Origin of the sequence: Nocardioides sambongensis (genome assembly GCF_006494815.1) — a bacterium.
In the GTDB taxonomy this organism is placed as follows: domain Bacteria; phylum Actinomycetota; class Actinomycetes; order Propionibacteriales; family Nocardioidaceae; genus Nocardioides; species Nocardioides sambongensis.
Genome location: NZ_CP041091.1, coordinates 3,019,988 through 3,077,658, shown reverse-complemented (window position 1 = coordinate 3,077,658; position 57,671 = coordinate 3,019,988). Strand labels below are relative to the sequence as shown.

Annotated in this window: 42 protein-coding genes and 1 pseudogene (2 of these 43 running past the window's edge); 31 read left to right on the top strand and 12 right to left on the bottom strand. The window is 71.9% G+C overall.

Annotated features, from left to right (window positions below; genetic code table 11):
- Positions 1-6,064: the 3' portion of a DUF5979 domain-containing protein gene (locus FIV43_RS14435; RefSeq protein WP_141014695.1), read on the top strand. 1,028 nt of this gene lie to the left of the window's left edge; 6,064 of the gene's 7,092 nt are visible here — the last part of the coding sequence; its start codon lies off the left edge, out of view; its stop codon occupies positions 6,062-6,064.
- A gap of 47 nt (positions 6,065-6,111) precedes the next feature.
- Here the strand turns inward: FIV43_RS14435 and FIV43_RS14430 are convergent, their stop codons facing one another.
- Both FIV43_RS14430 and FIV43_RS14425 read right to left on the bottom strand, forming a co-directional pair.
- Positions 6,112-7,698, bottom strand: a complete 1,587-nt coding sequence (locus FIV43_RS14430) for an adenylate/guanylate cyclase domain-containing protein (protein WP_141014694.1) — start codon at positions 7,696-7,698, stop codon at positions 6,112-6,114.
- Positions 7,699-7,775: 77 nt separating this feature from the next.
- Entirely contained in the window at positions 7,776-8,681 is a 906-nt protein-coding gene (locus tag FIV43_RS14425) for a sulfite exporter TauE/SafE family protein (RefSeq protein WP_141014693.1), read from the bottom strand.
- Positions 8,682-8,836: 155 nt separating this feature from the next.
- Here FIV43_RS14425 and FIV43_RS14420 point away from each other — a divergent pair, with 155 nt between their 5' ends.
- From FIV43_RS14420 to FIV43_RS14395, 7 genes are all read left to right on the top strand, one after another.
- Positions 8,837-9,337 carry a nuclear transport factor 2 family protein gene (locus tag FIV43_RS14420; RefSeq protein WP_196780819.1) on the top strand — a complete coding sequence of 167 codons (501 nt, stop codon included), beginning with the start codon at positions 8,837-8,839 and terminating at the stop codon, positions 9,335-9,337.
- Positions 9,338-9,368: 31 nt separating this feature from the next.
- Complete coding sequence (locus FIV43_RS14415; RefSeq protein WP_141014692.1) at positions 9,369-9,893, top strand: PGPGW domain-containing protein; 525 nt, start codon at positions 9,369-9,371, stop codon at positions 9,891-9,893.
- A gap of 57 nt (positions 9,894-9,950) precedes the next feature.
- On the top strand, positions 9,951-13,352 hold the full coding sequence (gene recC / locus FIV43_RS14410; RefSeq protein ID WP_141014691.1) for an exodeoxyribonuclease V subunit gamma: 3,402 nt from the start codon (positions 9,951-9,953) through the stop codon (positions 13,350-13,352).
- Positions 13,349-16,399: a UvrD-helicase domain-containing protein gene (locus tag FIV43_RS14405; RefSeq protein ID WP_141014690.1), complete on the top strand. Its 3,051-nt coding sequence runs from the start codon at positions 13,349-13,351 to the stop codon at positions 16,397-16,399. Before recC ends, FIV43_RS14405 begins: the two co-directional genes overlap by 4 nt.
- Entirely contained in the window at positions 16,396-16,767 is a 372-nt protein-coding gene (locus FIV43_RS22600) for a PDDEXK family nuclease (protein ID WP_231123406.1), read from the top strand. The genes FIV43_RS14405 and FIV43_RS22600 overlap by 4 nt, the downstream gene beginning before the upstream one ends.
- Complete coding sequence (gene recD, locus FIV43_RS14400) at positions 16,764-18,578, top strand: exodeoxyribonuclease V subunit alpha (RefSeq protein ID WP_181407505.1); 1,815 nt, start codon at positions 16,764-16,766, stop codon at positions 18,576-18,578. Before FIV43_RS22600 ends, recD begins: the two co-directional genes overlap by 4 nt.
- Positions 18,579-18,734: 156 nt before the next feature.
- Entirely contained in the window at positions 18,735-19,349 is a 615-nt protein-coding gene (locus FIV43_RS14395) for an ACT domain-containing protein (protein WP_141014688.1), read from the top strand.
- 6 nt (positions 19,350-19,355) lie between these two features.
- On the opposite strand, the gene FIV43_RS14390 is transcribed toward FIV43_RS14395, so the two are convergent.
- Complete coding sequence (locus FIV43_RS14390; protein WP_141014687.1) at positions 19,356-19,802, bottom strand: nitroreductase family deazaflavin-dependent oxidoreductase; 447 nt, start codon at positions 19,800-19,802, stop codon at positions 19,356-19,358.
- Positions 19,803-19,870: 68 nt separating this feature from the next.
- On the opposite strand from FIV43_RS14390, the gene FIV43_RS14385 reads away from it, so the two are divergent.
- Positions 19,871-20,815 (top strand): 1,4-dihydroxy-2-naphthoyl-CoA synthase, encoded by a 945-nt coding sequence (locus tag FIV43_RS14385; RefSeq protein WP_141014686.1) that lies wholly within the window; start codon positions 19,871-19,873, stop codon positions 20,813-20,815.
- A gap of 193 nt (positions 20,816-21,008) precedes the next feature.
- Here the strand turns inward: FIV43_RS14385 and FIV43_RS14380 are convergent, their stop codons facing one another.
- Together FIV43_RS14380 and FIV43_RS14375 are read right to left on the bottom strand one after the other, a co-directional pair.
- Positions 21,009-21,296 (bottom strand): TetR family transcriptional regulator C-terminal domain-containing protein, encoded by a 288-nt coding sequence (locus tag FIV43_RS14380; RefSeq protein WP_181407504.1) that lies wholly within the window; start codon positions 21,294-21,296, stop codon positions 21,009-21,011.
- Positions 21,293-21,625 carry a TetR/AcrR family transcriptional regulator gene (locus tag FIV43_RS14375; RefSeq protein WP_141014684.1) on the bottom strand — a complete coding sequence of 111 codons (333 nt, stop codon included), beginning with the start codon at positions 21,623-21,625 and terminating at the stop codon, positions 21,293-21,295. The genes FIV43_RS14380 and FIV43_RS14375 overlap by 4 nt, the downstream gene beginning before the upstream one ends.
- A 144-nt stretch (positions 21,626-21,769) precedes the next feature.
- Here FIV43_RS14375 and FIV43_RS14370 point away from each other — a divergent pair, with 144 nt between their 5' ends.
- From FIV43_RS14370 to FIV43_RS14350, 5 genes are read left to right on the top strand one after another with little or no spacing between them, the layout of a single operon-like run.
- On the top strand, positions 21,770-22,531 hold the full coding sequence (locus FIV43_RS14370) for a crotonase/enoyl-CoA hydratase family protein (protein WP_231123405.1): 762 nt from the start codon (positions 21,770-21,772) through the stop codon (positions 22,529-22,531).
- A gap of 3 nt (positions 22,532-22,534) precedes the next feature.
- A complete protein-coding gene (locus FIV43_RS14365) occupies positions 22,535-23,428 on the top strand; it encodes an SDR family NAD(P)-dependent oxidoreductase (RefSeq protein WP_141014683.1) in 894 nt (297 codons plus the stop codon).
- A gap of 37 nt (positions 23,429-23,465) precedes the next feature.
- On the top strand, positions 23,466-25,022 hold the full coding sequence (locus FIV43_RS14360) for a class I adenylate-forming enzyme family protein (RefSeq protein ID WP_141014682.1): 1,557 nt from the start codon (positions 23,466-23,468) through the stop codon (positions 25,020-25,022).
- Positions 25,019-25,447 carry a Zn-ribbon domain-containing OB-fold protein gene (locus FIV43_RS14355; RefSeq protein ID WP_141014681.1) on the top strand — a complete coding sequence of 143 codons (429 nt, stop codon included), beginning with the start codon at positions 25,019-25,021 and terminating at the stop codon, positions 25,445-25,447. Before FIV43_RS14360 ends, FIV43_RS14355 begins: the two co-directional genes overlap by 4 nt.
- A complete protein-coding gene (locus tag FIV43_RS14350; protein ID WP_141014680.1) occupies positions 25,444-26,589 on the top strand; it encodes a thiolase family protein in 1,146 nt (381 codons plus the stop codon). Before FIV43_RS14355 ends, FIV43_RS14350 begins: the two co-directional genes overlap by 4 nt.
- Positions 26,590-26,639: 50 nt before the next feature.
- On the opposite strand, the gene FIV43_RS14345 is transcribed toward FIV43_RS14350, so the two are convergent.
- Entirely contained in the window at positions 26,640-27,590 is a 951-nt protein-coding gene (locus FIV43_RS14345) for a DUF1214 domain-containing protein (RefSeq protein ID WP_181407503.1), read from the bottom strand.
- A 201-nt stretch (positions 27,591-27,791) separates the two neighbouring features.
- Here FIV43_RS14345 and FIV43_RS14340 point away from each other — a divergent pair, with 201 nt between their 5' ends.
- Positions 27,792-28,979, top strand: coding sequence for an MFS transporter (locus FIV43_RS14340; RefSeq protein ID WP_141014678.1), 1,188 nt, complete (start codon positions 27,792-27,794; stop codon positions 28,977-28,979).
- A gap of 59 nt (positions 28,980-29,038) precedes the next feature.
- Here FIV43_RS14340 and FIV43_RS22595 read toward each other — a convergent pair whose 3' ends face one another.
- The 4 genes from FIV43_RS22595 to FIV43_RS14325 form a co-directional block, all read right to left on the bottom strand.
- Complete coding sequence (locus FIV43_RS22595) at positions 29,039-29,851, bottom strand: alkyl sulfatase dimerization domain-containing protein (protein ID WP_231123404.1); 813 nt, start codon at positions 29,849-29,851, stop codon at positions 29,039-29,041.
- On the bottom strand, positions 29,848-30,909 hold the full coding sequence (locus FIV43_RS22590) for an alkyl/aryl-sulfatase (protein WP_231123403.1): 1,062 nt from the start codon (positions 30,907-30,909) through the stop codon (positions 29,848-29,850). Before FIV43_RS22590 ends, FIV43_RS22595 begins: the two co-directional genes overlap by 4 nt.
- Positions 30,910-31,062: 153 nt before the next feature.
- The gene (locus tag FIV43_RS14330; RefSeq protein ID WP_141014677.1) at positions 31,063-32,637 is read right to left on the bottom strand and encodes an ABC transporter permease; all 1,575 of its coding nucleotides are present in this window, start codon (positions 32,635-32,637) and stop codon (positions 31,063-31,065) included.
- Positions 32,637-33,557 (bottom strand): ABC transporter ATP-binding protein, encoded by a 921-nt coding sequence (locus FIV43_RS14325; RefSeq protein WP_141014676.1) that lies wholly within the window; start codon positions 33,555-33,557, stop codon positions 32,637-32,639. Before FIV43_RS14325 ends, FIV43_RS14330 begins: the two co-directional genes overlap by 1 nt.
- A gap of 219 nt (positions 33,558-33,776) precedes the next feature.
- Here FIV43_RS14325 and FIV43_RS14320 point away from each other — a divergent pair, with 219 nt between their 5' ends.
- On the top strand, positions 33,777-35,735 hold the full coding sequence (locus FIV43_RS14320; protein WP_141014675.1) for a hypothetical protein: 1,959 nt from the start codon (positions 33,777-33,779) through the stop codon (positions 35,733-35,735).
- 23 nt (positions 35,736-35,758) lie between these two features.
- Here the strand turns inward: FIV43_RS14320 and FIV43_RS14315 are convergent, their stop codons facing one another.
- A complete protein-coding gene (locus tag FIV43_RS14315; protein ID WP_181407502.1) occupies positions 35,759-36,352 on the bottom strand; it encodes a TetR/AcrR family transcriptional regulator in 594 nt (197 codons plus the stop codon).
- 130 nt (positions 36,353-36,482) lie between these two features.
- Here FIV43_RS14315 and FIV43_RS14310 point away from each other — a divergent pair, with 130 nt between their 5' ends.
- The 4 genes from FIV43_RS14310 (at position 36,483) to FIV43_RS14295 (ending at position 41,053) form a co-directional block, all read left to right on the top strand.
- A complete protein-coding gene (locus FIV43_RS14310) occupies positions 36,483-37,190 on the top strand; it encodes an NAD-dependent deacylase (protein ID WP_231123402.1) in 708 nt (235 codons plus the stop codon).
- A 30-nt stretch (positions 37,191-37,220) separates the two neighbouring features.
- On the top strand, positions 37,221-39,068 hold the full coding sequence (locus FIV43_RS14305) for a serine/threonine-protein kinase (RefSeq protein WP_141014673.1): 1,848 nt from the start codon (positions 37,221-37,223) through the stop codon (positions 39,066-39,068).
- A 72-nt stretch (positions 39,069-39,140) separates the two neighbouring features.
- On the top strand, positions 39,141-40,286 hold the full coding sequence (locus FIV43_RS14300) for an acyl-CoA dehydrogenase family protein (RefSeq protein ID WP_141014672.1): 1,146 nt from the start codon (positions 39,141-39,143) through the stop codon (positions 40,284-40,286).
- Between the two features lie 32 nt (positions 40,287-40,318).
- Entirely contained in the window at positions 40,319-41,053 is a 735-nt protein-coding gene (locus FIV43_RS14295) for a VIT1/CCC1 transporter family protein (protein ID WP_231123401.1), read from the top strand.
- 30 nt (positions 41,054-41,083) lie between these two features.
- Here FIV43_RS14295 and FIV43_RS14290 read toward each other — a convergent pair whose 3' ends face one another.
- The gene (locus tag FIV43_RS14290) at positions 41,084-41,974 is read right to left on the bottom strand and encodes a LacI family DNA-binding transcriptional regulator (RefSeq protein ID WP_231123400.1); all 891 of its coding nucleotides are present in this window, start codon (positions 41,972-41,974) and stop codon (positions 41,084-41,086) included.
- Between the two features lie 380 nt (positions 41,975-42,354).
- Between FIV43_RS14290 and FIV43_RS14285 the strand changes: the two genes are divergently transcribed.
- The 11 genes and pseudogenes from FIV43_RS14285 to FIV43_RS14240 form a co-directional block, all read left to right on the top strand.
- Positions 42,355-43,926 (top strand): sugar ABC transporter ATP-binding protein, encoded by a 1,572-nt coding sequence (locus FIV43_RS14285; RefSeq protein WP_141014671.1) that lies wholly within the window; start codon positions 42,355-42,357, stop codon positions 43,924-43,926.
- The gene (locus tag FIV43_RS14280; RefSeq protein ID WP_141014670.1) at positions 43,923-45,071 is read left to right on the top strand and encodes an ABC transporter permease; all 1,149 of its coding nucleotides are present in this window, start codon (positions 43,923-43,925) and stop codon (positions 45,069-45,071) included. The genes FIV43_RS14285 and FIV43_RS14280 overlap by 4 nt, the downstream gene beginning before the upstream one ends.
- Positions 45,068-46,165, top strand: coding sequence for an ABC transporter permease (locus FIV43_RS14275; RefSeq protein ID WP_141014669.1), 1,098 nt, complete (start codon positions 45,068-45,070; stop codon positions 46,163-46,165). Before FIV43_RS14280 ends, FIV43_RS14275 begins: the two co-directional genes overlap by 4 nt.
- Positions 46,166-46,205: 40 nt before the next feature.
- Complete coding sequence (gene rhaS, locus FIV43_RS14270; protein WP_141014668.1) at positions 46,206-47,234, top strand: rhamnose ABC transporter substrate-binding protein; 1,029 nt, start codon at positions 46,206-46,208, stop codon at positions 47,232-47,234.
- A 117-nt stretch (positions 47,235-47,351) separates the two neighbouring features.
- Positions 47,352-48,884, top strand: a complete 1,533-nt coding sequence (rhaI, locus tag FIV43_RS14265; RefSeq protein ID WP_141014667.1) for an L-rhamnose isomerase — start codon at positions 47,352-47,354, stop codon at positions 48,882-48,884.
- A gap of 49 nt (positions 48,885-48,933) precedes the next feature.
- Positions 48,934-49,308: pseudogene (locus tag FIV43_RS23565) on the top strand (class II aldolase/adducin family protein); the annotation flags it as partial.
- A gap of 86 nt (positions 49,309-49,394) precedes the next feature.
- Positions 49,395-50,978 carry a bifunctional rhamnulose-1-phosphate aldolase/short-chain dehydrogenase gene (rhaD, locus tag FIV43_RS14260; RefSeq protein WP_331251027.1) on the top strand — a complete coding sequence of 528 codons (1,584 nt, stop codon included), beginning with the start codon at positions 49,395-49,397 and terminating at the stop codon, positions 50,976-50,978.
- 10 nt (positions 50,979-50,988) lie between these two features.
- A complete protein-coding gene (locus FIV43_RS14255) occupies positions 50,989-52,467 on the top strand; it encodes a rhamnulokinase (RefSeq protein WP_141014666.1) in 1,479 nt (492 codons plus the stop codon).
- Positions 52,468-52,564: 97 nt separating this feature from the next.
- The gene (locus FIV43_RS14250; protein WP_141014665.1) at positions 52,565-55,669 is read left to right on the top strand and encodes a glycosyl hydrolase; all 3,105 of its coding nucleotides are present in this window, start codon (positions 52,565-52,567) and stop codon (positions 55,667-55,669) included.
- A 103-nt stretch (positions 55,670-55,772) separates the two neighbouring features.
- The gene (locus tag FIV43_RS14245) at positions 55,773-56,534 is read left to right on the top strand and encodes a (Fe-S)-binding protein (protein WP_141014664.1); all 762 of its coding nucleotides are present in this window, start codon (positions 55,773-55,775) and stop codon (positions 56,532-56,534) included.
- Positions 56,531-57,671: the 5' portion of a lactate utilization protein B gene (locus tag FIV43_RS14240; protein ID WP_141014663.1), read on the top strand. Its footprint extends 344 nt past the window's final position; only the first 1,141 of its 1,485 coding nucleotides appear in the window; its start codon is at positions 56,531-56,533; its stop codon lies off the right edge, out of view. The genes FIV43_RS14245 and FIV43_RS14240 overlap by 4 nt, the downstream gene beginning before the upstream one ends.

The window sequence follows — 57,671 nt, the reverse complement described above, 5'->3', positions numbered from 1 at the left end:
GACGCTCTCCGTCGACCTCGACCTGGCTCAGCGCTCGACCGAGCGCAACACCGGCGCCTCCCTCGCCGCGACCAGCAACAGGGTGGACAACACCGCCACCGGCTCGGTCACCGAGGGCAGCACCACGAAGACCGACGACGGCTCGGCGAACTACGTCGTCTCGCCGCTGGTGCCCACCGTCGAGGCGAGCAAGAACATCGCACCCCAGCGGGTCATCGCCGGCCGCTCGGCGACCGCCACCGTGCGCGCCACCAACGGCGCCAACCCGGTCACCACGATGCACCTGGCCGACCTGGACTTCTTCACCTCCGAGATCACCTTCGGCGGCTTCACCGGCCCGCTCACCTGGCCGGCCGGTGCGACCAGCGCGACGATCACCTACCACACCCTCGACGGTGCGCCGGCGACCACGACGGAGACGGTCACCAGCGGCCAGACCCCGTCCGGTCCGACCGAGCCGATCAGCGGTCTCGAGATCACCTACACCGGTCAGATCGCGGCCGCGGAGAGCGGTGGCGCCGCCTTCGTCATCGCCACCTCCGTGGACGCCACCGGTACGGCCGCGACCCTGAAGGTGGACAACACCGTCGACGTCGACGTCACCGCGAGCAACGGCCTGACCGACGACGCCTCCGACACCGACGACCTCACCATCACCAACCCGTCCATCGACGTGACCCTCGACAAGACGGTCCGGCCGAGCTCGGCGGTCCAGCCCGGCGACCCGGTGATCACCTCGCTCTCCGCCACCGCCAGCGCGACCGGCGACGGCGCGTACGTCGACTCGATCGTGGTCGAGGACAGCTGGGGCACCGCCGAGTCCTGCTCCGGGTTCTGGAACGCGTTCGACCTGCGCGCGATCGCCCCGACCCAGGTCCCCGACAGCACCCGCCTGCTGCTCGAGGTCCAGGACGCCGCCGGGACCTGGCGCCAGGTCACGACGTACGGTCCGGTCGCCGGCGCGAGCGTCTTCCAGCTGACGCAGGCGCAGCTCGCCGCCGCCCTGCCGACCGGCGTCACGGTCGACACGGTGAGGGGGATCCGGTTCGGCTTCACCGACGCCGACGGGTTCCCGGCGACCACGACCGTCACGCCCAACGTGGCGTTCCAGGCACGCAGCGCCCTGCGCAAGAGCTCCTGCCCGACGCCGCCGGCCAACGCCCAGCGCACCTACACCAACACCGCGACCACCACCGCGGACGGCGACACCGGCGGCGGCCGCCCGCTGACCGACAGCGCGACCGACACCGGTCAGGCGATCGTGCGGTACCCGTCCGGCACGCCCGGCCCGATCGGCATCACCAAGTCCTGGAACCGCGACACCGTGGACGCCCAGTCCGGTGTCCGGCCCACCACCACCCTGGCCTGGCGCCTGACCCCCGGCTACTCGCCGGTGCGGATCAGCGACATGGCCGACGCTCCCAGCGCGGCCACCGTGGCGCAGACCGTCTACGACGCGTTCGACCTCTACCGGGTCGAACCGGTGTCCGCGAGCAGCACCCCGTTCTCCAGCGGCTGGTACCTGAAGTACGACACGATCACCCGGGTCGAGCTGTTCAACAGCAGCACCGGCTCCTGGCAGACCGTGGCCGCCCCCGGGGGAACCTGGATGACCGCGACCCGCGGTTTCAAGGGGCACACGCTGACCGCGGCCCAGCGCAGCACCACGATCGGCGTGCGGCTCACCGTGGAGGAGCTCGCGGCGGACACCGCCGCGCGCACCCAGGCCCAGCAGATCGGGAGCGCCTTCGACCCCTACGCCCCCGCGCCCGGCAGTGGCGTGGGAGCCGGCGGCACCAACCGCAGCAACGTGCTCACCTGGGAGCTGCGCGACCAGAAGCGCAGTGACGGCTCCTGGGTCGTCGAGGACGAGCTCTACAACACTGCCGATGCGGGACTGGTGGACAACACCACCCGCATCACCGGAACCCCGGTCGGCGGGGGTGCCGACGTCACTGCGACCGACAACGACACCATCCAGATCCTGGATCCCGATCCAGGCGTGGAGGTGGAGAAGTCGGTGAACCCCACCAGTGACGTGCACACCCCGCCGGCCGGTTCGCCCGCGGACGCCTACCCGAGCGCCACCTGGCGGATCGTGGCGTCCAACACCTCGACGGCGCCGGCGTCGTACGTCCGGGTCACCGACCCCGCCACGTGCTCCGACACCGACCTGCTCGGCTGCCAGAGCCCGCCGAGCCCGGCCGACGCGGTCGCGGACCCGTTCGACACCGACGTCGACCACCTCACCGACGCCGACACCCCCAACGCGTTCGAGCGGTTCGACGCCACCGCGATCACCATCGGTGCGAGCATCCCGGCGCAGGTCGACCTGACCGCCTCGACCGTGTGGCTGCTGCGCTACGCCGGCGGCAGCTACACCACCGAGCAGACCACGGCCGCCGCGGTCAACGCGATGACCGCCGCGCAGCTGAGCGACGTGGTCGGGATCAGCGTGACCTACCAGCCCACCGCCCCGGCGACGTCGGGCGGCACCATCACCCAGGCCAACGACCTCTCGATCGTGATCGTCAGCCGGCTCCGGGCGACCCTGCGCAGCAGCGGCGAGCCGCTGGTGCTGCGGGCCGGTCAGACCTACGACCAGGTCAACCGCGGCTACGCCCAGGCCTACGACCCGATCACCAGCCCGGACGTGCGGACCGGCGACGTCGACGACGCCACCGTGCGGATCACCGGCGGCGTGGTCAACGTGCAGGCCACCAAGGCGGTCTCCCCCGACCGGATCACCGAGCCGCAGAACGTGGCGGACGCCGACACCGTCCGGGTGGTGCTCGGCGCCGACCAGGGCACCAACCCGCGCAGCACCCTCTCGCCGTCCGAGATCGTGATCGAGGACCAGGCCGACTCACCGGACTTCTGGGACTCCTTCGACTTCGCCGGCAACGTCGCGGTGCTGCAGATGCCCGCCGGCGCCGACCAGGTCCGCGCCGACCTGTACGACGGCGACGCCTGGGTCACCGGCACCGCCGGACCCGCCTCGGCGCTCGCCCTCCCCGCGGTCCCCGCCGGAGAGGTGCAGGGCGTGCGGTTCGTCTTCAGCCGCGCCGACGGAGCGATCCTCTCCTCCACCGTCCCGGCCCCGAACTGGACCGCCCGGGTCGGCTACGACGCCGACCTGCGCACGACGTACCGGACCTCCGGGGAGGACCTGGAGTTCCCGTCGACGATCGAGAACACGCAGACCTCGCAGTCGTTCCGGCCCGACGGCAACGACTCCGAGCCGGCCGACGCGACCGACAGCGTCGAGCTGGTGGTCGGCACCCACGAGCTCGCGGTCAACAAGCTGACCAACGAGGGCACCCGCCTGGCCTCGGCCGGTGACACCGTGCCGTTCGACCTGACGCTGACCAACAACGGCACCGGCTTCCTCACCCTCGACGAGCTGCGGGACACGCCGCCCGGCGTGCTCGCCTACAACGGCGAGCCCGCTCCGGAGGTCACCGCGGACCCCGACGGCCTGCTCTCCGAGGACGTCACCGTCACCATGGACGGGGACGACCTGGTCTTCGTCTGGCCCGCCGGCGGTGACCGGATGGCGCCCGGAGAGACGTACAAGATCCGCCTGTGGCTCGAGCTGCTGCCCGGCCTCGGTGCGGGTGAGAAGGCGACCAACATCATGGTCGCCACCACCGCGGAGGAGCTGACCCGGTGCACCAACACCGTCGCCGGCGGCTCCACCACCGACGACTGGAGCACCGACCCGAGCACCTGCGGCACCAGCGACTTCATCGGCGTGGTGAACGGACCCAACCTCTACACCGTCAAGGGCGTGGCCGGCGCGCTCGAGGGGGCCGACCGACCGCGGTCGGCGACCGCCTGCGCCCCGACGCTCGAGGTCGACGGCGGTTCCTACTACCGCCCGAACTGCGTGGCCAACAGCCAGGTCGGCGGCACCGACGACTGGGCGTTGTACACCGTCAACGCCGGCACGGTGGGCATCGACGAGATGACCGTCTTCGACCAGCTGCCCACCTCGCAGGACCGCAAGCTGGTCGCAGGCAGCTCGCGTGGCAGCACCTACCGCCCCGAGCTGGTCGCGGAGTCGCTCGCGGTGAACGCCCCGGCCGGCACCACCGTCACCACCGAGGTCACCACCAGCGCCGACGTCTGCGTCGGCACCTGGTCGAACCTGGTCGACCAGCCGGTCTGCGAGCAGTCCGGCGAGGTCTGGACCACGGCCGGGCCCAGCACCGACTGGTCCGCGGTCACCGGTCTGCGGATCCACCTCGACTTCACCACCGCGGACGCCGGTGTGCTGCAGCCCGGGGAGGCCGCGACCGTCACCTACTCCTCCCGCAACGAGCTGCGCAGCGCCGCCAACCCCGACGGCGTCACCCGCGCCGTCCCGGTCGACGACGACTACGCGTGGAACCAGTTCGGCGTGAAGTTCCTCAACACCGGCTCCGACCGGTGGCGCAAGATCGCGCCCAACCAGGTCGGCGTGCACCTGCGCTCCGGCTCGGTGCAGGTGACCAAGGAGATCACCGGTCCCGCCCACGACTACGCCGCCGAGGAGTTCCTCGTCGACGTCGCCTGCCGGGTCGGCTCCGGCGACGACGCGGTCGCCCTCGACCTGGGCGAGGACGCCACGGTCGAGCTGACCGAGGGCAACGACCACACGGTCCGGATCGACGGCATCCCGCTCAGCGAGCAGGGCACCCGGTGCACCTTCACCGAGCAGGGCACGGTCGGCGAGTTCGGCGAGAGCTCGCGCAGCGGCACGCCGGTCACCGTCGACGTCAGCGAGCCGACCGACCCGGCGCGTCCGGTCGCCGAGCAGCCGGTGCCGACGGCCCAGGCGGTCACGATCACCAACGACTACGCGTTCACCGGCCTGTCGCTGACCAAGCGGATCGACACCGACGCGACCGACGTCGACCTCGGCCCGTTCGGGTTCACGCTCAGCTGCACGTCGCTGACCGGCCGCGCCGTCACGTTCGACGAGGCCGGCACCACCGACCTCGCCTTCACCGTGGCCGGCGACGAGACCTGGACGGCCCCGGCCGACACCATCCCGGTCGGCGCCACCTGCACGGTCACCGAGACCGACCCCGACGCCGCCGACCACCTCGTCGTCACCGGCGACAACGTGGTCGACAACGGCGACGGCAGCGCCACCGTCACCCCCGGCCTCGAGCCCGCCGAGATCGAGTTCACCAACGGGTACGACGCCGGCACGGTCACCCTCGCCAAGGTGGTCGACGGTGAGGGTGCCACCCGCTACGGCACCGGGACCTTCGTCTTCGACGTGACCTGCAGCTATCAGGACCAGACCCCCTACCAGGGGCAGGTGGAGCTGCTCGCCGGCGCCACGCTGACCATCGGGCCCTACCCGGTCGGCACGTCCTGCACGGTCGCCGAGACCGCCACCGGCGGTGCCACGAGCAGCGTGCTGGACCCGGCCGACGGCGTGGTCGTCGTACCGGCTCCGGAGACGGCGGGCACCACCAGCAACTCCGGCGCCCCGACGAACGTGACGGTGACCGCCACCAACACCTTCGACGTCACCTCGCTGGAGGTGGAGAAGCAGCGCTTGGGCGACCTGAGTGCCGCCGGCGCGCAGGGACCGTTCACGGTCTCGCTGGAGTGCACCTGGCTGGTCGACGGCGAGCGTCAGGCGTTCGAGGTCCCTGGCGGCGCCGAGCGCCGGCTCACCGCGGCCAACGGCTACCGGGCGTCGTACGGGGAGCTCGCGTCGAGCGCGGAGTGCACGCTCACCGAGACCGAGACCGGCGACGCCGACGAGACCTCGATCCGGGCCGTGGTGGCCGGGCAGTCGGTGGTCGAGGAGGGCACCGAGGCGACCGTGGACCTCAGCAGCACCGACGGTCCGGGGCAGGCGCGCGTGGTGGTCACCAACCGGTTCGACCGCGACCGCGGCACCGACCCGGACGGGGCGAAGCGGGGCCCGGACGGTTCGCTCGGCGGGAACGGGGGCCTGCCGGAGACCGGCGCGCCCTTCGGCCGCGGCCTCCTGATCCTCGCCACCGGCCTGCTGCTGGCGGGACTCGTGGTGGCGGTCCGCAACCGCCGGCGCTCCTGAGATACGCCTGGGACAACCGGGTCGGGCGCCCCATCGCCCGGCCCGGTTCAGGGGCGTGCGTGGCCGGCGGGCACGTGCAGCAGGGTGGCCGTCGTCCGGCCGCGCAGCACCACCTCGCCGTGCTCGACCCAGGCGGCGGCTTGGCCGGGATCGGTGCTCCGCGCCGCCGCGACGCTCTCACCGGTCGCCACGATCCCGCCGGGGATCTCCTTGGCCAGGTCGGTGAGACGGGCCGCGGAGTTCACCGCGTCGCCGATCGCGGTGTACTCGAACCGATCGCGGTGGCCGACGTTGCCGACCACGACGGTGCCGGTGGCGACGCCGATCCCGGCGCCCACCTCGGGCACCTCGGCGGCGAGTCGGGTCGCCATCACCCGAGCGGCCGCGAGCGCGCGGGCGGCGTGGTCCGGGAGTGGCACGGGAGCCCCGAAGATCGCCAGCACGGCATCGCCGAGGAACTTGTTGACCAGCCCGTGGTGGGCGCCGACCTCGTCGACCACCACACCGAAGAACCGGTTGAGCACCGCGACCACCTCGGCGGGGTCGTGCTCGGTGGCGTAGGCGGTCGAGCCGACCAGGTCGACGAAGAGGACCGAGGCGACGAGGGTCTCCCCGCCCAGCGAGATCTCGCCGGTCGGTGACGCGGTGGCTGCCTCGGCGACCTCGTGGCCCACGTGACGCCCGAAGAGGTCCCGGATCTTCTCCCGCTCGCGGAGCCCGTGCACCATCGCGTTGAAGCCGCTCTGGAGCTGGCCGAGCTCGGTGCCGTCGTAGACGGCGAGGTCGACGTCGAGGTCACCGGACTCGACCTGGCGCAGGGCGTCGCGCACCGAGAGGATCGGGGCGACCACGGAGCGGGCGTTGAGGTCGGTCAGCAGCGCACCGGAGATCAGCACGATCACGCAGAGCACCATGGTGACCACGGCCAGCTGCTCGAGGGTCGCTTCGTTGGCGATCAGCGCGAGGAGCGCGGTGATCAGCAGCCCGATCACCGGTGCGGCGGTGCCGACCAGCCAGAACAGCAGCATCCGGGGGCCCACCCCGACGCCGCGCGGGCGGGAGGAGACGGTGCGGTCGGTGAGCGCCCGAGCGGCCACCGGGCGCAGCGCGAACTCGGTCACCAGGTAGGCCACCCCGGAGACCACGATCGCGCCGATGCCCACGGTCAACGCGGTCCCCAGCGCGCGGTCCGGCTGCAGCCGTGCGGCGAGCATCGTGAACAGGACGGTGCCGACCGCCCAGATGCCGAACTGGATCAGGGTGAGCCACAACGGCACGCGCAGCGCCTTCGACCGTTCCGCCGGGGTCGGCTGCCCGCCGTCCCGGGTCGCCCAGCGCAGTGCGTTGAGGCTGGTGGTGGTGCCCAGGACGACGCCGATCGCCGCGCCGACCAGCACGTAGACCGGGATCGCGATGGCCAGCGCGACCACCATCTCGCGGGTCGGCTCGGGGGAGGGGATCGCCCAGGTGTTCACCACGAAGACGACGCCGGCGCCCAGGATGTTGGTGACCAGGAGGAGCGCCGTCAGCAGCACCTGGATCCGCAGGCGGAGGTGACGTGCGTCCTGCTCCCGGGGTCCGAGCACCCGGGCGCCGAAGGGGGAGCGGCCACGGCGCCTCGTCGTGATCCCCATGCGCCGAGAGTAGTGCCGGGTCGTCAGGGTGAGAGTGACCGATCGGCCACGCTCACCCTGACGATCGTCGTGTCGACTCAGGCGCCGACGAGCTCCTCGGAGTCCAGCTCGGCGAGGGCGGCGCGCTGGGCGGCCCGCTCCTGGCGCACGGCCCACACGATGCCGGCGATCCAGATCACGGCCAGGCTGCCGGCGATCGCGCCGACGGCGGCGCCGCTGGCGCCCAGTGACTCGGCGATCGTCTTGGAGTTGGTGACCACGATCAGGCCGCCGGCGGCCACGCCGAGCACCCGGGCCGGCAGGATGCGGACCAGATAGGCGGCGACCGGTGCGGCGATGACGCCACCGGCGAGCAGGGCGAGCGCGTAGTCCCACGGGATGTCGGTGTGGGCGAGCGCGAAGAGGAAGCCGAGCGAGCCGCCGACCGCGACCACGAACTCCGAGGTGTCGATCGAGCCGATCACCTTGCGCGGCTCGAGTCGGCCCGGGGAGAGCAGCGTGGTGGTGCCGACCGGGCCCCACCCGCCGCCGCCGATGGCGTCGAGCGCTCCGCCGGCCAGGCCCATCGGCGCCAGCATCTTCGCCGAGGGGCGGGACTTGAAGGTGGGGCGGCGCCCGCCGAGCACCAGGAACCGCCAGATCACGTAGACGCCCAGGGCCAGCAGGATGCCGGCGACCCACGGCTTGGCCATGTCGCCGTCGAGGTTGGCCAGCAGGGTGGCGCCGGCGAAGGCGCCGACGAAGCCGGGCAGCGCGAGGATGCCCACGGTGCGCCAGTCCACGTTGCCGAGCTTGTGGTGGGAGATGCCGGAGACCAGCGACGTGCCGATCTCGGAGAAGTGGACGGCGGCCGAGGCGGCGGCCGGGGCGACCCCGACAGCCAGCAGCAGCGTGGAGGAGGTGACGCCGTAGGCCATGCCCAGCGACCCGTCGATGAGCTGGGCGAGCAGGCCCACGAATCCCAGTACCAGCAGCTTGCGCACGATCGTGCCTTTCGTCGTGGCGTCCGGGACGCCCGGCTGTTTAAATCGAGTGAGATACCTAAGATAAGCACGTTGATAGGAACTGACAAGTTTTGCCGATCCCGGGCGCGGCGAGACCTGGCGCCCGGGCCGTCGGCATCTGCTTGGATCGGCGGGTGAGCCGTTTCAGCGCCGACGAGATCACCGAGGCCTACGCCGCCTTCCACGAGAAGGTCGCGACCTTCCAGGAGAGCGGGGACTGGCACGGCTACGCGGACCTCTTCACCGAGGACGCCCTGTACGTCGAGCGCGCGATGGGCACGTTCCGCGGGCGCGAGGAGATCCGGGCCTGGTCGGTGCGGACCATGACCAGCTATCCGGGGCGGGTGATGACCGGCTTCCCGCTCACCTGGCAGGTGGTCGACCCGGACGCGGCACGCCTGGTCTGCGAGGTCGGGAACCCGATGCCCGACCCCGGGGACGGCACGATGCTGTCCGAGCCGAACATCACGATCATGACCTACGCCGGGGACGGGCTGTTCAGCTACGAGGAGGACGTCTACAACCCGCTGCGCTTCCACGCGATGGCGGTGCGCTGGGCGCAGATCGCCGCCGAGCACGGCCGGGCCGAGGACGACGTACTGGCGTTCTTGGAGAAGTTCGGTCCGCGCGGCTGACGGACTTGGCAGGCTCTGGGAGGCTCAGCACATGACCGGTGCGGCGAAACGGCTCGCCCTCGAGATCCTCGGATGGCTGATGCTGCTGGCGGGCATCGCGGCGCTGGTGCTGCCCGGGCCCGGGCTACTCCTCCTCTTCGGCGGCCTGGCGGTGCTCTCCCAGCAGTACACCTGGGCCGAGCGGTGGGTCGACCCGGTCAAGCTGCGCGCCCTGCGCAGCGCCGCGCAGGGCGTGGAGACCTGGCCCCGGATCGTCGCCTCGAGCCTCGGGGCGCTGACCATCGGACTCTTCGGCGTGCTCTGGATCGTCTCCCCGCCGGCGCCGGAGTGGTGGCCCCTCAAGGCCTCCTACTGGCTGCTCGGCGGCCCCTGGACCGGCGTCACCCTGCTGCTCTCCTGCCTGATCGCGCTGGCCCTGGTCGGCTACTCCTACCGCAGGTTCCACGGCAAGCCCGAGGCGGTCGCGGCACTGGAGGGCGAGATCGACGAGGCCGACGAGGAGTGGACCGAGCACCGGCCGCACCGCCGACAGGACGACGACCGAGGCCCGGGCTGAGCCTGGTTCGCCGGATCTCGGCATTGGGTCGGGCGCGCTCGATAGCCTCGGCGGACGATGACCTTCCACCTGCACCGCGCCTGGCGGACCGACCAACTCGCCGACGAGCTCGGCGAGCTGCTCGCCGAGCCCCTGGCCGACCCCTTCGCAGAGGAGGTCGTGGTGGTGCCGGCCAAGGGCGTCGAGCGGTGGTTGACCCAGCGCCTCTCGCACCGGCTCGGCGTTGGACCGCGAGGGGGCGACGGCGTCTGTGCCGGCGTGCGGTTCCTGCACCCGGCCTCGCTGGTCGGGCTGCTGCTGGGTCGTGAGGCCGACGACCCGTGGCACCCGGACCGCCTGGTCTGGCCGCTGCTGGCAACCATCGACGCCTCGCTCGGCGAGCCCTGGTGCACCACGCTCGCCGCCCACCTCGGCCACGGCACCGACGGCGAGGAGGGCGAGATGCGGCGCAGCCGGCGCTGGGGCGTCGCCCGTCGGCTGGCCGGGCTCTACGCCGGCTACGCGGTGCAGCGACCCCAGCTGGTCGCCGACTGGCGGGAGGGGCGCGACACCGACGGGGTGGGGGGTGTGCTCGCCGCCGACCTGCGCTGGCAGGCCGAGCTCTGGCGCCGGCTGCTGCCGACCGTCGGAGGTGAGGCGCCCGACGAACGGCACCACCGGGTCTGCGCCCAGCTGCGCAGCGGAGAGGCCGGCGGCCTGGACCTCCCGGACCGGCTCTCCCTCTTCGGCCACACCCGCCTTCCGTCGACCGAGATCGAGCTGGTCCGGGCGCTCGCCGAGCACCGCGACGTCCACCTCTGGCTGGCCCAGCCCTCGCCCGACCTCTGGGACCGGGTGACCCGCGACTCCGGCACGCCGGCGGCGCGGGAGTCGGACACCTCCGCCGCGCTGGTCGATCACCCGCTGCTCGCCTCGCTGGGCCGCGACGCACGCGAGCTCGCCCAGGTGCTCGCGCCCGCCTCCTCGGCGACCACCTCCGCCGGCATCGCGGAGCCGCCGCTGCCCGACGACCTGCTGGGCTGGCTGCAGTCCGACCTGCGGGCCAACCGCTCCCCGGACCCGGACCGTCGCGCCGGTCGGCTGCTGGCCGCCGACGACGACTCCGTGCAGGTGCACGCCTGCCACGGCGCGGGCCGCCAGATCGACGTGCTGCGCGAGGTCCTGGTCGGGATGCTCGCCGACGACCCGACCCTCGAGCCGCGCGACATCGTGGTGATGTGCCCGGACATCGAGACCTACGCCCCGCTGATCTCGGCGGCGTTCGGACTCGGCGACATCCTCGGCCCCGAGTTGTTGGACGGCAACGGCGCGGACGCGCACCCGGCGCACGGCCTGCGGGTCCGGCTCGCCGACCGGTCCGCCGCCAGCACCAACCCCCTGCTCGCCGTCGCGGTGGCGCTCGTCGAGCTGGCCGGTGGCCGGGTGACCGCCTCGGAGGTGGTCGACCTGCTCTCCCGCGATCCGGTACGCCGCCGCTTCGCCTTCACCGACGACGAGCTGGCCCGGCTCACCCGCTGGGTCGCCGACGCCGGCATCCGGTGGGGCGTGGACGCCGCCGGGCGCGCCGCGTACCGGCTCGGCGGGTTCGAGCAGAACACCTGGCGCGCCGGGCTGGACCGGCTGCTGCTCGGCGTCGCGATGGGCGGCGACGACCACCGCCACCTGGGCCGGGGCCTGCCGGTCGACGACCTGGGCAGCGGTGAGATCGACCTGGTGGGGCGGTTCACCGAGGCGGTCACCCGGATCACCGCCACGGTGACCGCCCTGGGTTCCGCCGAGGAGGCGGACGACTGGTTCACCGCGATCGCCGACGGCGTACGGTCCCTCTGCGACGTCGACGTGGACGACGCCTGGCAGCTGCCGCAGTTCGAGCGGGAGCTCGCGCGGGCCCGCGCCGGTGCGGTCTCCGACGCCGCTGGGAGCGCCGACGAGGTCGGCGGGAGCGGCCCGCGGCTCCGCCTCGCCGACCTGCGAGCGCTGCTCGCCGCGCGACTGGCCGGCCGCCCCACCCGCGCCAACTTCCGCAGCGGCACGCTGACGGTGTGCACCATGGTGCCGATGCGGTCCGTGCCGCACCGCGTGGTCTGCCTGGTCGGCCTGGACGACGGTGTCTTCCCGCGCCATCCCTCACCGGACGGCGACGACGTGCTGAGTCGGGACCCCCAGGTCGGCGAGCGTGATCCGCGCAGCGAGGACCGCCAGCTGCTCCTCGACGCCGTGCTGGCGGCCCGCGACCGCCTGGTGATCACCTACGCCGGCGCCGGCGAGCACACCGGACAGGAGCGGCCCCCGGCCGTGCCCGTGGGTGAGCTCCTCGACGCCCTGGACCGGACGGCGGCGGCGCCGGTGCGCGAGCGGGTGCTCACCCGCCACCCGCTGCAGCCCTACGACGTGCGCAACCACCAGCCGGGGGCGCTGGTCCGGGAGGGCCCGTTCAGCTTCGACCGCTCCACGCTCGCCGGGGCCCGCGCCGCGGTGGGGCCCCGCAGCGCCCCCGCACCGTTCCTACCCGACGCCCTCCCACCGCGACCGCCGGGCGACGTGACGCTCGCCGAGCTCAAGCGGTTCTTCGGATCGCCGGTGCGGGACTTCCTGCGGCACCGGCTCGTGGTGTCCACGCCGTTCGAGCCCGATGACATCGCCGACGCGATGCCGGTCAGTCTCGACGGGCTCGACAAGTGGCAGATCGGGGACCGGCTGCTGCGGGCGGTGCTCGCGGCCGACGACCCCGCCACGGCGGGCCAGGCGGTGATGCTCGCCGAGCAGCTGCGCGGGACGCTGCCGCCGTTCGCGCTCGGCTACCGCACGCTGGACGAGGTGGTCGGGGAGTGCCAGCGCCTCCTCGCCAGGACCGCACCGCTGCGCGACGGCACCCCCCGCACCCTGGACGTGGACGTCGACCTCGGGGACGGACGCCGCCTCACCGGCACGGTGGCCAAGGTCCACGGCAACCAGGTGGTCAGCCTCACCTACTCGCGGCTGAAGCCGCGGCAGCGCCTGGAGGGCTGGCTCGACGTGCTGGCCCTCTCCGCGACCTACACCGACGAGAACTGGACCTCGCACGCCGTCGCCCGGGAGAAGGCCGGGCCGAAGCGGGCGCTGGCCGGCCCGGTGGACCACCGGGCGGTGGACTGGCTGCGCGACCTGGTCGACCTCTACGACGAGGGCCGGACGCGACCGCTGCCGCTCCCGGTCGCGACCGCCGCCGCGTGGGCCGAGGGCCACCACCGCGCCCGGTTCGGCGAGCCGATCGACCCCCACGCGCTCGCCTCGAAGGCCTGGGTCACCGATCCGCACAACGCCTACGGGATCGAGGGGGAGGACGCCGACCAGGCCCACCGCCGGGTCTACGGCGTCGCCGCGCCCCTGCAGGCCCTGCTGGACGCCGGGCTGCCCGACCTCGCCTGGCGGCTCTGGGAGCCCCTGCTCACCGGCGCGGAGAAGGTGGCCCCGCTGTGACCCCGCCCGCAGGTGAGATGACGCCGTTCGACATCCGCGGCCCGCTGCCCACCGGGACCACGCTGCTCGAGGCGAGCGCCGGCACCGGCAAGACCTGGACGATCGGGGCGCTGGTCGCCCGCTACGTCGCCGAGGAGGGCGTGCCGCTGGAGCAGATGCTCGTGGTCACCTTCGGCCGCGCGGCGAGCCAGGAGCTGCGCGAGCAGGTCCGACGCCAGCTGGTGGAGGCGGAGCGGGCGCTGGCCGACGACTCGACGCTGGCTCCCGAGCAGCACACGGACGTGATCGCGCTGCTGCTCGACGCCGACGAGCAGACCCGTCGGCTGCGCCACGCCCGGGTGGCGCGTGCGCTCGCCGACTTCGACGCCGCCACGATCGCGACCATCCACCAGTTCTGCTCCCTGGTGCTGGACTCCCTCGGCGTCGCCGGCGACACCGACGCCCGCGCCCGCCTGGTGGAGAACCTGGACGACCTCCTCGTCGAGGTGGTCGACGACCTCTACCTGCGCGCGTTCGCGCAGCTGCCCGAGGGCGAGAGTCCCGCGTTCGACCACGCCGAGGCGATGGCGATCGCTCGCACGGTCGCCGCCGACCCGCAGGCCCACCTCCAGCCGGACGGTGTGCCCCGCGAGGTTCCGGCCGGTCGCAAGGTCGCCTTCGCCCACGCCGTGCGCGCCGAGATGGCCAGCCGCAAGCGCCGGCTCGGGGTGCTCTCCTACGACGACCTGCTCAGCCAACTGGCGGTCGCCCTGGAGCCCGCGGACGCGCCCGCCCGGTCCCGGATGCGGTCGCGGTGGAGCATCGTCCTGGTCGACGAGTTCCAGGACACCGACCCGGTCCAATGGCAGGTCTTCGACCGGGCCTTCAACGGGCACGCCACGATGGTGCTGATCGGCGACCCGAAGCAGGCGATCTACGCCTTCCGTGGCGGCGACGTGGTCACCTACCTGGCCGCGGCCGCCACCGCCACCCGGCGGCAGACCCTCGCCGTCAACCGGCGCAGCGACGCCGGACTGGTCGACGCCACCCGCGCCCTGCTCGGCGGTGCGGAGCTCGGCGACCCGAGGATCGTGGTCCACGACGTGGCGGCCCACCACGCCGAGCCCCGCCTGCAGGGCGCTCCGCAGCCGGCGCCGTTCCGGCTGCGGGTGGTGCGCCGCGAGCAGTTCCGGCGCCGCGGAGACAGCGCGATCCCGGTCGGGGACGTGCGCCCCCACATCGCCCGCGACCTCGCCCTCGACATCCGTCGGCTGCTCGGATCGGGCGCCCGGTTCGAGGGACGGGCGCTGCGCCCCAACGACGTCGCGGTGATCTGCTACCGCCACCAGGACCTGGCCGCCTCCCGCGCCGCGCTCGCCGAGGTCGGCGTCCCGGCCGTGATCGCCGGCGGCGGCAGCGTCTTCGCCACCCCCGCCGCGTCGACCTGGCTGACCCTGCTGGAGGCGCTCGAGCAGCCGCACCGCGCGGCCCGGGTCCGCGCCGCCGCCCTCACCTGCTTCCTCGGCTACGACGCCGCCACCCTCGACGCCGGCGGCGACGAGCTCACCGACCGGATCGCCGACAGGTTGCGGTCCTGGGCCGACGCGCTGGGTCGTCGCGGCGTGGCTGCGGTGCTCGAGGCCGCCGGGTCCGGTGGGCTGCCGGCCCGACTCCTCGCCGAGACCGGGGGCGAGCGGACACTCACCGACCTGCGCCACATCGGTGAGGTGCTGCACGAGGTCGCGCAGACCGAGCACCTCGGGGTGGTGGCACTGCTGGGATGGCTGCGCCAACAGGTCCGGGAGGCACAGGAGGGTCGTGGCGCCGAGCGCACCCGGCGCCTCGACTCCGACGCCGCCGCGGTCCAGCTGGTCACCATCCACGCGAGCAAGGGCCTGCAGTATCCGGTGGTCTACCTGCCGTCGCTGGCCGACAGGTTCGTGCCCAAGCCGGACCGCCCGCTCTACCACGACGACAGCGGGCGGCGCTGCCTGGACGTCGGCGGCAGCACCGGACCCGACTGGCGTGACCACTGCGCCCGCTGGGAGGCCGAGGAGGCCGGCGAGTGGCTCCGCCTGCTCTACGTCGCACTCACCCGCGCCCAGAGTCAGGTCATCGCCTGGTGGGCGCCGACCAGGAACGCCGAGGCGTCGCCGCTGCACCGGATGCTGATGCGCGCCGCCGACGCCCACGGTCCGCTGCCGTCGGCGGCGCCCCGTCGCCCCGCGGTGCCGGACGACGACGAGATCGCGGCCCGCCTCACCGGGTGGCGCGACCGGGGCGGGCCGCAGCCGGAGGTGGCGAACCTGGACGACCAGGTCCCGGCCCTCCCGCAGACCCCGCGCCCGGAGCTGTCCGTGCGCACCTTCGGACGGTCGGTGGACGTCGCCTGGCGCCGGACCTCCTACAGCTCGCTGAGCGCGGTCGAGGTCGGTGCACCCGTCGGCGTCACCAGCGAGCCCGAGGTGATGGCCAAGGACGACGAGGCGGTCGATGCCGAGGTCGTCGTGCCGGCCGACGTCGACCCGGCGATCCCCGGGGACGTGCCGTCGCCGATGGCCGGGCTCCCGGTCGGCGCGACCTTCGGGTCGCTGGTGCACGCGGTGCTGGAGCACGCCGACCCCGCCGCCGACGACCTGCGGGCCGAGCTCGGCACGCACATCGCGGACCAGCTCGGCTGGTGGCCGGTGCCGGGGCTCGACGCCGACGAGCTCGCCACGGCCCTGGTCGCCGTGTGCGACACCCCGCTCGGGCCGATGCTCGGCGGACGGACGCTCCGCCAGATCGGACCTGCCGACCGGCTGTGCGAGCTCGACTTCGAGCTGCCACTGGCCGGCGGTGACCTCGCCCAGCGCGCCGGGGCGGCCGGAGCCGACCCGGACGTGCTGCTCGGCGACATCGCCGACCTGCTGCGCCGGCACCTGCCCGAGGACGACCCGGTCCGCGGATACGCCGACGCGCTGGCCGTGCCGGCGCTGGGCGCGCAGGTGCTGCGGGGGTATCTCACCGGCTCGGTCGACGTCGTGCTGCGGCTGCGCGACACCCCCGACGCGGCCCCCGCTACGTGATCGTCGACTACAAGACCAACTGGCTCGGACCCCGCGACGTCCCCGGGGGGCTCACCGCCGGTGCCTACGCGCCGAGCGCCCTGGACGCGGCGATGGGTCACTCCGACTATCCGCTGCAGGCGCTGCTGTATGCGGTCGTGCTGCACCGGTTCCTGCGCTGGCGACAGCCGGGCTACGACCCCGCGCTCCACTTCGGGGGAGTCGCCTACCTGTACCTGCGCGGCCTCAGCGGTCCCGAGACCCCGCAGATCGACGGTGCGCCGTGCGGCGTCTTCGCCTGGCACCCGCCGGCGGCGCTGGTCGCCGAGCTGTCCGACCTGCTGGACGGCGCCGCCCGGACGCCCGACCCGAGGGGAGATCGCCGATGAGCAGCGAGGTCGCGGGGACGGCCGAGCGGTCGACGTACGACGCGCGGGTGGCGGTGGGTGCCAGCGGGACCTTCGCCGCGCTGAACCTCGCCGGCGTGCTCGACGCCGCCGACATCCGGGTCGCGCAGCGGGTCGGGGCACTGGGCGAGGAGACGGACCAGTCGGTGCTGCTCGCCGTCGCGCTGGCGGTGCGGGCCGTCCGGCTCGGATCGGTCGGTGTCGACCTGCGCCGGGTCTGCGAGATCGCGCTCCCCGACGGGGTGGTGCTGCCCGACGCCGCGGAGTGGGTCGCCGCGGTGGAGGCCTCGCCGCTGACCGCCGCCGGGGTGATCCACCACGAGCTCGACCTGGTCAGCCTGGATCGCTACCACCGGCTGGAGCGCCAGGTCGCCGACGACCTCCTCACCCGGATGGCTGCGGACGCGCCGGCGGTGGACGCCGACGTGCTCGCCACGACCCGGCAGCGGGTGGCCGGGCCGCACTTCAGCGACGAGCAGGGCTCGGCGGTCGACCACGCCGTCCGGCACCGGACCACGGTGCTGACCGGCGGACCCGGCACCGGCAAGACCACCACGGTCGCGCGGATCGTGGTCGCGCTCGCCGACCAGTTCGCCGCCGAGCAGGTGCGCCGGCAGGGCGGCGAGCCGGTCGCCGGCGGCCGGCACTTCTCCGTTGCGCTGGCCGCCCCGACCGGCAAGGCCGCGACCCGCCTGCAGGAGGCCGTCAACGCCGAGCTGACGGCGCTCGGCATCGACTCCGCGGACGCCGGCCGCCCGGAGGCCAGCACCCTGCACCGGCTGCTGGGGTGGCGACCGGACAACACCACGCGCTTCGTGCACGACCGGTCCTACCGGCTCAAGCAGGACCTGATCGTGGTCGACGAGGCGTCGATGGTCGACCTGACGCTGATGGCGCGCCTGCTGGAGGCGGTGCGCCCCGAGACGCGCCTGGTCCTGGTCGGCGACCCCGGCCAGCTGACCTCCGTCGGCGCCGGCGCCGTGCTCTCCGACCTGGTGGCGGGGTTCGCCGACCACGCCGACTCGCCAGTGGTCGCACTGCAGCACAACCACCGCTCCACCGAGGAGATCAAGGCGCTCGCCCAGGCGCTGCGGGACGGCGACCCCGACGAGGTGCTGGCCGTGCTGCGCCGCGGCTCCGCCGAGGTGGAGTACGTCGAGACCGACGACCCCGCCGCGGTGCTGCGTCCGGCCTGCACCGCCGCTGCGGTCCGGGTGCACGCGGCCGCCACCGGGGAGGGGGCGCCGACGGCCCGGGCGGCGGCGGCCCTGGAGGCCTTGGAGGGCTTCCGGCTGCTCTGCGCCCACCGCCAGGGCCCGTACGGGGTGCGGCACTGGAACCGGCAGGTCGAGACCTGGCTGGCCGAGGAGCTGGGCCAGCCGCTGGGCGGGGTGTACTACCCCGGACGGCCGCTGCTGGTCACCGCGAACGACTACACGCTCGACGTCTACAACGGGGAGACCGGCGTGGTGGTGCTCGACGACGACGGACGCCGCCGCGCGTGGATCGCCGGGGTCGGCGCGCCACGCGCCTTCGCGCCGGGCCGGCTGGACGCGATCGACACGATGCACGCGATGACGATCCACAAGAGCCAGGGCAGTCAGGCGGAGACGGTCACCGTACTGCTGCCCGACGCCGACTCCCGGCTGCTCACCCGCGAGCTCTTCTACACCGCGGTCACCCGTGCGAAGAGCCGGCTGCGGGTGGTCGGCTCGGAGGAAGCGGTGCGTGCCGCCGTGGCGACCACCGCCCAGCGCGCGACCAGCCTCCGCCAGCGACTCCACCCCCGTTGAGTCGGGGTTTCGGGCCCGTCGAGTCGTGCCTTCGGGACCGTCGAGTCGGGGATTCGGGCCCGTTGAGCGGTGCCTTCGGGGCAGGTGCACCGGCTTCTCGGCCCCGATCGGTGAGCCCGAAACCCATCGGCAATCCCTGCGGGTTAGCGTGACACCATGCCGTTCTTGATGCGCGTCGAGCTACCCGACGTCCCCGGGTCGTTGGGTCGTGTGGCGACCGCGATCGGTGTCGCGGGCGGTGACATCGAGGCCATCGAGATCGTGGAGAAGCGGGCCAACGGCACCGCGCTCGACGACGTACTGCTGGAGATCCCGCAGAGCACCATGCCGGACTCGATCGTCTCGGCGTGCAACGCGCTGGAGGGGGTGCGGGTCCGGTTCATCAGCCACTACCCCTCCGGCGGCACGCTGGTGCTCGACCTGGAGGCGGTCGAGGACCTGACCGCCAATCCGGAGCAGGCCTACGACCGGCTGATCGACTTGCTGCCGGCGACCTTCCGCGTCGACTGGGGCGCCCGGCTGCACCGCGCCAAGGGCGTGGTGCACCGCACCAGTGCGGCGCCCGAGGACCTGGAGTTCCTGGAGATCGAGACACCCGAGCGCCTCGAGGTGCCCGACGACGAGAACACGCTGTACGCCGCTGCCCGGCTGGACGGCAACGAGATTGTGGTGGTCGGTCGCCGCGGCGGGCCCGAGTTCCTCGACTCGGAACTGGCCCGCCTCGGCCACCTCTGCGCGCTGACGGTGACCATCACCGACGCGAACAGCTGACCTGCGTCAGGCCTCGACCGGCTCCAGCACGAAGACCGGGATCTCGCGGTCGGTCTTCTCCTGATAGGAGGCGTACGTCGACCACGTGGCGACGGCGTGGTCCCACCACTTCGCGCGCTCCTCGCCGGTGACCAGGCGGGCGCGGTAGGACTTCGCCTCCGGACCGTCCTGCAGGTCGACCAGCGGGTGCTCGACGAAGTTGTCGTACCAGGCAGGGTTCTCCGGTGCGCCGCCCTTGGAGGCGACGGCCACGTAGACGCCGTCCTTCTCCACCCGCATCACCGGGTTCTTGCGCAGCTTGCCGGACTTGGCGCCGACCGAGGTGATCACCACGATCGGGTCATCGCCACCCTGGAGGGTGTTCGCCTCGCGGCCTCCGGAGGCCTCGTAGGCGGCCACCTGGTCGCGGACCCACTCCCACTGACTCGGTACGTACTCACCCTGAAGTGTCATGCCACCAGAACACCACGCGCGGGCGGGCTGTTCCAGTGCCGATGGCGCCATCATCTAGCGTTCGCCCCATGAGTGCGATCGACGGTGTCAGCGAGACCTTCGACCCGACCCAGTGGGACGCGGTCCCGGGGTTCGAGGACCTGACCGACCTGACCTACCACCGGGCCAAGGCGCACGGCACCGTCCGGATCGCCTTCGACCGCCCGGACGTGCTCAACGCGTTCCGCCCGCACACCGTCGACGAGCTGCTGCGCACCCTCGAGCACGCCCGCACCTCGGCCGACGTGGGCTGCGTGATCCTCACCGGCAACGGTCCCAGCGCGAAGAACGGCAAGTGGGCCTTCTGTACCGGCGGCGACCAGCGGATCCGCGGGAAGGCCGGCTACCAGTACGAGGACGTCGCCGCCGGAGCGGGCGACACCGGCGGCGAGGAGCCCAGCACGATCGACAAGGCGAAGCTGGCCCGGCTGCACATCCTGGAGTGCCAGCGGCTGATCCGGTTCATGCCGAAGGTGGTCGTGTGCGTGGTCCCGGGCTGGGCGGCCGGCGGCGGACACTCGCTGCACGTGGTCGCGGACCTGACCCTGGCCAGCGCCGAGCACGCGCAGTTCAAGCAGACCGACGCTGATGTGGGCTCGTTCGACGGTGGCTACGGGTCGGCGTACCTGGCCCGGCAGGTCGGGCAGAAGTTCGCCCGCGAGATCTTCTTCCTCGCCGAGACCTACTCGGCCGAGGACGGGGTCCGGATGGGCACCGTCAACCGGGCGGTGCCGCACGCCGAGCTCGAGGCGACCGCGCTGGAGTGGGGCCGGATGATCAACGGCAAGTCACCGACCGCGCAGCGGATGCTGAAGTACTCCTTCAACCTGATCGACGACGGTCTGGTCGGTCAGCAGCTCTTCGCCGGCGAGACCACCCGGCTGGCGTACATGACCGACGAGGCGCAGGAGGGACGGGACCAGTTCCTCGAGAAGCGCGAGCCCGACTGGAGCCCGTTCCCCTGGTACTACTGATCCCGCGCGTCTACTGGGCCCAGAGCGTTGCGGGCCCGTTGCGTCGGCCGGGCCAGGGCCTGCTGGTGAGACTGGCCGCGGCGGCGCGGCCTACCCGTTGCGCGTGCTCGATCGCCGGTTCGCCGCCCACGGTGTCGATGAGGCGATGATCGACACACACGGCCAGACGGCGGAACGGCCCGCTCGCCCCGGGTCAAGCGCGGGCAAGGCTGTGCCGCAGCGCTTGGTCGACCAGCGCAGCAGCCGCCTCCGCAGCCGCGTTCGGCGTCACGCTGTCGTCGACCATGAGCTGGACGAGGACTCCGCGCATGATGCCGGCGATCCCGATCGCGAGCGAGGGCAGATCTGCGTCCGGGTCTAGGTCTCCGTCGGTGATCGCGTGCGCGAGCATGCCCTCGATCAGCTGGCGCAGGGCGACGTTGTTCTCAGCTACCGCCGGCAGCAGGTCCGGTCCGGCCGTGGCGGCGTGCGTGATGATCACGTACATGGCGCGGGCGGGGCCGCGAGCCCCGGCTCCTCGCTGAGGTAGGTCCGGACGAGGTTGTCGATTGCTGCCAGGCCGCCCTGCCCGGGATCTCCGGCGAGCCGATCGATGACGGCCTCGCGGATGAAGGTCGTGACTTCGGCGATGCACTGCTCCTTGGAACCGAAGTGGTGGGTGACGAGACCGCGGCTCACCCCGGCGCGCTCGCCGATCGCGGCCAGGCTGGCACCCGCATACCCCCGCTCGGCCAGGAGGGTGATGGCCGCCTCAATCAATCGCCGGCGCGATTCGTTCGAACGCTCTGCCTGGGTACGCCGCTTCTCCACGGGGCCAACTCTAGTGCCGGCGCAGCTGCATCTCGCATTTACTTGCTTGGCGGACAGCAAGAATCTATGCTTGCAGTGTGACGCCGGCCACCGTGGCCGGCTACGAGCATCGATGGAGGAGCCGTGACTGAGGACGCCGAAGGCGTGATCCTGGCCGAGCGGATGGCCGACGGGCAGGTCCTGCTCATCACGATCAACCGTGAGGAGCGACGCAACGCGTTCGACGGCGCCACGTCCCGCGCGCTCGAGGCCGTTCTCGACGAGTTCGACGCCGACGACGCTCTGCGTGTCGCGATCCTGACCGGCGCAGGCCCCACGTTCAGTGCCGGACAGGACCTGAAGGCTGCCGCAGTCGGCGACATGGGAGTGACCGAGCGCCGTGGTGGATTCGGCATCATGGCCCAGCCGCCAGCCAAGCCGATCATCGCCGCCGTCGAGGGTGACGCGCTCGCAGGCGGTCTGGAACTGTGCCTCGCCTGCGACCTGGTCGTCGCCACGGAGGCCACGCGGATGGGGCTCCCGGAGGCTGCCAGGGCGCTGGTGGCCGTGGGTGGCGGACTGTTTCGGCTGCCGCGTCGAATCCCCTACAACGTCGCGATGGAGCTGGCCCTGACGGGCAAGTCCTTGCCGGCGGCGGACTTCCACCGGATGGGGCTGGTCAACCGGCTGGTTCCTGCCGGCAAGGCCGTCGAGTCTGCGCTCGAACTGGCTGCCGACATCGTCGCGGCGGGGCCGCTGGCCGTGCGTGCCAGCAAGGAGATCGTCCGCCACGCCTACGAGTGGGCGGACGACGAGGCCTGGGACAAGCAGATGGAGGTCGCCGGACCCGTCATCGCGTCCGAGGACACCCAAGAAGGAATTCGCGCGTTCATCGAGAAGCGTGCGCCGAAGTGGAAGGGCCGGTAACCCATGCTCACCAAACCGACGCTCAGCAGTTCACTGCTCGAGGGCCAGACCGCGATCGTCACCGGTGCCGGCAACGGCATCGGACGCGCGACGGCAGAGACGCTGGCAGCCAACGGGGCGAGAGTCGTCGTGGTCGACCTCGACGCCGACCTCGCAAGGGAGGTGGCGAGTGAGATCGGCGGCGGAGCGACCACGTTCGTTGGTGATCTCACCGACCCCTCGATGCCCGATCGGCTCATCGAGGAAGTCGCTGCGGCGGGCAATGGGATCGACATCATCGTCAACAGCGCCGGCTACTTCTGGGACGCTCCGATCCACAAGATGAGCGACGAGCAGTTCCAGGCAATGCTCGACATTCACCTGCTGGCGCCCTTCCGGATCTGCCGTGCTGCCGCCCCCTACTTCCGAGACGCGGGTCGCGCCGAGGCGAAGGAAGGGAGCGTCCGTCACCGCAAGGTCGTCAACGTCACCTCCCTGGCGGCCAGCTTCGGCAACCCCGGCGCTGGCAACTACGCCGCAGCGAAGGCGGGTCTGGTCGGCCTCACCAAGACGCTCGCCGTGGAGTGGGGCACGGCGAACGTCAACGTCAACGCCGTCGCCTTCGGGGTCATCCAGACCCGCTTCGGGGCTCCGCAGTCTGCCCAGCAATCGATCAAGGTCGGTGGGCGCGAGGTCCCGCTCGGGGTGCCGGACAAGACGCTGGAGGCGATGGGCTTCGATCCCACCGAGGAGCGCGACCTGTTCGCCCCGCGCCCCATGTTCGGCGCCGCCATGGGGCGCACCGGCACGATCACCGAGGCCGCCGACGCCATCCTCTGGCTCGCCTCGCCGCTGTCCAACTTCGTGACCGGTCAGGTCATCCCCGTCAGCGGCGGCGCCCGCGGCGGCCTCTCCTGACGCCGGTCCCCAGCACCATCGATCCCGAGGAGAAGAGATGCCTGAACTGACCCCGGCACCGGCGTTCGCGCCTGCCGACATCGACGCCGTTTGTGCCACCGAAGACGACCGGACCTTGACCTGGCGGGAATGGAACGTCCAGGCGGACAAGCTCGCCTCCTCGCTCGCGCAGCGGGGAGTGAGGGCCGGTGACCGCGTGGCGGTTCGCATGCACACCCGGTTGGAGTGGATGATCGTCTCCCTGGCGCTCGCCAAGCTCGGCGCGGTCATCGTCGCGGTCAACTACCGGCTCTCGCCGCCGGAGTCGCACTACATCGCCAGCGACTGCGAGGTCACCGCAGCCATCATCGACGACGCCGACCCGGCGACCCTCGTCGACGCGTGGGCCGACCTCGACCTCAGGGTCATCGTCTCGGTCGACGTGCCCGCCGAGGGAGCCGAACTGCTGGTCGACCTGATCGACGCCGGTGACCTCGAGGACCGTCCGGCCCAGCTGCTCGCTCCTCTCATCATCTACTCCTCGGGGACCACCGGTGCGCCGAAGGGCGCGCCGCTCGGCGGTTTCCAGACCGCCGTCGGCGACGAGGTACGTCTTGACTACGGGATGTCGGTCATGTTCGACATGGCGGCCGGCGGTCCTGGCAACAAGACCCTGATCAACTTGCCGATGCACCACGGTGCCGGACCGTCGTACACCCAGTTCGCCCTCCAATCCGGTGGCACGGTCGTCTTCCAGCGGCGTTTCGACGCTGAGGATGTGCTCGCGCTGATCGCCCGGCACGGCATCACCCACTGGATCTCCGTGCCCACGATGCTGCAGCGGATCCTCAAGCTGCCCGCCGAGGTCCGTGGCAAGTACGACGTGTCGACCATCCGCTACCTGCTCGGTGGTGCCGCACCGTTCAGCCAGGAGCTCAAGCAGGAGACCGTCGACCTCTTCGGCGACGTGATCTACGAGATCTACGGCGCCACGGAGGCCGGCATGATCGCCGGCGCCACCCCGGAGTTGCTCGCGGCGAAGCCCAGCGCCACCGGGATGCCCTTCCGGCAGGTCGAGGTGCGCGTGGTCGACGCTGATGGCAAGCCTGTCGGGGTCGGTGAGACCGGGGAGATCACCGTCAAGACTCCGAACGTCATCAGCGGCTACATCGGGCGGGGGCCGCTCGGTCCCGACAAGATCACCGAGGACGGCTTCTACCACACCGGCGACGTCGGTCACCTCGACGAGGACGGCGTCTTGTTCCTCTACGACCGGATCACCGACATGATCATCGCCGGCGGGGTCAACATCTACCCCGCCGAGACCGAGGCCGTCCTGGCCACGCATCCGGCTGTCGCCAACGTCGCCGTGATCGGTGTGCCCGACGAGGATCACGGCGAGCAGCCGCTGGCGTTCGTGCAGCCCGTGTCCGGCAGCTCCGTCGGCACCGAAGAGCTCTTCACCTTCCTGGACGGCAAGCTGGCCAAGTACAAGTGGCCGCGGGAGATCCGGTTCATCGACGAGATCCCTGTGAACTCGCTGGGCAAGAACCTCAAGCGCGTTCTGCGGGAGCCGTACCTGAAGAGCTCCGCTGCTCCGATCGGCACCCGATGAGCGCCCGCAACATCGCCTCCGCCGATCCGCTGCTGTACGACGTCGACGACTCGGGCGTCCCGACGCTCACCGGTCTGCGCGACTCCGCCGGCAATGTGTCCTTCCCGTTCCAGGACTACGGGTCCGAAGCGAACGGGGACCATGGGGACGCGATCACTCGCGTCGTCCTCGCCGGGGCGGGCACGATCTCGGCAGTCACCGACGTTCACGTCCACCCCGACCCGGCGGTGCCCACGCCGTACCGCTTGGCATCGGTTGTGCTCGATGAGGGACCGGTGGTGCGCGCCGTGCTGGTCGACGCCGCCGAGGCGTCGATCGGCACCCGGGTCCGGGCGATCACGGTCCCAGCCACTCGAGACGACATCCAGGTAGCCGAGCTCAGGTTCACCCCGACCTCCGCTGGCACCTCGCGGGAGGAAGCGTGAAGATCACCCTCGCCCAGCAACGCCCGGTCTACGTCGCAGGCGTCGGGTGGCACCGCTTCCAGAAGCCCGGACCGACGCCGTACGTCCAGCTCGGGCTGACCGCGGTCAGGCAGGCGCTCGGTGACGCGGGCCTGGGATGGCCACGCGTCGACAGCGCCTACACGGCGACAGCGATGCTCGGCATGGCCGCGTCCCGGCCGCTGCTGAAGCACCTCGGCGTGACCGGAATCCCGATGATGCAGGTCGAGAACGCCTCAGCGTCGGGCTCCTCGGCATTCCGGCTCGCCTGCCACGACGTGGCCGCAGGCACCAGCGACGTCTCTCTCGTGCTGGGCGTCGACAAGCTGCCGACCTCCTCCGGTGCCAGCAACGCCACCGGCGTGCCCTCGCTCGCTGCGGACTACGTGCCCCCGGTGGCGCACTTCGCGCTGCTGGCCGACGAGTACCTCGACCGAGCAGGAGCGAAGCCCGAGCATCTCGCAGCGGTCGCGGTGAAGAACTTCGCCAACGCCGCGCTCAACCCCAACGCCCAGCGCCCGAAGGCACGCAGCCCCCAGGAGGTGCTGGCCGGCCCACCGATCGCAGGCCCGCTCACCCGGCTTCAGTGCTGCCCGCTCGGTGAGGGGGCAGCGGCCGTCGTCGTCGTCTCCGACGACGCCATCGACGACCTCGGACTCGACCGGAGCCGGTGCGTGCGGGTCCTGTCGTCCTCGCTGCGCAGCGAGGAGCTGTACGGAGCCAAGAGCTTCGACGCGGAGCTGACTCGCGCGACGGTGGCCGACGCCTACGCCCAGGCCGGCATCGGGCCTGATGACCTCGACGTCGTCGAGCTGCACGATGCCTTCTCCATCGAGGAGCTGCAGTACATCGAGGCGATGGGCCTGGCTGAGGAGGGTCGAGCCGCCTTGTCCCTTGCCGCGGGCGAGTTCGACCTCGGCGGGCGGGTCGCCGTCAGCACTTCCGGCGGACTGCTCGGCTTCGGTCACCCGATCGGCCCGACCGGCGTCGCGCAGATCGGCGAGATCACCACCCAGCTCCGCGGCGAAGCCGGCGCCCGGCAACACCCCGGAGCCCGTACGGGGCTGGCCCACATGGTCGGGCTCGGCGCCGTCTGCGCCGTGCACGTCCTGCAGACCCCCTGAGGGCCGGGCAACCACGGGCACATCGACGCCCGTCCCACCCGGGGGTCAGCTCAGGCGGGTGCGATCGGCGTGGACCGCAGCTGCTCGATGAAGGCCCGGGTCTCGTCGACGTCACGGGGTCGGTAGAGCCGGATTCCGTAGAAGAACTCCTGGCCCTCGGTCGTCTCGATCACGTTCGCCCGGCCGGCGCAGCGCTCGTCCCCGAACCAGATCGTGATCGTCCCGTCGTCGTTGCGGGAGATGTCTGAGTCGGAGAGGCCGGGCCGGTCGACGTCGAGCCAGCCGGAGTCGTCGTACTTGATGACCGAGAAGTAGCCGTTGTGCTCGTAGTCCAGGGGCGGGACGGGGAAGGTCCAGGCGTCGCAGCCGGTGCTGGTGGTCCGGGCCTGGAAGTACTGCGCGTGCTGCGGGGGCAGCCCGCCCCAACCGAGCTCGGCGGCGAGGGCGTGTTGCTCGGGCGTGGTCGACTCCGGCGTGCCGAAGCCCTTGCTGAAGTCCGCCTCGGCGGCCCGCGCCTCGATCTTCTTGCGCATCTCGACCAGGCTGTCCTGGTCGTAGTTCGGGGCCACGTAGGGGTTGGCGGTCGCGGACTCGATGCGTCGCAGGTCCTGCAGCTCGTGGGCCCGGTCGATCCCGCCGTTGGTCGCGGTTCGGCCGAGGATGTAGACGTGGGTGCCGCTGGTCAGGTCGCTGTTGCGCAGGGTGAGGGTCTCGCCGGGGTAGACCACGCCGGCGACGTAGTGGTTCTCATCGATGATCTGGTCGATCTGGTACTCCTCGGACGGCGCGAGGGAGAACGTCGCCTGCTCGGTGACGTCGACCACCGCGTAGGAGTAGATCAGGTCCACGTTGGACCGGATGATCACCTGGTTCTCGACGTTCACCGGGACCCGGTTGTGGAAGTACTCGTTGACCGGAGCCTTCTGGAGCTGCTCGGTCAGGTAGTGGGCGGTCTCGGCACGGGCGAAGTTGTCCCAGTCGACCGTCTCGGGAGTGCTCATCCGGGTCCTCGCTGTCAGCTGCAGGTATCGGTGGGGGTGAAGAGATGGTGGCACCATGTCCGCCGAGGGTGACGGTAGCGGAACCGGCTGCGGTCCGGCTGTCGACCAGCGGGGAGAGGTGGACGTCGTGGCTGGCTCGATGCCCGGGGGACCCTGGTGAGGCCTCACAGCGGGGGTACGACGGCGGCGCCGGAGTGGTGGATGCTCTCGAACGTCGCGACGGGCGCGGCCACGGGATCGTTCCTGACCCTCCTGCTGCCGCCGTTCGTCACGAACGTCACCGGCGAGCCGTGGCGCGTGGGGGTGGTGTTCGCGGTGCTGAGCCTGGCCGCGGCCATCGGGCCGGTGGTGGGGTCGCTGGTCGACCGGACCCGGACGCACCGGGTCGCCTACACGTTGTCGCTGGTGGCGATGGCAGGTTCCTACGCTCTCCTCGCCGTCGACGCCGCCGTGGAGTGGTATTCACCGCTGTTCGGACTCCTCCTCGGAGCGGCGTGGGCAGCACAGGGCACGATCGGCCCGGCACTCATCGTCGGAGCCGGCGACCCGGCCGACGTCGCGGCGCGCCGGCTCACCCGCTTCAACCTCGCCTACCCGGTCGGCGTCCTGGTCGGGGCGGTGATCGTGGCGGTCGCGACGGAGCTCGCGTGGGCGGCGTCCTCGATCTTCCTGGTGTGCACCGTGGTGCTCGCCGCCGCAGCGCTGGTCACCTGGCTCACCACGCACGACGTGGCGTCCTCGATCAGGTCCGGGGAAGCGCCGGTGCCCGCGCGGGGGTCCCGCGACCACACCGCCCGGAGTCAGCTGACGGGCGTTGCCTTCGCGGGGTTCCTGGTCGTGGTCTTCGTCTCCTCCCTCGGCAGCAACGGACTGGTCAGCCAGCTCGCCAACGTCATGCCCGCCGTCTACGGGTTCACCGACACCGGCACCGCCCTGCTCGTGGGCCTCGCCGGCAGCCTGAACATCGCCACCCTGCTGATCGCCGGCCGCGTCCTGGCCCGCACGACCTCGCTGGAGGTGTTCACCGCCGGGACCCTCGTCCGTGGCCTCGGCGCGATGGCGATGGCCCTGGTCGGGCTCTTCACCACACCCGTCCTGGTCCTCGCCGCCCTCACGATGCTCATCACCTACCAAGGCATACCGATCCCGCGCCTGGCCGCACCGGACCTCGCCGCCCGCCTCGCGCACGGGTCACCGACACGCGCCAACGGGGCCTACTTCGCTGCCTCGGCGATCGGGTCCACCGTCGGTTGCGCTGCGGCCGGCATCGCCGCCGTCCACAGCTATCAGGGCGTGCTCTGGATCGCCGGCGCTGCGGGCATCGTGGCGTCGGCGATCGCGATCGCGTGGCTACGTCCCGCGGCGGCGCCGTCCCTCGTGTCGAGCTAGACGAGGAACCACCGCGGTCGGCGGCCACCGGTGGTGCCGGTGGCCGCCGACCGCTCCGGTCAGGGGACGACGATGTCGAAGTCCGGGTCGCCCGGGTCGAGTACGCCGAGCAGCGACTCCAGCACGCCGATGTCGCCGTCGACCTCGACACCGTCCGTCGAGGTGTCCCCGGCGAGCATCCCGAGCAGGCGTGGCTTGGTCAGCCTCAGGTGGAGCGCCGCTGCGTCCTCCGGCTCCCTCTCGAGATAGACCAGCACGCCGTTGCGCAGCGTCACGTGGAAGCTGCGGTCCAGGTCGGTGAAGGTGATGTCGAGGGCCAGGTCGAAGTCCCAGGCGCGGGGACCGTCGACGGTGATCGCGATCGCGTCGAACATCTGCTCCGGCGACAGCTGCGCCATGATCGTGGGCGAGTTCGCGGACAGCGGCGTCCCGAAGTTGCCCTCGCGGAGCTCGGTGGCTCCGGAGAGGAAGAAGTTGCGCCACGTGCCGTTCTCGGAGCCGTAGCCGAGCTGCTCCAGCGTGTCGGCGTACAGCGACCGGGCGGCGGCGTGGTCGGCGTCGGTGAAGACCGCGTAGTCCAGCAGCGTCGCGGCCCAACGGAAGTCGCCCGAGTCGTAGGCCTCCTGGGCGAGCTCGACGGTCCGGTCCAGGCCGCCGATGGCGGCGACGTGACGCTCGGCCAGGGCCTGCGGCGGGTGCGCCCACAAACGGGCCGGGTTGCCGTCGAACCAGCCCATGTAGCGCTGGTAGATCGCCTTCACGTTGTGGGAGACCGAGCCGTAGTAGCCGTGTGTGCTCCAGGTGTTGACGACCGCCGGCGGGAGCTCGATCACCTCGGCGATCTCCGCGCCGGTCATCCCCTTGTTGATCATCCGCAGGGTCTGGTCGTGCAGGTAGCCGTAGAGGTCTCGTTGGATGGCGAGGTGCGCGACGACCTTGTCGGTGCCCCACGTGGGCCAGTGGTGGGGGCGAAGAGCACGTCGGTCTTGTCGCCGAACAGGACGATGGCCTCGGTGAGGTACTGCGACCACACGTGCGGGTCGCGCACGACCGCGCCACGCAGGGTGAGCAGGTTGTGCAGGGTGTGGGTGGCGTTCTCGGCCATGCACAACGCCCGGAAGCCGGGGAAGTAGAGGTGCATCTCGCTGGGCGCCTCGGTGCCCGGCGCCATCTGGAACTCGATCTCGACCCCGTCGAAGGTGTGGGTCTCTCCGGTGGTGGTGATCAGGAGGGTCGGGACGATGATCCCCGGCTCCCCGGTCGAGGTGCTCTGGCCCAGACCGGCGCCGACCTGGCCCTGGGGGCCGCGCGCGAGCGTCGCGCCGTACATGTAGGCGGAGCGCCGCGACATCGCCGTCCCGGCGTAGACGTTCTCCGCGATGGCGTGCTCCAGGAATCCGTCCGGCGCGACGATCTGCACCTTCCCGTCATCCACCTCCTCCTGGCTGACCATCCCGAAGATGCCGCCGAAGTGATCGATGTGGGAGTGGGTGTAGACGACCGCCACGATCGGCCGATCGCCGCGGTGCTCCCGGTACAGCGCCAGCGCGGCCACCGCGGTCTCGGCGGTCAGCAGCGGGTCGACCACGACCACGCCGGTCTCCCCCTCGATGAACGAGACGACGGAGAGGTCGAAGCCGCGGACCTGGTAGAGGCCCTCGACGACCTGGTAGAGACCGTGCTTCGCCACCAGCTGTCCCTGACGCCACAGGCTGGGGTTCACCGACGTCGGCGCGTCGCCGGAGAGGAAGTCGAAGGTGGAAGCGTCCCAGACGACGTCCCCGTCGGCGTTCCGGACGGCCGGGTCGTCGAGCGTCGCGATGAACCCTCGGTCCGCGTCCTCGAAGTCCTCGACATCGGAGAAGGGGAAGGTTCGCAACAGCTCGGCGTGTGCCGACTCGATCGACGCGGTCGGTTCGTTCTGGTCCACTGCAGCTCCTGTTACGTCGTCGGCCCGCCCTGTCGGCGGCCGGAGAGGAAGGGCGCGCGCACCCTCCGTGCTCGACGCTAGGGACCTCGGTCGCGGGTGTCCACACCCCCGCCACACCGGGCCGATCCCCGAGGCTGCGCGGACCCGGGTGGCTCAGGTCGACGGGACCCGCCGTCGTCGGAACCCGACGCCGGCGGCCGCGCCGAGCACGACGGTGACCGCCGCCAGCCAGCCCAGCGCCGAGCCGTCCACGTCTCCCGCGGGCGGGTTGCCGACGTGGGTGAGCGGGGAGAGGTCGAGCACCCACTGATCCAGCTGGAGGCCCGAGCCGAGCAGGCCGATGAAGGCGACACCGGCGAAGAGCGCCCAGGCCAACCCGAAGGCCCGCGGGACGAACCCGTAGAGGGCAGCGGCCACCGCGGCCACGACGAGCTCGGCCGGCAGGTAGGCCAGGCCGGCCTGCAGCAGCGTCCCCAGATACCCCGACCGGCCGGTGGAGAGCGCGGTCGTCGCTCCGAAGACGAGTGCGGACAGTACGACGATCGCCACGAGCCCGGCGACGATGACGAGCATCCGGGCGGCGAACCAGCGCAGGCGGCCGGTGCTGCCGGCGAGCATCGGCTCCAGGCGTCCGGACGCCTCCTCGGCCCGCAGCGTCCCCACGGCCTGGACGACATACCCGCAGGCGACGAGCGCCAGGTAGACCTGGGTGAGGGCGAGGAACCCGTCGGCGGCGGTGTCCTGGTCGATCCCCATCGCCCTCGTCAGCGACGCGTTGCCCAGGATCGCGTCGACGACCTCCTGGGCGAGCGCGCCCATCACGCCGGCCAGGGCCAGCGACCCGATCAGCCAGCCCACCAGTTCCCCGGCCTGACCGCGCGCGGCGAGGCCGACCGGCCGGACCAGCAGCCGCGACGCGGCGGAGGCGCCGGGACCGGGCCGGTGCACGGCGGCGCCGAGGTCGCGTCGGCCCGCCAGCAGCACCGCGGTCCCGGCCAGGACGAGCGTGACGGCCGCCGGCACCAGCAGCACCCACCAGCGCTGGCTCGCGAAGGGCGCGGTCTTCTCCAGCCAGCCGAGTGGCGAGAGCCAGACCCAGAACGAGTCGTTGACATCCCCCACCCCGCGCAGCAGGTACGACGCCCCCAGCGCCGCGAAGCCCAGCGCGTGGACCCCACGACTGTGCAGCACCAGCTGGGCGCACACGGCGGCGAGGGCAGCGAAGACCAGGCTGACCGAGCCGAGTGCGAGGGAGTACAGCACCGCTGACCCCAGATCGATCCCGGCGGCCAGCAGCGCTGCGGTGAAGCCCAGCACCATCACCGCGATCGCGGCGACCACGAGGATCAGGGTGGCCAGCACCGGCGCCCGCCGGTCGATCCGCCCGGCCAGCAGCGCCTCGAGGCGGCCGGACTCCTCCTCGGCGCGGGTCATCGCCGCGACCAGGGCGATGCCGATCAGCGGCATCAGGAAGGAGGCGATGAAGCCGAACTCGTCCTGGATGATGCCGCCGAGGGTGTCGATGCCCTCGACCCGCCCGTTGATCGCGACGAGTGCGTCGCTCACCACCGCTTCGCCGTAGGACCTCACCTTGGCGGGGGTGTCGTAGAGCTGCGCGATCGACAGGGCGGTGAGGGCCATGCCGGCCACGGCGGCGGCGACCCAGACGGCCAGCCGCCGGCGCTGCGCCGGCCACAGGGTGCGCAACAGCAGGAGCGTGCCGGTCATCAGCCGGCGGCCTGCGTCTCGTCGTCGCGGTAGCGGCTGAGGAAGAGCGCGTCGAGACTGGGCGGCTCCACGGTCAGGCTGTGGATGCCGGCGGTGTGGACCAGGCCGATCGCACGGTCGAGCCCGGTCGGTGCGACGGTGAACCTGGTCTCGCGGCCCCCGTCGACCGCGCCGGTGGCGAGGTCGTCCACCCCGTCCAGGTCGGCGAGCCCCTCGATGCCGCGGGTGGTGATCGCGTGCACCGTGGTCCGGGTGTGCCGCCGTAGGTCGGCCAGCGAACCGGAGGTGACCGTCCTGCCCTTCCGGATGATGCTGACCCGGTCGGCCAGGGCCTCGACCTCGGAGAGGATGTGGCTGGAGAGCAGCACCGTCGCGCCCTCCGCGCACCGCTCCCGCACGACCTCCTGGAAGACCTGCTCCATCAGCGGGTCGAGCCCGGAGGTGGGCTCGTCGAGCACGATCAGGTCGACCTCGCCGGCCAGGGCGGCCACCAGCGCCACCTTCTGCCGGTTGCCCTTGGAGTAGTCGCGTGCGCGCTTGGTCGGGTCCAGGTCGAAACGCTCGACGAGAGCGTCGCGCCGTACCGGGTCGAGTCCGCCGTGGACCCCCGCCAGGATGTCGATGCACTGCCCGCCGGTGAGCCCGGCCCAGAGCGAGACGTCACCCGGGACGTAGGCCACGTCGCCGCGGAGCCGGGTGCCCTCGCGCCAGGGATCGCGACCGAACAGCGTGATCCGGCCGCCGTCGTGGCGCATCAGCCCCAGCAGGATCCGGATCGTGGTCGACTTCCCGGCCCCGTTGGGTCCGAGGAACCCGTGCACCTCACCCCGGCGCACGCTCAGGTCGAGGCCGTCCAGCGCGCGGAAGGTCCCGAACCTCTTGACCAGGCCCTCGGCGTCCACGATGTCGTCGGTCGTCATGCCTCTCCTCGCTTCCGCACCGACTCCGGGCCCGGTCGGCTGCGATCGCCGAGCATAGTGATCGGGGCGGCCCACGGGTTTGCGCAACTGCCTGCGCGCCCCGTGCGTCCGGCCTAGCGTGGTCGGTGGACGACTCGTCCGGGTCGGGACGCCCTTTCTGGAGTGCACGGTCGCGAGTGCACGGCTGACGTGAACAGCTGACATGAACGGGGTGAGGCGATGCGGTGCGTACTTCTGCCCGCGCAGGCGACGGCGACGGCAGGGAGGGCGACCGCGGTCGCCCGGCGCTACGTCGGGACGGGCGTGGTGGTGATGCTCGCCGCGACGCTGCTCGCTGTCGGGCTCCCACCCTCGCCCGCGTCGGCCGCCCCGGACGCCGGCGACTTCGCGCCGCGTCAGACCGTGCACACCTATCCGAGGGTCATCAGTGCCACCCACCAGGCGGAGGTGGTCGCGGGCGCCGACGGCTCCACCGTCGTGGCCTTCCTGGTCGGGTACTCCGGCTACGTCAGCGTGCGGGCACCCGGGGCGACGACCTGGGGGCGTGCCGTCCAGGTCACCGAGGGCACGGTCTACGACCCCGCGCTGGCGGTCGGCGACGACGGCACCGTGGCGGTGGGGTGGTCGCGACCAGGCACCGGCGTGCAGCTGACCGTGCGTCCCGCCGGCGCGACACGGTGGGAGGCCCCGGTGAACCTGTCGGGCACCCAGCACCAGGTCGCCGTGGCGCCGGCCGGCGTGGTCACGGTGGTCGCCTCCGGTTACCGATTCCAGACCTCCGACTACCAGCTGCAGTCCTGGCGCCGGCCCGCCGGTCGCAACAAGACGTTCGCCGGTCCGACGGTGTTCTCGCCGGGGATCGGCAACGCCCGGCTGCCGGACCTGCGGGTGGACCGCGCCGGTCGCCCGGTCGTGGCGTGGGCCAACGAGACCGACGCCGGGCGCCATGACCAGGTGCGGGTGGCGATCGGCTCGACCCGGCGCAACACCTGGCCCACCCAGGAAGTGGTCGCCTCGGCTGCCGGCAGCTGGACGGACGTGCGTTCCCCGAGCGTGGCGCCGGGCAGCGACGGGTCGCTGACCGTCGCCTACGCCCGCGACCAGTCCGGCGGCACCCACCGGGTCGACGCCCGGGTGCGGTCCGCGAGCGGGTCCTGGGGGAGCAACGCCGAGCTGCGGTCGACCTCGACGCTGCGGCCGACGTACGTGCAAGCGGTGACGACCGGCGACGGCACCACCGTGGTCGTCTGGTCCGACGACGGCGCGATGAAGGCGCGGCACCGCAATCCGGGTGCCGCCGGGTGGGCGGGATCGACGGTGACGCTCGGGAGCGCCGGGACCCTCCCGGGGCAGATCGCCCGCGCGATCGACCTCGCCGGCGGTCCGGGCGCCACCGCGGTGGCGACCTGGGGCAACCACGCGAACCAGCAGAACGGAGAGGTGCGGGTGCGTCAGTTCGAGGCCGGCGCCTGGTCCAGCTCCTACGTGCTCTCCGAGACGGTCGCCGACGCCGACTGGCACACCTGGGGAATGGCGGCCGCGATCGATCCGGCCGGCCGCCAGACCGTGATCTGGGGCCGCCAGCGGATCCCGGACGGCAACGCCGGGAAGCCGACCCTCAGCGTCCGATCGACCGACGTGCCGCCGGTGACCGTGCGAGGAGCCGCGCGAATCGCCGGCCGGCCGCGGGTGGGTGCGCCGCTGACGTGCGACGCCGACTTCACCGGGGCGCGTTCGGTGACGTACCAGTGGCGGCGCGGCGGCGCCACCGTCGGCCGGGCCCGCGTCTACCGGCCGGCCGCCCCGGACCGCGGCCGCACGCTCGTCTGTACGGCGACCGGGCGCAACGCCCACGGCGGCACCTCCACCACGTCGACCCCCGGCGCCCGGGTCGCCCTCGGCGCCGCGCCGAACGCGACCAGGACCCCCGCGATCACCGGTCGCAAGACGGTCGGACGGAAGGTCGCCGTCGCCTCCGTCCGCTGGCGGCCGGCGCCGAGCCGGCTCGCGTACCAGTGGCTCCGCAACGGCCGGAAGGTCACCGGGAAGGCCGGGACGCGGCGCACCTACCTGGTCAGTCGGGCCGACCGGGGCAGGACCCTCCAGGTCCGGGTGACCGCGATCCTCCCCGGACACGCGAAGGGCAGCGTGGTGAGCCGCAAGGTGCGGATCCGCTGAGCAGGCTCAGCCGTGAACCAGGCTCAGCCGGGGGCGTCGGGGCGCAGGCCGCGCAGGAAGACGTCGAGCATCCACTCCTGCTGACCGGGCACCATGGTCAGCGCGATCTCCGGCAGCGGGCGGCTGATCCAGGAGAGCCCGAGGTGCACCTGCAGCGGCGTCATCGCGGGGTCGACCAGGCCGCTCTCCTGGGCCCGCACGATCACCGGGCCGATCACCTCGAACACCTCCTTCCGTACGGCGAGCAGCCCGGCCGGCCGCGCGTCCGGCTCGACGTCCGGCTCGACGTCCGGCTCGACGTCCGCGGTCAGCTGCGGGAAGACCGCCGCCATCCGCAGCTCGGCGAGACCGGTCGCGAACGAGTGCCAGCCCCGCCCGGGGTCCGTCTCCATCGTCGCCAGGCTGCGCTCGGCGATCGCGGTGACGCCCTCCAGGATGGAGCGGGCGACGCCGACCTTCAGGTCGGTCGGGGTGGGGAAGCGGCGGTAGAGGGTCGCGATGCCGACGCCGGCGGCCTCGGCCACGGCGCTGAACGGGACGTTCGGGCCGCGCAGGATGTAGAGGTCGCGCGCGGCACGCAGGATGGCCTGCCGGTTGGCCTGGGCGTCGGCGCGCATCTGGCCTCCTGCAGGTCGGGAAGTGGAGCGCAGCCAGCGTATGCGGACGGCCCAGGGCGGACGGCCCGTCGGCGTCTTACCGTGGTGCACCCGCGTCGGGTGGGGCGGGGGCTCCCGTACGCTGCGTGACGTGAGTCGCATCGTGGTCCTGACCGGAGCCGGCATCTCGGCCGAGAGCGGTGTCCCGACCTTCCGTGATGCCGACGGCCTCTGGGAGGGCTATCACGTGGAGGACGTGGCGACCCCGGAGGCGTACGAGCGGGACCCCGCCACGGTGCTCGCGTTCTACGACGAGAGGCGTGCGGCGCTGGCCGGCGTCGTACCGAATCCGGCGCACGAGGCGCTGGCCCGGCTGGAGGCCGCGGTCGGCGAGGAGCTGCTGGTGGTCACCCAGAACATCGACGACCTGCACGAGCGCGGCGGGCTGCAGCGGGTGGTGCACATGCACGGTGAGCTGCTCAAGGCCTGGTGCACCGCGTGCGACCAGCGGCATGCCTGGACCGGCACGCTGGCCGACCGGCCCCTCTGTCCCGGCTGCGGCGCCACCGAGCTGCGGCCCGACGTGGTCTGGTTCGGTGAGATCCCCTACGAGATGGACCGGATCATCGACCATCTCACCGACGCCGAGATCTTCGTGTCGATCGGCACCTCGGGGCCGTCTACCCGGCTGCCGGGTTCGTCCAGCACGCCCGTCGCCACGGCGCCCGGGCCACCGAGCTCAACCTCGAGCCGAGCGAGGGCTCGTTCTTCTTCCACGACTCCCGTCACGGCAAGGCCGGCGAGCTGGTCCCGGCCTGGGTCGACGAGTTGCTCGGCTCGTGACCGGCGGAAGGCGTGATCCGCGGCGACGTCGGGTAGAAACAGGGGTATGAGCTCCCCACCGGCCCTCGGATACCCGACCCCGGGTGCCCGGATCGGACGGTTCCGGATCCTCGAGCAGCTCGGCCAGGGCGGCATGGGCGTCGTGTTCCGGGCACTGGAGGAGAACCTCGGTCGCGAGGTCGCCCTGAAGGTGATCGCGCCGCACTACGCGCACGACCCGGAGTTCCGCGAGCGGTTCACCCGCGAGGCGCGGGCGCAGGCGTCCCTGGAGTCCTCCCACGTGGTGGCGGTCTACGCCCACGGAGAGGAGGACGGCTACCTCTACATCGCCAGCCAGCTGATCGTCGACGGTGACCTCGGGGAGCTGATCCGCACCGCGGGCGTGCCCCCGATGGTGAATGCGCTGGAGGTGATCGAGCAGGTCGCCAGCGGCCTCGCCGACGCGCACGACGCCGGGTTGGTGCACCGCGACATCAAGCCGGGCAACGTGCTGGTCCGGATCCGCGGCGGTCAGGTCCGCGCCTACCTCTGCGACTTCGGCATCGCCCGCCGGATGAACGCGGCGGCCACCCGGTTCAGCTCCTCGGCCGTCGGCACCCCGTCCTACATGGCGCCCGAGCTGCACGCCGGAGCCTCGGCCGGTCCGGCGGCCGACATCTACTCGCTGGGCTGCCTGCTGTGGGTGGCGCTCACCGGGGAGTCCCCGTTCCGCGGCACCACCGAGTACCAGGTGATCGGCGCTCACATCAACGACCCGGTGCCCCAGCTGGCCGACGGGAGCGCGATGGCCCAGGCCACCAACCGCATCCTGCGCACCGCGATGGCCAAGGAGCCGGCGGACCGGTACGCGTCCGCCGCGGCCATGCGCGCCGACCTCCAGGCGGCGCTGCGGATGCCGGCCGGCGCCGGCCAGGCCGTGCCCGCGCCGCCCGCGCCGACCGCGCTCCGCCCGGTGACCCCGACCGGCCGCCCCGCCACCGCCAACCCGGCCGCCCGACCGTTCGCTCCGCCCGGCAGCGGGTCGCTGCCCGGCAGCGGCGCGCCGCCGGGACCACCGCCGCCGTACCAGGCCGGGAACGGCTCGTACGGCGGCTCCGGCGCGCCGACCGAGGGGGGTGGCTGGCAGCCGTCACGCCGGCGCTCGGGCCGCCGCTGGTGGGTCGTCGGCGGCGTGGCCGCCGGCACCGCGATCGCAGTCGGCATCGCGGCCGCGGTGCTCACCGCCGGCTCCGGCGGCGAGGAGGACGACCCGTCGGGCACGGACAGCGCGTTCGCGGAGGGGGAGCCCAAGGAGATCGTGAACGCGGCCGAGAAGGAGATGGCGGTGCTCGAGGTCGCGCGGGTGGAGGGACAGTTCCAGTCCGGCACCGACGGACTGATCGACGTGGACCTGATCTCCACCTCGAGCGGGGACTGCGAGGGCACGATGACCCTCCCCAGCGGCGGGAGCGCCGAGTTCCGGTCCGTCGACAACCAGGTCTACCTGCGACCCGACGAGGCCTACTGGCAGGCGATCGCGCCGGACACCTACCAGGTGGTGACCGAGGCGATCGGCGACCGGTGGGTCGAGGGCAACGACATGCGCTCGGCGCTGCGGCCGGTCTGCGACCTGGACCGGTTCTTCGAGCGGGACGGCCGCGAGGACGCGGTCGCACAGACCGAGGGCGTCGAAGAGGTCTCCGGCAAGGACGCGGTCAAGGTCACCCAGTCCGAGGGCAGCCAGTCCGAGACGCTCTACGTCCAGGTCGAGGAGCCGCACTACCTGCTCCGGCTCGAGGAGAGCGGCGTCGACGTCTTCGAGTTCTCCGACTTCGACATGGACGTGGAGATCACCGCGCCCACGACGAAGGAGATCTTCGACCTCGACAAGTGGATCCAGCAGCAGGGCGGCTGACCGCGGCGCCGGTGACCCGTCCCTCACCCGGACCGGTGCCGCACTCGGCTACCCGGGAGTAGGATCGCGTCCATGAAGCGCGAGATCTACGACGAGGACCACGAGGCGTTCCGAGCATCGGTGAAGGAGTTCGTCGACCGCTCGGTCCTGCCGAACTCCGAGCAGCACATCGCCGACAAGGCGCTGCCGCGAGAGTTCTGGCTCGAGGCCGGCAAGCAGGGCCTGCTCGGTCTCGAGGTCCCCGAGCAGTACGGCGGCGCCGAGGCCGGCGACTTCCGGTTCAACGCGGTCCTCCAGGAGGAGCTGGCCAAGGCGGGGGCGGCGTACCCGACCTGTCATGGCATCCACGCCGACATCACCGCGCCGTACATCGTGGAGCTCGGCACCGAGGAGCAGAAGCAGCGCTGGCTGCCGGGCGTCGCCTCGGGCGAGATCCTGCTCGGCATCGGGATGACCGAGCCGTCCGGCGGCTCCGACCTCGCCGCGCTCAAGACCACGGCCGTCCGCGACGGCGACGAGTGGGTCATCAACGGCTCCAAGACCTTCATCACCAACGGCTACTCCGGCGACCTCTTCGTCACCGCGGTCCGTACCGACCCGGAGAAGGGCTCCAAGGGCATCACCCTCTTCGGCATCGAGGCGACCAAGGAGGGCTTCTCCCGCGGTCGCAAGCTCGACAAGGTCGGCATGGAGGAGTCCGACACCGCCGAGCTGTTCTTCGAGAACGTGCGGGTGACCGACGCCGAGATCATCGGCGAGCTCAACATGGGCTTCATCCACATGATGCAGAAGCTGCCGCAGGAGCGGCTCGGCTGCGCGATCGCCAACGTCGCGCACGCCAAGCAGATCCTCGCCGAGACGGTCGACTACGCCAAGGAGCGTCAGGCGTTCGGCCAGCCGATCGGCAAGTTCCAGCACAACAAGTTCCTGCTCGCCGACCTGGTCACCCGGGTCGAGGTGGCCGAGGCCTACATCGACAAGTGCGTGCTCGCGCACTCCAAGAAGGAGCTCTCGGCGGTCGACGCGGCCAAGGCCAAGTGGTACTCCAGCCAGGTCCAGGGCGAGATCCTCGACCACTGCGTGCAGATCCACGGCGGCTACGGCTTCATGAACGAGTACCGGGTCGCCCGTGCCTGGCGCGACGCCCGGGTCACCAAGATCTGGGCCGGCTCCAACGAGATCATGAAGGAACTGATCGGCCGCGACCTCGGGCTGTGACCCACCCGTCCCTCGTGGTGGATCATGGGGACGTGACCATCACGACCGGTGACGGCGTCGAGCCCGGCCAGCATCCCGACGAGCCGCACCAGCGCGGGCTCAACGACCGGATGAACTGGCTGCGGGCCGGCGTGCTCGGCGCCAACGACGGGATCGTCAGCACCGCCGGCATCGTGCTGGGCGTCGCCGGCGCCACCACCGACCGCACGGCGATCCTGGTGGCCGGCGTGGCCGGCCTGGTCGCCGGCGCGATGAGCATGGCGGCCGGCGAGTACGTCTCGGTGAGCACCCAGCGCGACTCCGAGGAGGCGCTGCTGGAGACCGAACGGCGCGAGCTCGCCGAGGACCCGGACGACGAGCTCGCCGAGCTGGCCGACCTCTACGTGCGCAAGGGGCTCGACCAGGACCTCGCCCTCCAGGTCGCGCGCCAGCTGACCGCGGAGGACGCGCTGGGCGCGCACGCCGAGACCGAGCTCGGCATCGACCCCGACGACCTGACCAGCCCGTGGAACGCGGCCTGGGCCTCGATGCTCTCCTTCACCCTCGGCGCCCTGCTGCCGTTGCTGACGATCGTGCTCGTCGCGGAGGGGGTCCGGGTGCCGGTGACCGTCGCCGCGGTCGCCGCGGCGCTCGCCCTCACCGGCTGGGCCAGCGCCCGGCTCGGCTACGGCCCGCGCGGCCGCGCCGTGGTGCGCAACGTGGCCGGCGGCCTCTTCGCGATGGCCGTCACCTACCTGGTGGGCACCGCGCTCGGCACCCAGATCTGACCCGACGGGTCGCCCGGCGTGCCGGGCCGGTCAGGCCTGCGTGGAGCGGCGGACCACCAGGGACGGCTCCAGTACGACGTCCTCGGCCGCGCGTCCCGGGTCCTCGATGGTGGCGAGCAGGAGATCGGCGGCCACGGTGCCGAGCTGCTCCCGGGGCTGGCGCACGGAGCTGAGCGGGATCGCGGCGGAGGCCGCGAAGTCGATGTCGTCGTAGCCGATGATCGCGACCTCGTCGGGGACGCTCACGCCGGCCAGGGTGAGCGCCTGGAGCACCCCGAGGGCGACCAGGTCGTTGGCGGCGAAGATGGCGTCCGGGCGCGGACCTCCGGAAGCGAGCAGGTCCTCGACGCCCCGACGCCCGGCGGCGGCGTCCATGATCCCGGTGACCACCAGGCGCAGGGTGGCGTCGCCCACGTCGGCGACAGCCCGCTGGGCGCCCTCGAGGCGGTGCTCCACCTGGGTCAGGCCGCGGGGGCCGCCCACGAAGGCCAGGCGACGACGTCCCTGGTCGAGCAGGTGCTGGGCGGCGATCCGCCCGCCCAGCCGGTCGTCGACCGCCACCGAGGAGAACTCGCTGCTGTCCAGGCGGCGGTCCACGGCCACCACCGCGGTGCCGCGGTCGCGCAGCCGCCGCAGCCGCGGCAGCACGCCGCCGACGGGGGAGACGAGCAGCCCGCTGACCCGCTGCTCCTCGAAGAGGTCGAGCAGCATCTGCTCCCGGGCCGCGTCCTGACCGGAGTTGCCCAGGATCAGCGGTCGACGGTGCTCGGCGAGTCGTTCCTCGACGCCGCGGGCGACGTCGGTGAAGAACGGGTTGCGGACGTCGAGAACGACCATGCCGACGGCGTGGTTGCTGCCGGAGCGCAGCTGGCGCGCGGCGTCGTTGCGCACGAAGCCGAGCTCGTCGATGACGGCGAGCACGTGCTCACGGGTGGTGGTGGAGACCTTCTCGGGCGGTTGAGCACGTTGGACACGGTGCCGACCGACACCCCGGCCGCCGCGGCGACGTCCTTGACCGAGACCGCGCGGGCGCGCTCGCCCGTACCCTCGGCGCCCTCTGCACTCAGGTCGGTCACATCGATCCTCGGTCTCGTCGGCGGAGCGGGGCCCCGTGAAGCTGATCGGGTGGTGGGAGACACCCTAGAGCGAGGACCGTCGTCGGCCGCACCGTCTCGATTCGTTGTTGATTCGTTTCAACAAAGTTTCAGGAACCACTTGACGCCTGTGACAGCAGTCACCTACCGTCACTGTGTCCGCGACGATTGAAACCTTTCAATCCCGATCAAGAAGGCGAGGAGCGGATGTCAGACCCCACCGCACGCCCCGCGCAGGCGTACGTGCTGGAGCTCCAGGACGTCGCGAAGTCGTTCGGAGCCGTGGCCGCCCTGCGCTCGGGGACCCTGCGGGTGGCCCCCGGCTCGATCCACGCGCTCGTGGGTGAGAACGGCGCCGGCAAGTCGACCCTGGTGAAGATCGTCGCCGGCGTGCACCGCCGCGACGCCGGCGTGTTCGAGTTCCAGGGCGAGGCCGTGGACTTCACCTCGACCGCCGAGTCCAAGGCGTCCGGCGTGGCCGTGATCTACCAGGAGCCGACCCTCTTCCCCGACCTCTCGGTCGCGGAGAACATCTTCATGGGCCGCCAGCCGCTGGGCGCGGCCCGGCGCATCGACCGGGCCCGGATGTACGCCGAGTCCGAGGCGCTGTTCGAGCGCCTCGGCGTCGTGCTCGACCCGCGCCGCCCGGCGCGCGGCCTCTCCATCGCCGACCAGCAGATCATCGAGATCGCCAAGGCCATCTCGCTCGACGCCGCCCTGCTGATCATGGACGAGCCGACCGCCGCGCTCTCCGGTGTCGAGGTCGACCGACTGTTCGCCGTCGCCCGCTCGCTGCGCGACGAGGGTCGTGGCCTGGTCTTCATCTCGCACCGGTTCGAGGAGGTCTTCGACCTCTGCGACACCGTCACCGTGATGCGTGACGGCGCCTACGTCTCGACCCAGCAGATCGCCGAGACCAGCGTCGACAAGCTGGTCGCGGAGATGGTCGGCCGCGAGGTCACCGACCTGTTCCCGAAGGCCCCGGCCGAGATCGGCGAGGTCGTGCTCGACGTCGCCGACCTCAACACCGCCGGCGTCTTCCACGACGTCTCCTTCCAGGTCCGCGCCGGCGAGATCGTCGGCCTGGCCGGCCTGGTCGGCGCCGGACGCTCCGAGATCGCCCGCGCCGTCTTCGGCGTGGACGCCTACGACAGCGGCTCGGTGACCATGAACGGCCAGCGGATCGCGCCGCGCAACCCGCGCGCCGCGATCAGGGCCGGCATCGCCTTCGTGCCCGAGGACCGCCGCAAGCAGGGCCTGGTCACCGAGGCCTCGGTGGCCCGCAACATCGCCGCCGTGATCCGCCGCGGCCTGACCACGGCCGGCCTGCTCACCACCCGCGCCGAGAACCGTGCCGCCGGGCCGTGGGCCGCCAAGCTCGAGGTGAAGACCAACGCGCTGGACATGCACGCCGCGACGATGAGCGGCGGCAACCAGCAGAAGGTGGTCATCGCCAAGTGGTTGGCCACCAACCCCAAGCTGCTGATCATCGACGAGCCCACCCGCGGCATCGACGTCGGCACCAAGTCCGAGGTGCACCGCCTGCTCTCCGACCTGGCCGGTCAGGGCCTGGCGATCCTGATGATCTCCTCCGAGCTGCCCGAGGTGCTCGGGATGGCCGACCGGGTCCTGGTCGTGCACGAGGGCCGGATCACCGCCGACATCCACCGCGACGACGCCAACCCGGAGAACATCATGCGTGCCGCCACCAACGCCGACCCCGCGCACGCCGGTGCCCGCCAGGGCTCGGGCCAGGACTCCGCCGAGGTGCCCGCATGAGCAGCCTGACCCACCCCAGCGGCGGTTCCACGCTGAGCCGCGTCGTCAAGGAGGCGCTGCGCTCGCGCGAGCTCGCGGTCGCCATCGTGCTGGTCCTGCTGATCGCGGTCACCACGCTGAAGTCCGAGTCGTTCCTGTTCAGCTCCACCGGGTGGCGCGACCTGCTGCTCACCCCGTCCATGCTGATCCTGCTCGCGGTCGGCCAGACCGCGGTGATCATCACCCGCAACGTGGACCTCTCGGTCGGCTCGACGCTCGGGCTGACGGCGTACCTGACCGGGCGGCTGTTCATCGACACCAACCTCCCGATCATCGCGGTCGTGCTGGCCGCGGTGCTGATGGGTGCGGTGCTCGGCCTGGTCAACGGCATCCTGGTCGCCTTCGGCCGCGTCCCCGCCCTGGTGATCACCCTCGGCACGATGTACATCTACCGCGGCGTGTTCCTCACCTGGGCCGGCAGCGACCGGATCAACGCCGACGACATGCCGCGCGCCTTCCGCAACCTGGGCACCGAGTCGATCCTCGGCATCCCGGTGCTGACCATCGTCGCGGTGGTCGTGCTCTGCGCGGTCGGCTACTACCTGCAGACCGCCCGCGGCGGCCGCGAGCTCTACGCGATCGGCTCCGACCCGGGCGCGGCCGAGCTCTACGGCCTCAAGATCCGCCGCCGGGTGATGTTCGCCTTCGTGCTCTCCGGCGCCCTGGCCGGCCTGGCCGGCGCCGTCTCGGCCGCCCGGTTCGGCACCGTCTCCTCCAGCGTCGGCTCCGGCGTGGAGTTCGAGGCGGTCGGCGCCGCGGTGATCGGTGGCGTCGCCATCTTCGGTGGCTCCGGCACCGTGTGGGGCGCCGCGCTGGGCGCCTTCCTGCTGGTCACCATCAACCGTGCGCTGCCGGTGCTCGGGATCTCCGACTTCTGGCAGCAGGCGGTGGTCGGCGCCCTGATCGTCGGCGCGATCACCCTCGACCGCGTCCTGGTCCTGCGCCAGGAGAAGCGGCTGGTCGCCGCCCGTGACGACGAACCGACCTCGCACGCGACCTCACCGACGCTGGATCCGGTGCTACCGGGCGGCTCCGCCGCCCCGGACCGACCTGACCCAGCCGGCAGCGACGCAGCAGGCACCGACTCGAAGGAGGGCGGCCGATGAGCACCCTGTCCCCCGAATCGACCGCGGACAGCCCGTCGGTGGAGCGCACCTACGCCGCGTTCTCCCGGCCGATGTGGCAGCGGGTGATCTTCAGCCGTGAGTTCGCGGTGATCGCCCTGCTGATCGCGGCGGTCGTCTACTCCCGCTCCGAGGTCGCCTACTTCGACGGCCCGCAGACGATGTACTACCTGTTCCGCGACTCGGCCTCGGTGCTGCTGCTGGCGCTGCCGATGACCGCGATCATCATCACCGGCGAGATCGACCTCTCCGTCGCCTCCACGGTCGGCCTGACCAGCGTGGCGTTCGGCATGCTGATCGACGACGGCGGCCTCTCCGCCACCACCGCGGCGCTGCTGGCGATCGGGATCGGGGTGCTCTGCGGAGCCTTCAACGGATTCCTGATCGCCTACGTCGGACTGCCCTCCATCGCGGTCACCATCGGCACCCTGGCGCTCTTCCGCGGCATCGCGGCGGGCCTGCTCGGCACCGAGTCGCGCACCGAGTTCCCCGAGGGCTGGACCGACTGGGCCAAGCAGCGGATCTTCGAGGACCAGCCGTATCCGATGATCCTGATCCCGTTCGCGGTGCTCGCGATCGCGTTCGCCCTGCTGATCCACTTCTCGCCGTTCGGCCGCGGGATCTTCGAGATCGGTCAGAACGACGAGGCGGCGCACTTCACCGGTGTCAACGTGGCCCGCACCAAGGCGATCCTCTTCGTCCTCTCCGGCGCCGTCGCCGGCTTCGTCGGGATCTACACCACCCTGGTCACCGGGGTGGCCCGGGCGGAGAACTCGACCGGCCTGGAGCTCTCCGTGATCGCCGCGGTGCTGCTCGGCGGCGTGTCGATCTTCGGCGGCCGAGGCGCGCTGCACGGCGTGCTCGCCGGCGTGCTGCTGATCGGTGTGATCCAGCGGGCGATGCTCCTCAACGGGGAGACCATCAACGTCATCAACATCGTCATCGGAGTGCTGCTCGTGCTCTCGGTGATGTCCACAAGTCTCCTCGCCGCGGCCCGCCGTGTGGTCGAGGTGAGTAGGGGAGCGCGGTCCTCGGGTCGCTCCTCGCACAGCGCCGGCAAGCGGTCGCTGAGCTGATCCCGGCGACGTTGCCGGAACCATCCGAAAGGGAAACCACATGTTGAACCAGAAGCGACGCTTCGCGAGCCTCGCGGCTGCCGCGCTGGCCGCCAGCCTGGCCCTGACCGCTTGCGGCAGTGACGACGGCGGCGACGGCGGTAGCGACGGCGGTGAGGGTGGCACCTACACCTTCATCCCGAAGAACCTCGGCAACCCGTACTTCGACACCAGCAACGCCGGTGGCGAGGCCGCCATCGACGAGTTCGGCGGCGAGTACGAGCAGGTCGGCCCGGCCAACGGCGACGACCCGGCCGGTCAGGTCCAGTACATCAACACCGCGACCCAGCAGGGCCGCAGCGCGCTGGTGATCTCGGCCAACGACCCCGACGCCCTCTGCGACGCCATCGGCGAGGCGATGGACGCCGACATCCCGGTCGTCACCTACGACGCGGACACCAACCCCGACTGCCGCGACATCTTCGTCAACCAGGCCGACGCCGAGGGCATCGCCCAGGCGCAGGTCGACCTGATCGCCGAGCAGATCGGCGACAAGGGCGAGATCGCGTTCCTCTCGGCCGCCGCCAACGCGACCAACCAGAACGCGTGGATCGAGCTGATGAACACCGAGCTCGAGGAGAACCACCCCGACATCGAGGTCGTCGACACGGTCTACGGTGACGACGACGACCAGAAGTCGTTCGACGCCACCGCGGCGCTGCTGCAGAAGCACCCCGACCTGGCCGGCATCATCTCGCCGACCACCGTCGGCATCGCCGCCGCCGCGCGCTACCTGTCCACCTCGGACGCCAAGGGCAAGGTCGCGCTGACCGGTCTGGGCACGCCCAACCAGATGCGTGAGTACGTCGAGGACGGCACCGTCACCGCGTTCGCTCTGTGGAACCCCGAGGACCTGGGCTACCTCGCCGCCTGGACCGCCAAGGCCCTGGCCGACGGCGACATCGAGGGCGAGGGCGACACCTTCGAGGCCGGTCGCCTCGGCGAGTACACCGTCGGCGCGGACAACACCGTGCTGCTCGGCGACCCGTTCGTCTTCGACGCCGACAACATCGGGGACTTCGACTTCTGAGTCGATGACGGGTTCGCCGTCCCGAGCGGCGGACCCCCTCAGGTCGGCGCCGGCCGTCCCCGGCCGGCGCCGGCCAGCACCACCCACGACCGCAGGAACCAGGGAGGAGGGTCACCCATGCCCCGCTACTGCTTCAGCCTTCAGGTTCGTCCCGACCGGATGGACGAGTACGCCGAGCGCCACCGCGCCGTATGGCCGGAGATGCTCGACGCGCTCGCCGACACGGGCTGGCGCAACTACTCCCTGTTCCTGCGGTCCGACGGTCTCCTGATCGGGTACGTCGAGGCCGACGACCTGGCCGCCGCGCAGGCGGCGATGGACGACACCGAGGTGAACGCCCGCTGGCAGGCGCAGATGGCGGCGTACTTCACCGGAATCGACGGGCAGGCCCCGATCAGGGCTTCGTGCAGCTCGACGAGGTGTTCAACCTCGACGACCAGCTCAACCGCGTACACGCAGAAAGCAACCGTGATGACTGACTTCGCCGCGATCGCGGCCCAGCTCCAGGGCCAGGCCATCGAGCTCCCGTCCTGGGCGTTCGGCAACTCCGGCACCCGCTTCAAGGTCTTCGGCACCGCGGGCACCCCGCGCAGCGTCGAGGAGAAGATCGCCGACGCCGCGACCGTCCACCGGTTCACCGGCCTGGCGCCGACCGTCGCCCTGCACATCCCGTGGGACAAGGTCGACGACTACGCCGCGCTGCGCGCGCACGCCGCCGACCACGGGGTCGCGCTGGGCACCATCAACTCCAACACGTTCCAGGACGACGACTACAAGTTCGGCGCCCTGACCCACGTGGACCCGAAGATCCGACAGAAGGCGATCGACCACCACTTCGAGTGCATCGACGTGATGGACGCGACCGGCTCCCGCGACCTGAAGATCTGGCTCGCCGAGGGCAGCAACTACCCCGGCCAGGCGGACCTGCGCGGTCGCCAGGACCGGCTCGCCGAGTCGCTCTCGACGATCTACGACCGTCTCGGCGAGGAGCAGCGACTGGTCCTGGAGTACAAGTTCTTCGAGCCGGCGTTCTACCACACCGACGTGCCGGACTGGGGTACGTCGTACGCCCAGGTCGCGGCGCTGGGCGAGCGGGCCGTGGTGTGCCTGGACACCGGCCACCACGCGCCGGGCACCAACATCGAGTTCATCGTGATGCAGCTGCTGCGCCTGGGGAAGCTCGGCTCGTTCGACTTCAACAGCCGCTTCTACGCCGATGACGACCTGATCGTCGGCGCGGCCGACCCGTTCCAGCTGTTCCGGATCATGTTCGAGGTGATCCGCGGCGGCGGCTACGGTCCCGCCAACCCCGACGGGCACTCCGACGTCGCGTTCATGCTCGACCAGTGCCACAACGTCGAGGCGAAGATCCCCGGCCAGATCCGCTCGGTGCTCAACGTCCAGGAGATGACCGCCCGCGCGCTGCTCGTCGACCGGGACGCGCTGGAGTCCGCGCAGGCCACCGGCGACGTGCTCGGCGCCCACCAGGTCTTCATGGACGCGTTCTATACCGACGTGCGCGGCCCGCTGGCGGCGTGGCGCGAGGAGCGCGGCCTGCCGGCCGACCCGATGCGCGCCTACGCCGAGTCCGGCTACCAGGCCGAGATCGAGGCCGCCCGCGTCGGCGGCACCCAGATGTCCTGGACCTGATCGGTCCCCGACCCCACTCTCCCTGACTTCCCCACCCCCGGAAGGAACCATGACCACTCCCTCGACCTCCGCGGCGCACGAGCTGATCGCTCGCAGCAACCGTCTCGGCGCCGACCCGAAGAACACCAACTACGCGGGCGGCAACACCTCGGCCAAGGGCACCGAGACCGACCCGGTCACCGGTGAGCCCGTCGAGCTCCTCTGGGTGAAGGGGTCCGGCGGCGACCTCGGCACGCTGAAGGAGGCCGGTCTGGCGGTGCTCCGCCTCGACCGGATGCGCGCGCTGGTCGACGTCTACCCGGGAGTGGACCGCGAGGACGAGATGGTCGCCGCGTTCGACTACTGCCTGCACGGCAAGGGCGGTGCGGCGCCGTCGATCGACACCGCGATGCACGGACTGGTCGAGGCGCCGCACGTGGACCACCTGCACCCCGACTCCGGGATCGCCATCGCGACCGCCGCGGACGGCGAGGACCTGACCGCCAAGATCTTCGGGACAAGGTCGTGTGGGTGCCCTGGCGCCGCCCCGGTTTCCAGCTCGGTCTGGACATCTCCGCGATCAAGGAGGCCAACCCGCAGGCGGTCGGCTGCATCCTCGGCGGCCACGGCATCACCGCGTGGGGCGCCACCAGCGAGGAGTGCGAGAAGAACTCGCTGTGGATCATCGACACCGCCGCGGAGTACATCGCCGCGAACTCCACGGCGGAGCCGTTCGGCCCCGCCCTGGACGGGTACGGCGCGCTGCCGGCCGACGAGCGTCGTACCAAGGCGGCGGCGCTGGCCCCCACCATCCGCGGCATCGCGTCCGCGGACCGGCCGATGGTGGGGCACTTCACCGACGCCGACGTGGTGCTGGACTTCCTGGCCGCCGCCGAGCACCCGCGGCTGGCCGGTCTGGGCACGTCCTGCCCGGACCACTTCCTGCGTACCAAGGTGAAGCCGCTGGTCCTGGACCTGCCCGCCTCGGCGAGCGTGGAGGAGTCGATCGCCCGGCTCGAGGAGCTCGCGGTCTCCTACCGCGAGGACTACCAGGCCTACTACGACCGGCACGCCGACGACGCCTCCCCGGCGATCCGCGGCAAGGACCCGCTGATCGTGCTGGTGCCCGGCGTCGGCATGTTCTCCTTCGGCAAGGACAAGCAGACCGCCCGCGTGGCCGGTGAGTTCTACATCAACGCGATCAACGTGATGCGCGGGGCCGAGGGCCTGTCCACCTACGCCCCGATCGACGAGTCGGAGAAGTTCCGGATCGAGTACTGGGCGTTGGAGGAGGCCAAGCTGCAGCGGATGCCGAAGCCGAAGCCGCTGGCCACCCGGGTCGCGCTGGTCACCGGTGCCGCCTCGGGCATCGGCAAGGCCACTGCGGAGAAGCTGGCCGCCGAGGGCGCCTGCGTGGTCATCGCCGACCTGAACCTGGAGAAGGCGCAGGAGGCAGCCGCCGAGATCGGTGGCTCCGACGTGGCCGTCGGTGTCCAGGTCGACGTCTCCTCGGCCGCCGCGGTGCAGGCCGCCGTCGACGCCGCCGTCCTCGCCTTCGGCGGGATCGACCTGGTCGTCAACAACGCCGGCCTGTCCCTGTCGCGCTCGCTGCTGGAGACCACCGAGAAGGACTGGGACCTGCAGCACGACGTGATGGCCAAGGGCTCGTTCCTGGTCGCCCAGGCCGCCGCCAAGGCGATGATCGCGCAGAAGATGGGCGGCGACATCGTCTACATCTCCTCGAAGAACTCGATCTTCGCCGGGCCCAACAACGTCGCCTACGGCGCGGCCAAGGCCGACCAGGCCCACCAGGTGCGGCTGCTCGCCGCCGAGCTCGGCGAGCACGGCATCAAGGTCAACGGGGTCAACCCGGACGGCGTGGTCCAGGGCTCGGGGATCTTCTCCTCGGGCTGGGGGGCCAACCGGGCCGCGGTCTACGGCGTGGAGGAGAAGGACCTGGGCAAGTTCTACGCCCAGCGCACGATCCTCAAGCGCGAGGTGCTGCCGGCCAACATCGCCAACGCCGTCTTCGTGCTCTGCTCCGCCGAGCTGAGCCACACCACCGGCCTGCACATCCCGGTCGACGCCGGGGTCGCCGCCGCGTTCCTGCGATGAGGCTGTGCTGATGGCGGGAACGGTGCGGGTCGCCGCGGTCGACCTCGGGGCGACCAGCGGCCGGGTGATGTCCGGCAGGGTCGGTCCCAGCGGGATCGAGCTCAACGAGCTGCACCGGTTCGGCAACGGCGCGGTGCGGGCCGGGGACTCGTTCTTCTGGGACGTGCTCGGCATCCACCGGGAGATGCTGGCCGGGATCCGTCAGGTCGCCGGGACCGGACCGCTGGACGCGATCGGGATCGACTCCTGGGCCGTCGACTACGGCCTGCTGGACCGTGACGGTCGCCTGCTCGGCAACCCGTTCAGCCACCGCGACCCCCGCACCGAGGGGGTCGCGGAGCGGGTCGCCGAGCAGCTCGGCGCGCACCGGCTCTACGCCACCACCGGGCTGCAGCAGCTGCCGTTCAACACGATCTACCAGCTGGTGGCCGCTCGCGGCACCGCCGCCCTGGAGTCGGCGGAGTCGCTGCTGCTCCTGCCGGACCTGCTCGGCTACTGGCTGACCGGGGCGATGGGCGCCGAGCGCACCAACGCCTCCACCACCGGCCTGTACGACGTGCACACCGGCGAGTGGGCCCGTGAGCTGTGCCGCGCGCTGGAGCTGCCCTGGTCGATCCTGCCGCCGCTGCGCGACCCCGGGTCGCTGCTCGGGCCGCTGACGCCGGACGTCGCCCGCGAGGTCGGCGTCGACCCGGCCCGCGAGGTGCCGGTGATCGCGGTCGGATCCCACGACACCGCCTCGGCGGTGGTCGGCGTGCCGGCCACGACCGACCGGTTCGCCTACATCTCCTCGGGCACCTGGTCGTTGGTCGGCCTCGAGCTGGACAAGCCGGTGGTCACCGAGGCGGCCCGCGAGGCCGACTTCACCAACGAGGGTGGCGTCGACGGGACGATCCGGTTCCTCAAGAACGTGATGGGCCTGTGGGTCCTCTCGGAGTCGTTGCGGGCGTGGACCGAGCGTCGCCTCGACCTGGGTCTGACCGATCTGCTGGCGGCCGCCGCCGACTTCGAGCCGCACCGCTCGGTGATCGACATCAACGACCCCCGGCTGCTCGCGCCGGGCACGGCGAGCGACCCGATGCCCGAGCGGGTGGTCGCGCTGGCGATCGAGAGGGGCGGACCCGAGCCGGCCTCCCCGGTCGCGATCACCCGGTGCATCCTGGACAGCCTCGCCGTCGCCTACCGGCGTCATCTGCGCACCGCCGCCGAGCTCTCCGGGGTCTCGCCCGAGGTCGTCCACATCGTCGGCGGCGGCTCGCAGAACGCCCTGCTGTGCCAGCTCACCGCGGACGCCTGCGGGCTCCCGGTGATCGCGGGCCCGACCGAGGCGGCCGCGCTGGGCAACGTGCTCGTCCAGGCCCGCACGCTCGGCGCCGACCTGCCCGACCTGCCCGCGATGCGCGCGTCGATCCGCTCCTCCTACGAGGTGCGGGAGTACCGGCCGCAGCCAGGGCTGGACTGGGATGCCGTGGAGGCCCGCCTGGCCTGAGCCCTCGTCCCTGCGCCGTCACCGGCGACTCCCGCTGATCAGTCGCACGACCCGATCCCCGCCCACCGTCGGGCGCCCATCTCGGAAGGCAGCATCGATGAACGACCCCCAGTCCAAGGCCCGTCTCGATCGTCGCACGCTGTTCGGCGCGGCCGCTGCCGCGGTCGGCGCTGCCGCCGTCGCCTCGGTCAGCACCGGTGCGGTGGCTCCGGCGCCGGCCGGCGCTGGCGTCCTGGACGGCCTCCCGAACTCCTTCGAGCGAGCTTTCCGCAGGCCGACCAGCGCCACCGCTGCCGGCTTCCGCTGGTGGTGGCCGCACGGGCTGGTGGATCCGGCTGAGATCTCCCGTGAGGTCGACCAGGTCGCCGACGCCGGATTCGGGTCGCTCGAGGTCGCCGACGTCACCCACAGCCTCCGCGCCCGCGACATCGACATCGACGTCAGCACCCACGGGTGGGGTACGGCGCCGTGGGTCGCCGGAGTGAAGGCGGCGCTGCGTCAGGGTGCGAAGCGCGACGTCCGCATCGACATCACGGTCGGCCCGTCGTGGCCGGCGGCGGTCTCGACGATCACCCCCGACGACGAGGCGGCCTGCACCGAGCTGGTGCACGGCGTGGTCGAGGTCGCCGCGGGGGCGACGTACGACGCCGAGCTGCCCGAGCCGGTCGTCGAGGCTGCGGACTCGGTGACGAAGAAGACCCTCGTCGGCGTCCAGGCCCACCGGGTCGCCGGTCAGGAGATCGACAGCCGGGGCAACCTGCGTTCGACGACCCTCGACCCCGAGTCCTACCGCGACCTCACCTCGTCCGTCGTCGACGGTCGCATCACCTGGACCGCCCCGGCGGAGCCCGCCGACGGCACCTGGGTGCTGTTCGCGTGGTGGCAGCGCGGCTCCGGTCAGGAGCCGGAGGCAGGGCCGCACACCGAGCCCCGCTCCTACGTCGTCGATCACTTCAGCAAGCAGGGCGTGCAGAAGGTGATCGAGCTGTGGGAGGAGCGCATCCTCGACCGGGAGATGCGACAGCTGCTGAAGAAGGCGGGCGGGCAGCTCTTCGAGGACTCCCTCGAGATCGAGACCGACGCGACGATCTGGACGCCCGGGTTCCTCGAGACCTTCGAGGACTCGCGCGGCTACGACCTGCGCCCGTGGCTGCCCATCGTGGTGGAGGAGAACGAGAAGTACCTCTACACGATCGCCTCGGCCGACGACCCGGACAAGCCGGAGTCGCTGCGCACCTACGAGATCCGCGACGACTACAACCAGGTCCTCTCCGACCTGTACCTCACCGCGCACCTGATCCCGCTCCAGGACTTCGCCAAGAAGCTGGGCATGGGGATCCGGATCCAGCCCTACGGGCTCGAGACCGACACCATGCTGCACTCGACGGTGATCGACGTGCCGGAGACCGAGTCGCTCGGCTTCAAGAACCTCGACGACTACCGGATCATGGCCTCGGGCCGCGACATCGCCGGGCACACCCTGCTCTCCTGCGAGGCGATCTGCTACAACGGCGCCGCCTACAACACCGGCTGGGGAGCCGCGCCGAGCACCCGGACGCAGAACCAGGCGCTGTTCACCATCAACAGCATCTTCGTCGCGGGCGTCAACCAACTGATGATCCACGGCTTCCCCTACGCCACGGCGCCCGAGGTGACGTGGCCGGGGTTCGCCGCGTTCTCGCCGTACTACAACGGCGCGATCGGGTACGGCGAGGCGTGGGGGCCACGCACGCCGCAGTGGAAGCACATCAGGGGGATCGCCGACTACATCGCGAGGACCCAGATGGTGCTCCAGACGGGGGCAGCGCGGTACGACATGGCCTTCTGGCGCCACAAGGGTTGGGCGTCCACCGGCATCGGTCCGCAGTGGATCACCAACAACGGCACGAAGAACGGCTGGTCGCACTCGTTCCTCAGTGCGTCGCTGCTCGGACTCCCGGCGGCGAAGAAGGTGCGGGACGGACGTCTCGCCCCCGACGGGCCGGCGTACAAGGTCCTGCTGGTCGGTCCCGACTCGCTGCGCAGCAACAACGTGACGATGGACCTCGAGGGGGCGCGGCGGATCCTCGCGGTCGGCAAGGCGGGCCTGCCGATCATCCTCATCGGCGACTGGACGGCGGTGACGCCGGTCGGCCGCTACGACGAGGCCGAGCTCGCTCAGGTGCGCAGCCTGATGCGCCAGATCGCTGCGTTGCCGAAGACCCGGACGGTGGTGGAGGCGGAGATCCCGACCGCCCTGGCCGACCTCGGGATCGTCAGCGACGTCGAGCACACCGACTCCACCGTCCAGCACGTGCGTCGCGTCGACGGCAAGGTCGACTACTACTACATCGCCAACGTCCGCCACGCCGAGGCGAACCGCAACATCGTGCGCGCCACCCAGGACATCTGGCTGACCGCCACCGACAAGAAGGCGGTGCCGTTCCTGCTGGACGCCTGGACCGGTCAGACGACGCGGGTGGCGGCGTACGAGCGCAACGGCGACCGGATCCGCGTCCGCATCGACCTGGTGCCCGGCGCATCCACCATCATCGCGCTGGCCCCGAAGGGCTTCACACCGGACAAGCCGATCGTCCCGATCGCGACGGCCGGCCAGGAGGTCTTCCAGCGCGGCCTGGTCACCACGCTGCGCACGACCACGGCCGGTTCCATCCCGGTGACCCGCACTGGTGGTCGCACGGTGGAGGTGGAGGTCGACCGCGTCGTCGCGCCGATCACGCCGACCGCGTGGACCCTGGAGGTCGAGGACTGGAAGCCGGCGAACGAGGCCGACCCGACAGACCTGCGCACCACCAAGGAGACCCACGAGACCACCCTGGACGCACTGGGGTCGTGGAGTCAGGTCGAGGGCCTGGAGGACGTCTCCGGCATCGGGCGCTACCGGACCACCGTCGAGCTCGACAAGGACTGGAAGCGGCACGAGGACGGGGCGTTCCTCGAGTTGGGAGAGGTCAACGACACCTTCCGGGTGCGCGTCAACGGCGAGCTCCTGCCGGCTCTGGACCCGATGAACCCGACCATCGACCTCGGCCACCGGCTGCGCAGGGGCACGAACACGATCGAGGTCGAGGTGGCCTCGACGTTGCTCAACCGGCTGCGGGTGGTGACACCCGAGGTCTACGGCGTGGCGCAGCGGCAGAGCTACGGCCTCGTCGGCCCGGTCCGCCTGGTGCCCTACGTCGAGAAGGTCGTCCTGGCGTGAGCCGGGTCCACCATCCGATCGAGCGCTGAGGGACCGGAAACGCCGGCGCCCCGTTCCGGGTGATGATGATGGACAACGAACCGAAGCAGACACAGGAGCCGACATGCGGGTCGCACTGATGGTCACGTGCGTGAACGACGCGATGTTCCCGGGGACGGGCGCGGCCGTGGTCCGCCTGCTGCGGCGGCTGGGCGTCGAGGTCGACTTCCCGCAGGCACAGACCTGCTGCGGGCAGCCGATGGTGAACACCGGCTACCTCGACGAGGCGGTGCCCGCGGTACGGACCTACGTCGACGCCTTCGCCGGGTACGACGCGGTGGTGACCCCGTCCGGCTCCTGCGCCGGCTCCGCGCGGCACCAGCACGCGCTGGTCGCCGCGCGCGGGGCGGAGAACGGGAAGGACCCCGGGCTGCCCGCGGCGGTGGCCGCGGCGCCCCCGACGTACGAGCTCACCGAGTTCCTGGTGGACGTGCTGGGGGTGACCGACGTCGGCGCCTACTTCCCGCACACGGTGACCTACCACCCGACCTGCCACTCGCTGCGGATGCTGGGCGTGGGCGACCGTCCGCGACGGCTGCTGGAGGCCGTGCGTGGCCTGCGCCTGGTCGAGCTCCCGGGCGCGGACCAGTGCTGCGGGTTCGGCGGCACCTTCGCCCTGAAGAACTCCGACACCTCGGTGGCGATGGGCTCGGACAAGGCCCGCCACGTGCGGGAGACCGGCGCCGAGGTGCTGGTCGCCGGCGACAACTCGTGCCTGATGCACATCGGCGGCATGCTGTCGCGGGAACGCTCCGGGGTGCGGGTGATGCACCTGGCCGAGATCCTCGCCAGCACCGAGGGCGCCCGCGAGGGGGTGCCGGCATGAGCGGCACGTTCGTCGGGATGCCGGCCTTCCCCGGCGCGGCCCGCGAGGCGCTCGGCGACACCCAGCTGCGGCACAACCTGGCGCACGCCACCGGGACCATCCGGGGCAAGCGCGCCGCGGTGGTCGACGAGGTCGACAACTGGGAGGACGTCCGGCTCGCCGGCGCCGCCGTCAAGGAGCGGGCGCTGCTCGGCCTCGACGAGCGGCTGGTGCAGCTGGAGGGCGCGCTGATCGCGCGTGGTGCGACCGTGCACTGGGCCCGCGACGCGGCCGAGGCCAACGCGATCGTGGCCGGCGTGGCCAAGGCGCACGCCGTCGACGAGGTGGTGAAGGTCAAGTCGATGGTGACCCAGGAGATCGGCCTCAACGAGGCCCTCGAGGCGGAGGGCATCGCCGCCTGGGAGACCGACCTCGCCGAGCTGATCGTCCAGCTCGGCGGCGACCTGCCCAGCCACATCCTGGTGCCCGCGATCCACCGCAACCGGGCCGAGGTCCGCGAGATCTTCCTCCGGGAGATGGGGAAGGTCGGTCGTCCCGCTCCCGAGAGCCTCACCGACGAGCCGGCGGTGCTGGCCGGCGCCGCGCGCGAGCACCTCCGGGAGAAGTTCCTGCGCGCCAAGGTCGCCGTCTCCGGGGCCAACTTCGCCATCGCCGACTCCGGCACCCTGGTGGTCGTCGAGTCCGAGGGCAACGGCCGGATGTGCCTGACCCTGCCCGAGGTGCTGGTCTCGGTGGTCGGCATCGAGAAGGTGGTCTCCACCTGGGACGAGCTGGACCCGCTGCTGCGGCTGCTGCCGCGCTCGTCGACCGGCGAGCGGATGAACCCCTACACCTCGACCTGGACCGGGGTGACCCCCGGTGACGGGCCGCAGGAGGTGCACGTGGTGCTGCTGGACAACGGCCGCACCCGGGCGTTGGCCGACGAGGTGGGCCGCCAGGCGCTGCGCTGCATCCGCTGCTCGGCCTGCCTCAACGTCTGCCCGGTCTACGAGCGCACCGGCGGCCACGCCTACGGATCGGTCTATCCCGGCCCGATCGGTGCCATCCTCAACCCGCTGCTCAAGGGCACCGGGGTGGACGACCAGGTCGACTCCCTTCCCTACGCCTCGTCGCTGTGCGGCGCCTGCTTCGAGGCAT

Bases quoted from the DNA above. Each gene is read 5' to 3' on its own strand.
- FIV43_RS14325 (WP_141014676.1), bottom strand. From the start codon at position 33,557: ATGACGACCGACGACATCGTGGACGCCGAGGGCCTGGTCAAGAGGTTC.
- recC (WP_141014691.1), top strand. From the start codon at position 9,951: ATGACCTTCCACCTGCACCGCGCCTGGCGGACCGACCAACTCGCCGAC.
- FIV43_RS14280 (WP_141014670.1), top strand. From the start codon at position 43,923: ATGAGCAGCCTGACCCACCCCAGCGGCGGTTCCACGCTGAGCCGCGTC.
- FIV43_RS14360 (WP_141014682.1), top strand. From the start codon at position 23,466: ATGCCTGAACTGACCCCGGCACCGGCGTTCGCGCCTGCCGACATCGAC.
- FIV43_RS14315 (WP_181407502.1), bottom strand. From the start codon at position 36,352: ATGCGCGCCGACGCCCAGGCCAACCGGCAGGCCATCCTGCGTGCCGCG.
- FIV43_RS14275 (WP_141014669.1), top strand. From the start codon at position 45,068: ATGAGCACCCTGTCCCCCGAATCGACCGCGGACAGCCCGTCGGTGGAG.
- FIV43_RS14285 (WP_141014671.1), top strand. From the start codon at position 42,355: ATGTCAGACCCCACCGCACGCCCCGCGCAGGCGTACGTGCTGGAGCTC.
- FIV43_RS14340 (WP_141014678.1), top strand. From the start codon at position 27,792: ATGCTCTCGAACGTCGCGACGGGCGCGGCCACGGGATCGTTCCTGACC.
- FIV43_RS14320 (WP_141014675.1), top strand. From the start codon at position 33,777: ATGCGGTGCGTACTTCTGCCCGCGCAGGCGACGGCGACGGCAGGGAGG.
- FIV43_RS22595 (WP_231123404.1), bottom strand. From the start codon at position 29,851: ATGATCAACAAGGGGATGACCGGCGCGGAGATCGCCGAGGTGATCGAG.
- FIV43_RS14365 (WP_141014683.1), top strand. From the start codon at position 22,535: ATGCTCACCAAACCGACGCTCAGCAGTTCACTGCTCGAGGGCCAGACC.
- recD (WP_181407505.1), top strand. From the start codon at position 16,764: ATGAGCAGCGAGGTCGCGGGGACGGCCGAGCGGTCGACGTACGACGCG.
- rhaS (WP_141014668.1), top strand. From the start codon at position 46,206: ATGTTGAACCAGAAGCGACGCTTCGCGAGCCTCGCGGCTGCCGCGCTG.
- rhaI (WP_141014667.1), top strand. From the start codon at position 47,352: ATGCCCCGCTACTGCTTCAGCCTTCAGGTTCGTCCCGACCGGATGGAC.
- FIV43_RS14255 (WP_141014666.1), top strand. From the start codon at position 50,989: ATGGCGGGAACGGTGCGGGTCGCCGCGGTCGACCTCGGGGCGACCAGC.
- FIV43_RS14250 (WP_141014665.1), top strand. From the start codon at position 52,565: ATGAACGACCCCCAGTCCAAGGCCCGTCTCGATCGTCGCACGCTGTTC.
- FIV43_RS14385 (WP_141014686.1), top strand. From the start codon at position 19,871: ATGAGTGCGATCGACGGTGTCAGCGAGACCTTCGACCCGACCCAGTGG.
- FIV43_RS14390 (WP_141014687.1), bottom strand. From the start codon at position 19,802: ATGACACTTCAGGGTGAGTACGTACCGAGTCAGTGGGAGTGGGTCCGC.
- FIV43_RS14305 (WP_141014673.1), top strand. From the start codon at position 37,221: ATGAGCTCCCCACCGGCCCTCGGATACCCGACCCCGGGTGCCCGGATC.
- FIV43_RS14300 (WP_141014672.1), top strand. From the start codon at position 39,141: ATGAAGCGCGAGATCTACGACGAGGACCACGAGGCGTTCCGAGCATCG.
- FIV43_RS14430 (WP_141014694.1), bottom strand. From the start codon at position 7,698: ATGGGGATCACGACGAGGCGCCGTGGCCGCTCCCCCTTCGGCGCCCGG.
- FIV43_RS14245 (WP_141014664.1), top strand. From the start codon at position 55,773: ATGCGGGTCGCACTGATGGTCACGTGCGTGAACGACGCGATGTTCCCG.
- FIV43_RS14355 (WP_141014681.1), top strand. From the start codon at position 25,019: ATGAGCGCCCGCAACATCGCCTCCGCCGATCCGCTGCTGTACGACGTC.
- FIV43_RS14395 (WP_141014688.1), top strand. From the start codon at position 18,735: ATGCCGTTCTTGATGCGCGTCGAGCTACCCGACGTCCCCGGGTCGTTG.
- FIV43_RS14415 (WP_141014692.1), top strand. From the start codon at position 9,369: ATGACCGGTGCGGCGAAACGGCTCGCCCTCGAGATCCTCGGATGGCTG.
- FIV43_RS14345 (WP_181407503.1), bottom strand. From the start codon at position 27,590: ATGAGCACTCCCGAGACGGTCGACTGGGACAACTTCGCCCGTGCCGAG.
- FIV43_RS14330 (WP_141014677.1), bottom strand. From the start codon at position 32,637: ATGACCGGCACGCTCCTGCTGTTGCGCACCCTGTGGCCGGCGCAGCGC.